General features: G+C 39.2%; 61 protein-coding genes (2 of these 61 cut by a window edge). 19 read left to right on the top strand and 42 right to left on the bottom strand.

Annotated features, from left to right (window positions below):
* Nucleotides 1-975: the 5' portion of an MDR/zinc-dependent alcohol dehydrogenase-like family protein gene (locus ACZYRN_RS16090; protein ID WP_488912644.1), read on the bottom strand. Its footprint begins 147 nt before the window's first position; the window shows 975 of its 1,122 coding nt (coding positions 1-975); it begins with the start codon at nt 973-975; its stop codon lies off the left edge, out of view.
* Between the two features lie 453 nt (nt 976-1,428).
* On the opposite strand from ACZYRN_RS16090, the gene ACZYRN_RS16085 reads away from it, so the two are divergent.
* Nucleotides 1,429-2,217 (top strand): DeoR/GlpR family DNA-binding transcription regulator, encoded by a 789-nt coding sequence (locus tag ACZYRN_RS16085; RefSeq protein ID WP_488912643.1) that lies wholly within the window; start codon nt 1,429-1,431, stop codon nt 2,215-2,217.
* 217 nt (nt 2,218-2,434) lie between these two features.
* Here ACZYRN_RS16085 and ACZYRN_RS16080 read toward each other — a convergent pair whose 3' ends face one another.
* Together ACZYRN_RS16080 and ACZYRN_RS16075 are read right to left on the bottom strand one after the other, a co-directional pair.
* Entirely contained in the window at nt 2,435-2,956 is a 522-nt protein-coding gene (locus ACZYRN_RS16080; RefSeq protein WP_488912642.1) for a DUF3231 family protein, read from the bottom strand.
* 92 nt (nt 2,957-3,048) lie between these two features.
* Nucleotides 3,049-4,008, bottom strand: a complete 960-nt coding sequence (locus ACZYRN_RS16075) for a 2-hydroxyacid dehydrogenase (protein ID WP_488912641.1) — start codon at nt 4,006-4,008, stop codon at nt 3,049-3,051.
* Nucleotides 4,009-4,221: 213 nt separating this feature from the next.
* On the opposite strand from ACZYRN_RS16075, the gene ACZYRN_RS16070 reads away from it, so the two are divergent.
* Both ACZYRN_RS16070 and ACZYRN_RS16065 read left to right on the top strand, forming a co-directional pair.
* Nucleotides 4,222-5,571 carry a hypothetical protein gene (locus ACZYRN_RS16070; protein ID WP_488912640.1) on the top strand — a complete coding sequence of 450 codons (1,350 nt, stop codon included), beginning with the start codon at nt 4,222-4,224 and terminating at the stop codon, nt 5,569-5,571.
* Between the two features lie 93 nt (nt 5,572-5,664).
* The gene (locus tag ACZYRN_RS16065) at nt 5,665-6,204 is read left to right on the top strand and encodes a shikimate kinase (protein ID WP_488912720.1); all 540 of its coding nucleotides are present in this window, start codon (nt 5,665-5,667) and stop codon (nt 6,202-6,204) included.
* 67 nt (nt 6,205-6,271) lie between these two features.
* Here ACZYRN_RS16065 and ACZYRN_RS16060 read toward each other — a convergent pair whose 3' ends face one another.
* From ACZYRN_RS16060 to ACZYRN_RS16015, 10 genes are all read right to left on the bottom strand, one after another.
* The gene (locus ACZYRN_RS16060) at nt 6,272-7,489 is read right to left on the bottom strand and encodes a CynX/NimT family MFS transporter (protein ID WP_488912639.1); all 1,218 of its coding nucleotides are present in this window, start codon (nt 7,487-7,489) and stop codon (nt 6,272-6,274) included.
* Nucleotides 7,486-8,169, bottom strand: coding sequence for a FadR/GntR family transcriptional regulator (locus ACZYRN_RS16055; RefSeq protein WP_488912638.1), 684 nt, complete (start codon nt 8,167-8,169; stop codon nt 7,486-7,488). The genes ACZYRN_RS16060 and ACZYRN_RS16055 overlap by 4 nt, the downstream gene beginning before the upstream one ends.
* A 147-nt stretch (nt 8,170-8,316) precedes the next feature.
* A complete protein-coding gene (locus ACZYRN_RS16050) occupies nt 8,317-9,009 on the bottom strand; it encodes a TerC family protein (RefSeq protein WP_488912719.1) in 693 nt (230 codons plus the stop codon).
* Nucleotides 9,010-9,082: 73 nt separating this feature from the next.
* Nucleotides 9,083-10,132, bottom strand: a complete 1,050-nt coding sequence (locus ACZYRN_RS16045) for a lactonase family protein (protein WP_488912637.1) — start codon at nt 10,130-10,132, stop codon at nt 9,083-9,085.
* Between the two features lie 244 nt (nt 10,133-10,376).
* Nucleotides 10,377-11,456, bottom strand: a complete 1,080-nt coding sequence (gene sfnG, locus ACZYRN_RS16040; protein WP_488912636.1) for a dimethylsulfone monooxygenase SfnG — start codon at nt 11,454-11,456, stop codon at nt 10,377-10,379.
* A 164-nt stretch (nt 11,457-11,620) separates the two neighbouring features.
* Nucleotides 11,621-11,878 carry a hypothetical protein gene (locus tag ACZYRN_RS16035; RefSeq protein WP_488912718.1) on the bottom strand — a complete coding sequence of 86 codons (258 nt, stop codon included), beginning with the start codon at nt 11,876-11,878 and terminating at the stop codon, nt 11,621-11,623.
* Nucleotides 11,879-11,888: 10 nt separating this feature from the next.
* A complete protein-coding gene (locus ACZYRN_RS16030; protein ID WP_488912635.1) occupies nt 11,889-12,335 on the bottom strand; it encodes a riboflavin kinase in 447 nt (148 codons plus the stop codon).
* A gap of 309 nt (nt 12,336-12,644) precedes the next feature.
* The gene (locus tag ACZYRN_RS16025) at nt 12,645-13,064 is read right to left on the bottom strand and encodes a hypothetical protein (RefSeq protein WP_488912634.1); all 420 of its coding nucleotides are present in this window, start codon (nt 13,062-13,064) and stop codon (nt 12,645-12,647) included.
* Nucleotides 13,065-13,289: 225 nt separating this feature from the next.
* The gene (locus tag ACZYRN_RS16020) at nt 13,290-13,826 is read right to left on the bottom strand and encodes a chromate transporter (RefSeq protein WP_488912633.1); all 537 of its coding nucleotides are present in this window, start codon (nt 13,824-13,826) and stop codon (nt 13,290-13,292) included.
* Nucleotides 13,826-14,440, bottom strand: a complete 615-nt coding sequence (locus tag ACZYRN_RS16015; protein ID WP_488912632.1) for a chromate transporter — start codon at nt 14,438-14,440, stop codon at nt 13,826-13,828. The genes ACZYRN_RS16020 and ACZYRN_RS16015 overlap by 1 nt, the downstream gene beginning before the upstream one ends.
* A 360-nt stretch (nt 14,441-14,800) precedes the next feature.
* Here ACZYRN_RS16015 and ACZYRN_RS16010 point away from each other — a divergent pair, with 360 nt between their 5' ends.
* From ACZYRN_RS16010 to ACZYRN_RS15995, 4 genes are all read left to right on the top strand, one after another.
* The gene (locus ACZYRN_RS16010; RefSeq protein WP_488912631.1) at nt 14,801-15,751 is read left to right on the top strand and encodes an agmatinase family protein; all 951 of its coding nucleotides are present in this window, start codon (nt 14,801-14,803) and stop codon (nt 15,749-15,751) included.
* Nucleotides 15,752-15,777: 26 nt separating this feature from the next.
* On the top strand, nt 15,778-16,752 hold the full coding sequence (gene glsA / locus ACZYRN_RS16005; protein ID WP_488912630.1) for a glutaminase A: 975 nt from the start codon (nt 15,778-15,780) through the stop codon (nt 16,750-16,752).
* 17 nt (nt 16,753-16,769) lie between these two features.
* A complete protein-coding gene (locus tag ACZYRN_RS16000) occupies nt 16,770-17,432 on the top strand; it encodes a helix-turn-helix transcriptional regulator (protein WP_488912629.1) in 663 nt (220 codons plus the stop codon).
* Nucleotides 17,433-17,506: 74 nt separating this feature from the next.
* Nucleotides 17,507-18,769, top strand: coding sequence for an Nramp family divalent metal transporter (locus ACZYRN_RS15995; RefSeq protein ID WP_488912628.1), 1,263 nt, complete (start codon nt 17,507-17,509; stop codon nt 18,767-18,769).
* Nucleotides 18,770-18,814: 45 nt separating this feature from the next.
* Here the strand turns inward: ACZYRN_RS15995 and ACZYRN_RS15990 are convergent, their stop codons facing one another.
* Genes ACZYRN_RS15990 through ACZYRN_RS15980 form a run of 3 tightly spaced genes read right to left on the bottom strand, consistent with a single transcriptional unit; the run spans nt 18,815 to nt 22,012 of the window.
* A complete protein-coding gene (locus ACZYRN_RS15990; protein WP_488912627.1) occupies nt 18,815-20,041 on the bottom strand; it encodes a Zn-dependent hydrolase in 1,227 nt (408 codons plus the stop codon).
* A gap of 1 nt (nt 20,042) precedes the next feature.
* Nucleotides 20,043-20,807, bottom strand: a complete 765-nt coding sequence (locus ACZYRN_RS15985; RefSeq protein ID WP_488912626.1) for an L-2-amino-thiazoline-4-carboxylic acid hydrolase — start codon at nt 20,805-20,807, stop codon at nt 20,043-20,045.
* Nucleotides 20,792-22,012: a trans-sulfuration enzyme family protein gene (locus tag ACZYRN_RS15980; RefSeq protein WP_488912717.1), complete on the bottom strand. Its 1,221-nt coding sequence runs from the start codon at nt 22,010-22,012 to the stop codon at nt 20,792-20,794. The genes ACZYRN_RS15985 and ACZYRN_RS15980 overlap by 16 nt, the downstream gene beginning before the upstream one ends.
* Nucleotides 22,013-22,127: 115 nt before the next feature.
* On the opposite strand from ACZYRN_RS15980, the gene ACZYRN_RS15975 reads away from it, so the two are divergent.
* Complete coding sequence (locus ACZYRN_RS15975) at nt 22,128-22,997, top strand: LysR family transcriptional regulator (RefSeq protein WP_488912625.1); 870 nt, start codon at nt 22,128-22,130, stop codon at nt 22,995-22,997.
* A 156-nt stretch (nt 22,998-23,153) separates the two neighbouring features.
* On the opposite strand, the gene ACZYRN_RS15970 is transcribed toward ACZYRN_RS15975, so the two are convergent.
* The 3 genes from ACZYRN_RS15970 to mobB all read right to left on the bottom strand — a co-directional run bounded on the left by ACZYRN_RS15970 (nt 23,154) and on the right by mobB (nt 24,626).
* Entirely contained in the window at nt 23,154-23,423 is a 270-nt protein-coding gene (locus tag ACZYRN_RS15970) for a hypothetical protein (RefSeq protein WP_488912624.1), read from the bottom strand.
* A gap of 143 nt (nt 23,424-23,566) precedes the next feature.
* Nucleotides 23,567-24,064: a COG4315 family predicted lipoprotein gene (locus tag ACZYRN_RS15965; RefSeq protein ID WP_488912623.1), complete on the bottom strand. Its 498-nt coding sequence runs from the start codon at nt 24,062-24,064 to the stop codon at nt 23,567-23,569.
* Between the two features lie 76 nt (nt 24,065-24,140).
* Nucleotides 24,141-24,626, bottom strand: a complete 486-nt coding sequence (gene mobB, locus ACZYRN_RS15960) for a molybdopterin-guanine dinucleotide biosynthesis protein B (RefSeq protein WP_488912622.1) — start codon at nt 24,624-24,626, stop codon at nt 24,141-24,143.
* A 42-nt stretch (nt 24,627-24,668) separates the two neighbouring features.
* Here mobB and ACZYRN_RS15955 point away from each other — a divergent pair, with 42 nt between their 5' ends.
* Nucleotides 24,669-25,247, top strand: coding sequence for a molybdenum cofactor guanylyltransferase (locus ACZYRN_RS15955; protein WP_488912621.1), 579 nt, complete (start codon nt 24,669-24,671; stop codon nt 25,245-25,247).
* A 134-nt stretch (nt 25,248-25,381) separates the two neighbouring features.
* On the opposite strand, the gene fdhD is transcribed toward ACZYRN_RS15955, so the two are convergent.
* The 3 genes from fdhD to nirB form a co-directional block, all read right to left on the bottom strand.
* Nucleotides 25,382-26,188, bottom strand: a complete 807-nt coding sequence (gene fdhD / locus ACZYRN_RS15950; protein ID WP_488912620.1) for a formate dehydrogenase accessory sulfurtransferase FdhD — start codon at nt 26,186-26,188, stop codon at nt 25,382-25,384.
* A 174-nt stretch (nt 26,189-26,362) separates the two neighbouring features.
* Nucleotides 26,363-28,444 carry an assimilatory nitrate reductase catalytic subunit NasC gene (nasC, locus tag ACZYRN_RS15945; protein WP_488912619.1) on the bottom strand — a complete coding sequence of 694 codons (2,082 nt, stop codon included), beginning with the start codon at nt 28,442-28,444 and terminating at the stop codon, nt 26,363-26,365.
* 5 nt (nt 28,445-28,449) lie between these two features.
* Nucleotides 28,450-30,735 carry a nitrite reductase large subunit NirB gene (gene nirB / locus ACZYRN_RS15940; protein WP_488912618.1) on the bottom strand — a complete coding sequence of 762 codons (2,286 nt, stop codon included), beginning with the start codon at nt 30,733-30,735 and terminating at the stop codon, nt 28,450-28,452.
* Between the two features lie 343 nt (nt 30,736-31,078).
* On the opposite strand from nirB, the gene ACZYRN_RS15935 reads away from it, so the two are divergent.
* Together ACZYRN_RS15935 and ACZYRN_RS15930 are read left to right on the top strand one after the other, a co-directional pair.
* Nucleotides 31,079-32,287: a nitrate/nitrite transporter gene (locus ACZYRN_RS15935; RefSeq protein ID WP_488912617.1), complete on the top strand. Its 1,209-nt coding sequence runs from the start codon at nt 31,079-31,081 to the stop codon at nt 32,285-32,287.
* 143 nt (nt 32,288-32,430) lie between these two features.
* Nucleotides 32,431-32,853, top strand: coding sequence for a hypothetical protein (locus ACZYRN_RS15930; RefSeq protein WP_488912616.1), 423 nt, complete (start codon nt 32,431-32,433; stop codon nt 32,851-32,853).
* A 243-nt stretch (nt 32,854-33,096) separates the two neighbouring features.
* Here ACZYRN_RS15930 and ACZYRN_RS15925 read toward each other — a convergent pair whose 3' ends face one another.
* The 15 genes from ACZYRN_RS15925 to ACZYRN_RS15855 form a co-directional block, all read right to left on the bottom strand.
* Nucleotides 33,097-33,537, bottom strand: coding sequence for an Rrf2 family transcriptional regulator (locus ACZYRN_RS15925; RefSeq protein WP_488912615.1), 441 nt, complete (start codon nt 33,535-33,537; stop codon nt 33,097-33,099).
* Between the two features lie 168 nt (nt 33,538-33,705).
* Complete coding sequence (locus ACZYRN_RS15920) at nt 33,706-34,137, bottom strand: hypothetical protein (protein ID WP_488912716.1); 432 nt, start codon at nt 34,135-34,137, stop codon at nt 33,706-33,708.
* A 22-nt stretch (nt 34,138-34,159) separates the two neighbouring features.
* The gene (locus ACZYRN_RS15915; protein WP_488912614.1) at nt 34,160-34,510 is read right to left on the bottom strand and encodes an ASCH domain-containing protein; all 351 of its coding nucleotides are present in this window, start codon (nt 34,508-34,510) and stop codon (nt 34,160-34,162) included.
* A 131-nt stretch (nt 34,511-34,641) separates the two neighbouring features.
* Nucleotides 34,642-34,887, bottom strand: a complete 246-nt coding sequence (locus tag ACZYRN_RS15910) for a hypothetical protein (RefSeq protein WP_488912613.1) — start codon at nt 34,885-34,887, stop codon at nt 34,642-34,644.
* Nucleotides 34,888-34,904: 17 nt separating this feature from the next.
* The gene (locus ACZYRN_RS15905; protein WP_488912612.1) at nt 34,905-35,141 is read right to left on the bottom strand and encodes a hypothetical protein; all 237 of its coding nucleotides are present in this window, start codon (nt 35,139-35,141) and stop codon (nt 34,905-34,907) included.
* Between the two features lie 66 nt (nt 35,142-35,207).
* The gene (locus tag ACZYRN_RS15900) at nt 35,208-36,728 is read right to left on the bottom strand and encodes a DUF8451 domain-containing protein (protein WP_488912611.1); all 1,521 of its coding nucleotides are present in this window, start codon (nt 36,726-36,728) and stop codon (nt 35,208-35,210) included.
* 464 nt (nt 36,729-37,192) lie between these two features.
* Nucleotides 37,193-38,254 carry a dual-specificity RNA methyltransferase RlmN gene (gene rlmN, locus ACZYRN_RS15895; RefSeq protein ID WP_488912610.1) on the bottom strand — a complete coding sequence of 354 codons (1,062 nt, stop codon included), beginning with the start codon at nt 38,252-38,254 and terminating at the stop codon, nt 37,193-37,195.
* Between the two features lie 553 nt (nt 38,255-38,807).
* On the bottom strand, nt 38,808-39,101 hold the full coding sequence (locus ACZYRN_RS15890; RefSeq protein WP_488912609.1) for a DMT family transporter: 294 nt from the start codon (nt 39,099-39,101) through the stop codon (nt 38,808-38,810).
* A 29-nt stretch (nt 39,102-39,130) separates the two neighbouring features.
* Nucleotides 39,131-40,003, bottom strand: a complete 873-nt coding sequence (locus ACZYRN_RS15885) for a Cof-type HAD-IIB family hydrolase (RefSeq protein ID WP_488912608.1) — start codon at nt 40,001-40,003, stop codon at nt 39,131-39,133.
* Between the two features lie 133 nt (nt 40,004-40,136).
* Nucleotides 40,137-40,919 (bottom strand): DeoR/GlpR family DNA-binding transcription regulator, encoded by a 783-nt coding sequence (locus tag ACZYRN_RS15880; RefSeq protein ID WP_488912607.1) that lies wholly within the window; start codon nt 40,917-40,919, stop codon nt 40,137-40,139.
* Nucleotides 40,920-40,946: 27 nt separating this feature from the next.
* The gene (locus tag ACZYRN_RS15875; protein ID WP_488912606.1) at nt 40,947-41,960 is read right to left on the bottom strand and encodes an ABC transporter ATP-binding protein; all 1,014 of its coding nucleotides are present in this window, start codon (nt 41,958-41,960) and stop codon (nt 40,947-40,949) included.
* Entirely contained in the window at nt 41,960-42,832 is an 873-nt protein-coding gene (locus ACZYRN_RS15870; RefSeq protein ID WP_488912605.1) for an ABC transporter permease, read from the bottom strand. Before ACZYRN_RS15870 ends, ACZYRN_RS15875 begins: the two co-directional genes overlap by 1 nt.
* Nucleotides 42,829-43,683 carry an ABC transporter permease gene (locus ACZYRN_RS15865; protein ID WP_488912604.1) on the bottom strand — a complete coding sequence of 285 codons (855 nt, stop codon included), beginning with the start codon at nt 43,681-43,683 and terminating at the stop codon, nt 42,829-42,831. Before ACZYRN_RS15865 ends, ACZYRN_RS15870 begins: the two co-directional genes overlap by 4 nt.
* Nucleotides 43,684-43,799: 116 nt before the next feature.
* Entirely contained in the window at nt 43,800-44,633 is an 834-nt protein-coding gene (locus ACZYRN_RS15860) for an alkaline phosphatase family protein (RefSeq protein ID WP_488912603.1), read from the bottom strand.
* Nucleotides 44,623-45,735: an ABC transporter substrate-binding protein gene (locus ACZYRN_RS15855; protein WP_488912602.1), complete on the bottom strand. Its 1,113-nt coding sequence runs from the start codon at nt 45,733-45,735 to the stop codon at nt 44,623-44,625. The genes ACZYRN_RS15860 and ACZYRN_RS15855 overlap by 11 nt, the downstream gene beginning before the upstream one ends.
* A 393-nt stretch (nt 45,736-46,128) precedes the next feature.
* On the opposite strand from ACZYRN_RS15855, the gene ACZYRN_RS15850 reads away from it, so the two are divergent.
* Both ACZYRN_RS15850 and ACZYRN_RS15845 read left to right on the top strand, forming a co-directional pair.
* Nucleotides 46,129-46,689, top strand: coding sequence for a recombinase family protein (locus ACZYRN_RS15850; protein ID WP_488912601.1), 561 nt, complete (start codon nt 46,129-46,131; stop codon nt 46,687-46,689).
* A 56-nt stretch (nt 46,690-46,745) separates the two neighbouring features.
* Complete coding sequence (locus ACZYRN_RS15845) at nt 46,746-46,970, top strand: hypothetical protein (protein WP_488912600.1); 225 nt, start codon at nt 46,746-46,748, stop codon at nt 46,968-46,970.
* 78 nt (nt 46,971-47,048) lie between these two features.
* Here the strand turns inward: ACZYRN_RS15845 and ACZYRN_RS15840 are convergent, their stop codons facing one another.
* The 3 genes from ACZYRN_RS15840 to ACZYRN_RS15830 all read right to left on the bottom strand — a co-directional run bounded on the left by ACZYRN_RS15840 (nt 47,049) and on the right by ACZYRN_RS15830 (nt 50,840).
* Nucleotides 47,049-48,437, bottom strand: coding sequence for an MFS transporter (locus ACZYRN_RS15840; RefSeq protein ID WP_488912599.1), 1,389 nt, complete (start codon nt 48,435-48,437; stop codon nt 47,049-47,051).
* A gap of 738 nt (nt 48,438-49,175) precedes the next feature.
* Nucleotides 49,176-49,406, bottom strand: coding sequence for a hypothetical protein (locus ACZYRN_RS15835; protein WP_488912598.1), 231 nt, complete (start codon nt 49,404-49,406; stop codon nt 49,176-49,178).
* A gap of 84 nt (nt 49,407-49,490) precedes the next feature.
* A complete protein-coding gene (locus tag ACZYRN_RS15830) occupies nt 49,491-50,840 on the bottom strand; it encodes an MFS transporter (protein WP_488912597.1) in 1,350 nt (449 codons plus the stop codon).
* Nucleotides 50,841-51,369: 529 nt separating this feature from the next.
* Between ACZYRN_RS15830 and ACZYRN_RS15825 the strand changes: the two genes are divergently transcribed.
* From ACZYRN_RS15825 to ACZYRN_RS15805, 5 genes are all read left to right on the top strand, one after another.
* Entirely contained in the window at nt 51,370-52,455 is a 1,086-nt protein-coding gene (locus ACZYRN_RS15825) for an LLM class flavin-dependent oxidoreductase (RefSeq protein WP_488912596.1), read from the top strand.
* Between the two features lie 147 nt (nt 52,456-52,602).
* The gene (locus tag ACZYRN_RS15820) at nt 52,603-53,013 is read left to right on the top strand and encodes a riboflavin kinase (RefSeq protein WP_488912595.1); all 411 of its coding nucleotides are present in this window, start codon (nt 52,603-52,605) and stop codon (nt 53,011-53,013) included.
* A 32-nt stretch (nt 53,014-53,045) separates the two neighbouring features.
* Entirely contained in the window at nt 53,046-53,336 is a 291-nt protein-coding gene (locus ACZYRN_RS15815; protein ID WP_488912594.1) for a hypothetical protein, read from the top strand.
* A 108-nt stretch (nt 53,337-53,444) separates the two neighbouring features.
* Nucleotides 53,445-53,999: an NADPH-dependent FMN reductase gene (locus tag ACZYRN_RS15810; protein ID WP_488912593.1), complete on the top strand. Its 555-nt coding sequence runs from the start codon at nt 53,445-53,447 to the stop codon at nt 53,997-53,999.
* A gap of 166 nt (nt 54,000-54,165) precedes the next feature.
* Nucleotides 54,166-54,933, top strand: coding sequence for an IclR family transcriptional regulator (locus tag ACZYRN_RS15805; RefSeq protein WP_488912592.1), 768 nt, complete (start codon nt 54,166-54,168; stop codon nt 54,931-54,933).
* 93 nt (nt 54,934-55,026) lie between these two features.
* Here ACZYRN_RS15805 and ACZYRN_RS15800 read toward each other — a convergent pair whose 3' ends face one another.
* Complete coding sequence (locus ACZYRN_RS15800; RefSeq protein WP_488912591.1) at nt 55,027-55,632, bottom strand: SDR family oxidoreductase; 606 nt, start codon at nt 55,630-55,632, stop codon at nt 55,027-55,029.
* A gap of 74 nt (nt 55,633-55,706) precedes the next feature.
* Nucleotides 55,707-56,756, bottom strand: coding sequence for an NAD(P)/FAD-dependent oxidoreductase (locus tag ACZYRN_RS15795; RefSeq protein ID WP_488912590.1), 1,050 nt, complete (start codon nt 56,754-56,756; stop codon nt 55,707-55,709).
* A 185-nt stretch (nt 56,757-56,941) separates the two neighbouring features.
* Between ACZYRN_RS15795 and ACZYRN_RS15790 the strand changes: the two genes are divergently transcribed.
* On the top strand, nt 56,942-57,671 hold the 5' portion of the coding sequence (locus ACZYRN_RS15790) for an ABC transporter ATP-binding protein (RefSeq protein ID WP_488912589.1). It continues 116 nt past the right edge of the window; 730 of the gene's 846 nt are visible here — the first part of the coding sequence; its start codon is at nt 56,942-56,944; its stop codon lies off the right edge, out of view.

The following is a 57,671-nucleotide window of genomic DNA, read 5'->3' as shown; positions in this document are numbered from 1 at the left end:
CTCGTAGCAATATGGCCCAAGATGAGAGCCAAGCACATCAAGTTCTTTACGGTCACTGATAATACTCCAGTCCACTGTAACCGGATCTTTAAACACACTGAATTCAACAAATCGGCCCAGTTTTCGAATCATATTTAATCCTTGTTCCACTGATTTTTGAGCGCCTGTTGCTTCAATGTAAATGTCGCATCCATAGCCACCCGTTAATTCTTTTACAATCGCATCTACATCGTCTTTTGCTGGATTTAACACCATATCAGCACCGAACTTCTTCGCCATTTCAAGGCGATCTTCAAAAAGATCCAGAACGATCAATTTGCCAGGGCCTGATTTTTTAATCGCGCCAATCATACCTAATCCAAGTGTTCCCGCCCCCGCAAGTACAACGACATCATCCAATTGAATTTGCGCACGTTCAACAGCATGGTAAGAGCAAGCATAAGGTTCAATTAAGATGGCTTTTTCAATCGGAAGATCTTCCGGTACTTTATAGTTGATCGCTTCTTTTGTAAACTTCATATATTCAGCCATTGCACCGTTTACGTTATTCTGAAAACCGTATAAGTCATGTTTTTCACACATCCAGTATTGGCCCCGATTACAGAAACGGCATTCCCAGCAAGGAACGATTTGTTCTGAAATAATGCGATCACCAATTTTAAAATCACCTTTTACATTTTCACCGAGTGCAACGACATGTCCAATAAATTCATGACCTGGAATCATTGGTGCTTTAATGTAAGCAGGCTGTTTTTCATCTCCCCAGAAGCTTGGTGCTCCATCAAACGCTTTCAAATCTCCTGCGCAAATGCCGCATGCTTCCACTTTAACGAGAATTTCACCTTCTCCAATTTGAGGCACAGGCACTTCTTCAAGACGATAGTCTCCTGGTGAATAGGCTACAACTGCTTTCATTGTTGTCGGAATATTTTTTACATCGTTTTGTTCAACGGCTGTTGCATGATTTTTACACATTCCACTTCTCTCCTTAGTAAATAATATTGCCCTAAGCGTCATTCTTACACGGATAAGATACCGCTTACAATTGCTTTAAAGCTTGTCTACTTTTAATTCTTTATCCTTTTCCCTCAACTATCACGTAAACCTTTGGATCTTATTGCTTGTTATTGATTTTTCCTGTTGTTTACGTTTTCATTATATTATTTTTATTATTGAATAGTCAATATTTTTTATTATTTTTATTAATTATATTTTCGTTTGCTTTTATTTTTAATTGTTTTACATTATTCTGTTGAAATGTTGTACTATAATATAAAATAAGATGTTTTACGTACAATCTTATTTTTTAATTACGATGTTTTTCTGCAATTATAAATTTCTTTTTCCCTTTAATTGCTTCAATTTACAATCGTTTTTTTGCAAGCGGGTTCATTTTGAACAATAAACTAATATGCAGGTGATATAAAAATGAGAAAAATGTTCGCGCCGGAAAGGCGAAAAACCATTATGGAAAAACTAAATGAGCGGCATCGGGTTACAATTAAAGAACTATCAAAAGAAATTCAAGTGTCTGAAGCCACACTGCGTACTGATTTAACGAAAATGGAAGAAGAGGGCCTTCTAAAAAGAACACATGGAGGAGCCATCTTAAATGAACAGCAGGATACTGAAACAAGCTTTTCCATCAGGGAAAACAAAAACCGGGTTGAAAAATCGGCTATCGCTAAAAAGGCGGTTGAGCTACTTTCAAACGGCCAATGTATTATGCTTGATGCCAGTTCAACCGCTCTTGAATTAGCTCGTGTTTTAAAGGACACACCAATCCGGTTGACTGTCGTTACAAGCGGGATTAATACTGCACTGGAACTACATCAACACCCTGATATTACGGTTATTTTGTTAGGCGGCATTTTAAAAAGAGGCTCTTATTCACTAGAAGGAAGTCTCGGTGTCAATATTTTAAGCCAAATTCACATCGATATTATGTTCACCTCAGCAAACGGTTTTTCACTCGAATCCGGTTTAACCGACTTCAATGTATATGAAGTGGAATTAAAAAAGGCTATGGTCAATGCTTCTAAAAAGGTGGTAGCATTGCTTGATCACACAAAAATGAATAAACATTCTATCGCTTCTTTCGCCTCAACAGATCTTATTGATTTAATTATTACAGATGCTCAATTACCAGATGGCTATGCGGCAAACCTGGATGAACATCAAGTGGACGTCCTCATTGTTTCCCCTACTCCAACATAAAAAGCAGCTGGAAAAAGAGCTGGCTGCTTTTCACTCTGCCAAATTATAGAACAGCCAGCCTCATTATTAAGATCCATTTTCACTTCTTCTCAAATTATAGCCGAAATTTTTTTTCGATTACTCCTATTCACTATTGAACGCTCATTGGAAATTAAATAAAAAACCCGCCTGAAAAGCCGGGTTTTTCCTGCTTTTCAGACGGTTCTTTTTTATATTATTATCTTGCTCCAACCAACTCACGTTGCTCAAGATGCAATGGCGGCACAACAAGCCAGCCTTTTTCTTTGTTCAATTGTAAAAACTCATTCCCAAGTTTTACTTTCGCTGCATGGCATTGTGCAAACATTGCTCCAATATCTTCACGAATACACTGAGCCATTGCCATGCTCGCAGCCGTTAACCCGATCCCTATGTCCCGGGAAATACTTGCCGCAATTTCTGGGTCTTGGAAGCGAGCACCTGCGGGAATATCGTCAATATGAGCCTTTGGACGTTCAGGCGGTGCAGGAGGCAGACCAACCCCACTTTCTTTCAGGACTTGATCAAAAGCCGTTACTTCCCCTTGTTCAACTATAATCGCTTCTTCAATCAGCTTTTTTAACTCTTTGTCACCTGCATGATTTAACAATGTGCTGTAGCCAGCTATCATGCTTTTCGCTGAAAGAGATGCTGCCCATATAGCCGATACTTCTCCATAATGCAAAGGTTCATCTTTTGGATTACCACTTAATATGCCCACCTGGATCCCTCCGTCAGAAATGGATTTGTGCTTCTGCACGTCAGTAGTATATCCGCAGCGGACAAAATTATCGGGTTTCCATACATTACATTTTAATAAACAGGGGTAACTAATCTGCCGCCCGTCACACCTGCTACGACGTTCTTGGCCCCAAGTTTAGCCATGCTCATTCTTGTCTCCGCTGTTGCTGATCCAATGTGCGGCAATGTAACAACGTTTTGCATTTTTAGCAATGGATTGTCACGATCTGTAGGTTCTTTTTCAAATACATCAAGTCCCGCTGCCAAAATTTCGTTTGATTGGAGTGCCTCAATTAACGCTGCTTCATCCACTACCTTTCCACGGGCGGCGTTTATGAACACAGCTGTTTTTTTCATTTTTTCAAATTCCTTTTTGCCGATCATTTTCTCCGTTTCCTTCGTAAGCGGTGTCATAATACAGACGAAATCGGACTGTTCAAGCAGTTTATCCATTGTACAGTATGTGGCATTATATGTAATTTCCGCTTCTTCATTACGTGAGCGGTTATGGTATAAAATATTCATGTCAAAACCAAAATAAGCTCGTTTCGCAAGTACGGAACCGATCCCTCCCATACCGATAATACCAAGCGTTTTGTGATGGACATCGACACCAAATTGCTGCTGCGAAAAACCATGTTCAGACCACCCGCCTGTTTTGACAAATTGATCGAGTTCTGTAATCCGCCGTGCCGCTGACAACATAAGTGCCACAATGGTATCAGCTACTGTGTCGTTTAGCACATCGGGTGTGTTTGTTGCCATAATACTGCGTTCTTTCAATAAAGGAATGTCGAGATTATCATAGCCGACAGACGTATTACAAATAATTTTTAATTTTGGCAATTGATCAAGCAAAGCTGCATCAAACTTCAAACCTGATCCAAGAACGCCATCCGCTTCTTTCAGCGCCTCAAAAAATGCGGGAAACTCCTTTTTGTAATCCGGGAAATATTGTACCTCACAAGATTCTCGGATAAAGTCAAGCACCTGCTCACTCATTCGTTTATAGACGACTACTTTCTGTTTCACATTCTTCACCCTTTTTGTTTCATTTTTCTTATTGTATCATGTTTGTTCAAGCTTAATCCCTACTCCATTTTGGAACAGAAATGCACATTCCCTGTTTAGACTGATGGTACAAGCTGTTCTTTCAAGGTTTTTGCACTCCTTATCCATATAGACGTACTAACAGAAGTTTGCTACGATTATGTTGATTTCGACTGTTTAGAAAGCAGGGATTAGATGATTGTCTATACGTATACCGCACTTATCATTTTATATATGTTGTCTGTTTTTATCGATGTTGATGCTCTTGATTATGCAGTTGGTGTGATCGCATTCAGTGCAATCCTTCTCGCATCTACACGTTCAAAAGGACTTTATTTTTATTCAGGACTGCTTTTTTTATTGACCGGCACTGGGTTATTTCTATTTCAAGATCTTCCATGGCATACATTTTTCTTGTATTTTGATTCCATGCTGGGCGTTATGTCTTTGTTTCTCGTCCTGCCTTTTTTAAATTCGATTATTCATGTCGGGCATTACGATACAAATTTGAATTTGCTTCTCCGTCATAACACAGATCGGTTTGATCAGCTTTATAAACGCAGTTTTCTCGTCTCGCATGTACTCGGATTGTTTTTAAATATTGCGATGATCGCGGTATTGAAAAATTCCCTTCATCATACGTTAAAGCAGCTGCCTAGAGAGAAAGCCCATGCCTTTTTATCACAAAATTTATTGCGCAGCTATGCCCTATGCTTGTCCTGGAGTCCGATGGAAGTGTTAGTCAGCGCCTCACTTGATATGACTGGCCATGCATATTACGAAGTTCTTTTGCCCCTAATGATGATTGTATTCCTTTTTGCGATGATTGATTATACTCTTTCTTTTTATAAATATCGCCCTTTCGGCTTACATATCGCAGATGCCCTGCAGCCATCATCCGCAAAAGTACGCAAAAAAATACTCGAAATGGCTTTCATGCTTTTCATTTTTATTTTATTAACATCCTTGTTCCAACATTATTTTCAAAAAGGATACTTACTTTCTGTTGTTGTCGTTATTATCCCCGTTTCGATTACATGGGCCCTTTTCATTAAAAAGCAAAAGCGCTATTTCAAAGTGACGATCCCACACTGGAAAGAGCGGGCAAGTGGATTGTCAAATTATTTCTTTATGTTTTTAAGCGCTGGATTGTTCGTAAATATGCTGTCTTCGTCCGGAGCCTTATCGTTTTTACAGACAGCTTTTAGCAGTGTATCAGACCGGATATTAATTTTTTATTTTACGATTGGATTATATTTTTTCGTAACTTCATTAATCGGTTTCCACCCCCTCGTATCAATTACCTTACTTGGGGAATTATTGCGCCCTATTTTGCCTGCTGTCTCATCGATTCCATTGACGATTGTATTAATCACATGCAGCTTAGCCACTGTTATGTATAGTCCATTTAACTTATCGGTCTCGATCTTATCGGATCTGCTGCGAATTAATCCGATTAAAATTATGCGCTGGAATCTCCCATTTGCGCTTTTGTATATCATCAGCAGTATTTTTATTGCTTACGGCATTGGGTTATTTTTGTGAAATTCGAAATAATATTTACGGCGTGTCCTTGCTGTACTATACTTAAATGTAATTCATTTAGAGGAAAGAGTGTTTACATTGAACAATGTGCGCATGTCTGTCAGACAAAAAAGCATCGTGCTAATCGGTTTTATGGGGGTTGGCAAAACGACGATCGGCGAGCTCGTTGCAAAAAAGCTATATCGCAGTTTCATTGATGTCGATCAAGAAATTGAAAAAGATTTCGACATGACGATTCCAGAAATTTTTGCGCAGCGCGGTGAAGCGTTCTTTCGTGATTATGAAAAGAAAAAAACGTGTGCGCTCACTGAACAAAAATTAAAAGTCATTTCGATCGGCGGCGGGGCCTTCCTGCAGCCGGAAATTCGCGAATCCTGTTTAACGAACTGTATCGTGTTTTATTTAGACGTAACATGGGACGAATGGAAAGAACGTTTGAGCATTTTAATCGATAATCGCCCTGTTTTACAAAGCCGGAACATTGAGGAGATTAAAGAATTATTTTATAAACGGCAAGATGCCTATTCCATTAACCATTCAAAGTTGACAGTTAATCAGCGTTCTGCAGAAGAAGTAGCTGATTTCATCGTTGATTCATTGAAGCTTGCATGGGATATGTACGAGCCGAATTGACGTCTTCGTAAACAAGGCCAATAAAAAAATCCCCCATTTTAGTCATGGCGGGATTTTTTTTATTCATTTAAACCGTTTTCTCTGACACATATCCTTCTTTTGCCGCCCCCATGCCAACCATAAATAAACAGACAGATGCCCCGATGAGTAATAAAATCGGCAGTGTCCAGCCATTCATAAAATCGTGCATAGCACCGAATAGGGCAGGTCCCGATGCTGCGAGTAAATAGCCAGCAGATTGTGCCATTCCTGACAGATCTGCTGCTTCAAATGAATTTCGTGTACGCAAACTAAAAAACATCATTGCTAGGCTAAATGCAAATCCGCCCCCGGTGCCAATCATGATGACCCATAAAAGAACGAATTCTGTCAAGCCCAGTAAAATGCCGCATAAGCCAACAGTCATTAACAAAGCAGTAATCACCACAAGCGGCCGCTGATTGCTCATCTTCGCTGCAATAATGGGCACGATAAATGTGACTGGCAGCTGTGCAAACTGAATCATTGACAGCATCCATCCTGAAGCGCCAGCACTCATACCCTGTTCTTGCAAAATTTCTGGAAGCCAGGCGACGAGCGAATAAAATAAAAGCGACTGAATGCCCATAAACGCAGTAATTTTCCACGCGAGTGATGAAGTCAAAAGCGATGTTTTTTTATATGTACTTTTTTCTGTTTTAATTGGATGACGAATGTATTTCATCTGTGATAGCCAGACAGTAATGGCAATGCCCGCTGGGATAAGCCAGAACCCGACTGCTGCCCGCCAGCCAAGATCACTCGATGCCGCAATCGGAATGCTGAAACCGGAAGCGAGTGCGCCTGTCAAGTTCATCGACATCGCATAAAATCCTGTCACTAAACCAATTTGATGAGCAAAATTTCTTTTTACAAATGCCGGCATTAGTACATTGCAAAGGGCAATGGCAATGCCGATAAGTAAAGTGCCGATAAATAGTGTTGTCACACTGCCAATCGGCCGTAAGGCAAGCCCTGCAGTTAAAACAAGCAGGGCACCAAACAAGACAACTTCCATGCCAAATTTACGCGCCATGTTTGAGGCGAACGGTGATAAGACCGCAAAAGCAAGCAATGGAACTGTCGTCAGAGCGCCTGTTACCGTGCTCGAAATACCAAGATTGTCCCGAATCATTGCTGTAAGCGGTCCAATCGATGTAATAGGTGAACGCATATTTAATGCAAGTAAAATAATGCTGAATAGTAAAAGCAGCTGCCCTGCTTTTGATCGTTCTCTTTCCTCTTTTATCAATGCCTGCATACTCATCTATCTTCCTCCGAATAAACCATGTTTTTCAGGCGATCGATATCCTCGCTGACAATGGCAGCGGCTTTTTTTGGCTGCCGCTCTATAATAGCTTGAACAAGCGCTTCATGGGCACCCGGATCGGCTTCCGTATGTAAATTCATGTCTGTTAAATCATGGACAGAAGCATGAAGAGAATCTGCCAGACTCCTATATAAGTCAATTAAAATTCGGTTATGCGATGCTGCAATAATTGCGTGATGAAGCGCAATATCCGCTTCCGCAAACGAGTGCAGATCCGCTGCTTCTTTACACGCCTTAAGACATCTTTGAATATGCGCAGCTTCGTCTTCTATATGCCGTTCCGCGGCAAGCCACGCTGCTTCACGCTCAAGTGCGTGACGAACTTCCAACGTTTCAAGAAGCGTGGATGTCTCCAGACGTTTATGAAAGGAAGCGCCAAGAACCGCTCTGGCTCTCACATATGTTCCGCTGCCTTGCTTTGTCTGCAAAAGTCCTGCATGAACATGGGCCCGAATGGCCTCGCGGAGCGTATTACGGCTTACACCAAACTGCTCCATCAGCTCCATTTCTGGGGGAATACGTGTACCGACAGACCACGTTTTTGATTCAATCAATGCCTCGATTTGAAGCACGACCTGCTCAACAAGCGACGACCGTTTTGCTTTGATTATATCCACTTTACGTTCTCCTTTTAAATTTGTAGGATGATTGGTCGATTTGATTTTATCATGCATCGTGGAAAAGATACATAGCCTAACTCCATTCCTATGGTAATTAATCCGTTCTGAAACAATAAAATCCCGCCATTAAATGGCGGGATTGCTTTAATAAAGGCTTTTTCTTTTTTTAACAAAATGAACAATAAACGTACCGACGAAGGCCACCGCTAAAATGATAAAAAATAGTGTATGACTTACTTCAATATGGAACACACTAAGCATCATTTTTGCTGCGATAATACCAATCAATACGTATGCAGTTGTTTCAAGCTCCGGTATTTTATCAATTAATTTAATAAATACGCCAGCTACTGTCCTCATCATAAGGACACCCAGCATGCCGCCTAGCAGCAAGACCCAGATTTCCTGACTGACGCCGAATGCCGCAAGTACACTGTCCACTGAAAAGGCAATATCCATCAATTCAACCGCTGCAACCGTTCCCCAAAATGGACCGAAAAGCCGAATTAAAAATCCTGTTTTATTCATTTCTTTCGGCTCATTTTCCACTCCTGAAGATCGAAAATGATTAAATGAAAGCCAAGCTAGATAAAGCGCACCTACTATTTTCACCCACCAGAGCTGAATGAGAATGACCCCAAGCCCAATGGCAATAAACCGGAATATATAAGCACCGAGAAGGCCATAAAACAACGCTTTTTTCCGCTTATCTTCTGGCAGATGACGCACCATTACTGCGAGCACAAGCGCATTATCCGCTGACAGCAATCCCTCCAGAACAATGAGCGTGCCAATCAGTCCCCAACTCACGGGATCTGTCAACACCTGCACCCACATTTCCCAGTCAAAAAATGCAGCATACGTACGGATAATACTATTGATTGCTTCCACTATTAAAGCCTTCTTTCACTCATTTTCCACTCAAAAATGTTACACAAACTCCTTCAGGAACGTTTACTTCTGAATTTGCAGGCGTTAATCGGCCTGTTTCTGTATTTCGTTTAAACAACACAACATTGTGTGTCTTTTCATGTGCCACTGCCAGGAACTGTTCCGTTGGGTCAAGGTCAAAGTCCCTCGGCCAATCGCCTTTCGTCGAAACAATTTCTATCAACGTAACATCTCGGCCGTCATTGATCACTTCAAATACCGCAATGCTATTATGGCCCCGGTTGCCTGCGTAGAGGAATCTGCCATCTTTTGAAATACGAATGGCACTGCCCTGGCTGTTTTCGGTAAAACTAGACGGAATTGTTTTATGAGAAGCGAGGCTTTCAAATGTTCCATCATTTTTATTAAATGCCAAAACAACCACTTCATTGCTAAGTTCTGTCATCACATAAGCAACTTTTCCTGATGGATGAAAAACAAGATGACGCGGACCCGCCCCTGGTTCTGTATTAAACACCGCTTTTTTCAACAGATCTTCACCGGCAATTTCGTATGTAATCACTTCATCTGTTCCCAAGTCGATCGCCACCACGAACCGTTCATCCGGTGTCAATGCGAAAAAGTGCGTATGTGCTTTTTCCTGGCGATCTATATTAGGACCTGTCCCAGTATGTGTTGCCACATCGAGCAAATCAATCAGTTTTCCCGATTCTGCATCAACACTGTACATTTCCGCCGTTCCTGTATGATATTGTGCCGTAAATGCACGTGTACCGCTTTTATTCACGGTTACATGGCAAGGGACCCCTTCACTCTCAAGCACGTCATTCAACTTTTCAAGCTGTCCATCTATAATTTTAAATGATGCAAGGCCACCGCCTTTTCCGCCTTTTTCGACCGCATATAAAAATTGTTCATTCTCGCTAATCGTCACGTACGTCGAGTTGTTTACTTCTGCTGCAACGGCCGCAGAAAGCAGCTCGCCTTTATCCGTATCAAGCTGAAAAGAATAAACACCTTTCCCTTCTTCTTTCGTATAGGTCCCTATAAATCCTGTATATACCGTCATCCTAGTGCCTCCTGTATTATCTATATTCCTCTCTATCATTATATACGACAATTAGTGTGAGATATAGTAAAAAGAAAAGCATACCCTTCTATTTATTAGAATATTTTTTATTTTCAATAAAAAATTCACAGAAAAAAAGCCACCACGTAAGGGACGGCTTTTTTATATTAAATGCTAGCTTTTTGATTTTCCAAATTTTCATCCAGTATTTGATTTCATATCGTTTTTGCTTTGTTATTGGCGCTTATACGGTAAGTTTCCCCGCTAATTGTCCTTCTTTTTGTTTGACGAGCGGGATGACTTTTTCTCCGAATGCTTGCAGGTCTTCATCATAGTGTAAGAATCCTGTTAAAACGATGTCGACACCGATTTTTTTCAATTCGATAATACGGTCAGCGACTTGCTCAGCAGTTCCGATTAAACCTGTTTTGAAGCCATCATTGTATTGAACCAAGTTTTCAAAGGAGGAGTTTGCCCACATCCCTTTTCCTTCAGGTGAAGATGCGCCTGCAGCTTTGACTGCACTTCCAAAGCCTTCAACCGCTTCTTTATTTGCGTTAGCTACGATATCTCGCAGCACTTGTTTCGCTTCTTCTTCTGTATCGCGAACGATGACAAACCCATTGACGCCAAATTGAATATTTTCACCGCCATTTTCTTTTCGTAATGCTTTTACTTCTTCAATTTGCTCTTTAATATTTTCCAGCGTATTACCGTTCATGAAATATACATCGGATACGCGTCCAGCCATTTCTTTTGCCGCTCTTGAGTTTCCACCTTGAAAGATTTTTGGCGGATTAATTGGTTTTGGTTTGAGCGGTGCTTCATTGAGACGATAGAAGTCTCCTTTAAATGTTGTTGCTTCTTTTGTCCATAATTCACGAAGGACTTCGATAAATTCTTCAGAACGGCGATAGCGTTCATCATGGTCAAGCCAAGGTTCACCGTAGCCATTAAATTCTCCTTTAAACCAACCACTCACAATATTTACCGAAGCGCGCCCGTTACTAATTTGATCAATTGTTGAGATCATTTTAGCGACTACACCGGGATGCCATAAACCAGGCAGTACAGCAGTAATGATGTTCAATTTCTTTGTTGTAGCAGCAAGAGCAGAAGCAAGTGAAGCAGCTTCTAATTGATTTTCTGCTCCGTAGCTTGCAAAGAAACGGGTTTGTAACAGCACATAATCAAAGCCGACTTTTTCCGCAATTTGTGCATAGCGTTTATTATCTTCAAATGACCAGCCGGTTTTTTGCGGTAGGTCTGTGATCACTAGACCTCCACTTACGTTTGGAGCCCAAAAGGCAAATTGTAAACTCACGAATGTTCCTCCTCTTTATTAATATAAAAGAGACCCCTGTTAGTTTCCTCAGATAAGGAAATGACAAGAGCCTCTGGTTGACCAGTTAGCTAGTTGTTTTGAATCTTATTGATGTTATATTACAGTCACTTCATCGTGCAACTTTAATTATCTATGTGCAACGTTTAAATCGTATACACTTCATCTTCTTGAATTTGCAGAAACTCACGTAATTTGACCACAAGCCCTCCATTTCCGAAACGAAGAAATTTATGATCTTCTTGTTTCATTCCGGACGCTTTTGCATATTCAAGAAACGCCAGCAAGTATATGCGCCGGGATAATATATTCACGATCCCGTATTCATAAAACCAGTCATCAATTGTATGAAAGACGCCTTTATTCAATCCGTACTGTTCACGGCACCAGTTGTAAAAGCGCACATTGGGCAAATTAAGATACTCGCTGTGTTTGATGGTTGCTGCCTTTTTGGGCACTGATGTGATGAAAGGCTTCGTTTGCATATTGCACATCCTCCTTAATTTGACGCGTTAAAAATTCAAATGAAGGAAACCTCCGTTCGTCTCTTATTTTAAATACAAATTCGCAGTCAATTACTTTTCCGTACAAGTCTCCTGTGTATTCAAGCAGGTGAACTTCGATCATCCGTTTAAATTCAGAGCCAAATGTCGGCTTTACGCCAATATTCATGACTCCCGCATGAATCTGATCATTTACACGGACATATACGCCATACACACCATTTTCAAGTTCGCCTGGCGATTGAGCAAGATTTGCAGTCGGAAATCCAAGCTTTCTGCCCGCCTTCATACCATGAACCACTTCGCCTCTAATCACTTGCTCGTTATGAAGAAACTGAATGACCTGTTCATTTTCCATCTTTTATCCTCCTGTTTCATGATTAAAATAAAAGAGGCTCCCCACCCAAAGCGAATCACGCTTTGGGTGGGGAGCCTCTAGTTGTCCAGTCGGCTTTTATACTAATACGCTTATTATATGCCAATTAATCCTATTAGTCAAGTTGGTTTTAAATTATATATATATTTTATTCCGTATTAACAGGCAGTAAGACCTTCACTTTATCAATTACTCTCGATTTTTCCAAAAAGCAGCCTACTCTTTCATGATTGTAATTGATTCATCCTTTACTCCTTGCCTAATGACTATTTTCTTTCCTTCTGATCAATTTCACTCATAAATTATTTGGTTTTCCACAACATTATGTAAAAAGCGCTGCAAATGTGCCTGAAGGATGCTTGCTTCTTTTAACTTTTTCGTTTCCGCTAAAAATGATGCTTTATCTCCCTCATCAAGGGCTTTATCAATTTGATAGTTCAGATAAATTATTTGTAACTCTAAATCAAACAGAGACGTCATTCGTCCTTCAATGAAATATTTGTCCAAGTCTTCAAGTGCTATATAAAAATGTTGATGATGATTAATAATGATCATAAAATACCATCCATACTCCAGCATGTTTTTACGTTCATTTGTTATTTCAATAACATCTGCTTTATTAAGAATAATATAATCTGTATGTTCTCCGTCTGGACAAAAGCAGTCGATTTGATGTCCAAATGGTTTAGCTACAATGAAATATCGATGCATTCTCTTCTCTCCTTTGCTTCCATAAGGTATTTCTTTTAGACTCTTCTTGTTCTTTCGCTGAAAATGATTATCATTATCTAATATGATTTTAAATGATAATTATTCTCAATGTCAAGGGAGGCAATCTCTATTTGTCAAAATAGCGAAAGAGTGTCCTTCCACATTTCAAGTAATAGAAGATGAATTTTTAAAAAATAAAAAAACTGCTCTCCATTCGAGGCAGCTTCAAGAATAAAAGGCCATACCAATCAGCCCTGCCATAACAATAACATACGCCGGATGTGCGTTTCTTTTGATCAATAAAAATAGCGATATTGCAAAAATAGCAAGCAAACTTAATGTATGAAGTGAAAATGCAGCAACTAACCCAGTAGAAAGAGAAAATTTAATGGCAGCAAACACGATTAATCCGATCACAACCGGACGCAATCCGTAAAACGCAGACTGCACGATACGGTTATGATTTAATTTATAAAAAAAGAGAGCGACGAGTAAGACGAGCAGAAGCGACGGCAGCACCATTGCAAGTGCTGAAACAGCCGCACCGGCAATGCCCGCCATTTGGTAGCCAATAAAAATTGCCGTGTTTGTTGCAATTGGGCCAGGTGACATACCGGCAATCGCAATAATATCAGTAAATTTTTGTGTGCTCATCCATCCATATTTCACGACTTCTGTTTCAATAACAGGAACAATGGCATATCCACCGCCAAACGAGACGAGTCCGGTCATAAAAAAAGTCTTAAACAACAGCCATATCATTAAATATCCGCTCCCATAAAGTAGTCTATGTTTTGTTCGTGATCGTCGACTTTCGTTTCCATGCCAAGCTTGTCTTTTAAACCTATTAATAAAATACCAGCGACAGCACCTAGCGCGATCATCATAACCGGATGAACATGTAAAAATAGCAGCAATAAAACAGATGATGCAGCAACAACAAATGTCGTTTTATCAACGACAGCACCTTTTCTCATCTTATAAGCAGCAAAAACGATCATCGCAACAACAGCTGGGCGAATGCCTTCAAACGCCGCTTCCACTTTCGGATGATCTTGAAAGTACAAATAGAAAATACTTAAACACACAACGATTGCAAATGTGGGAATGATTACGCCAATCGTCGCCGCAAGGGCACCTGCAACACCGGCAATCCGGTAACCGATAAACGTAGCTGAATTGATCGCAATGGCTCCAGGAATCGAACCGGCAAGTGCAAATAAATCCGTCACTTCTTCCTTCTTAAGCCACTCTTTTTTCTCGACTGCTTCACGTTCTATAACTGGAATCATCGCATAGCCGCCGCCGAATGTGATCGGTGCAATTTTAAAAAAAGTAAGGAAAATATCGAAAAGGAATGCCCATTTTTTTTTCATAAAATCACCTCATTCTTGTCAATTCTCTTATCATTTTAGCACCTTTGCCTTTTAAATCCCTGGTTTTTTCTATTATTAAGAGGATGAGAAAAAAGTAATGGGTATATAATATAAACGTGAACCGATATTCCCATTTGCAAGGATTTTATCAGGTGTTATTTTTTTGAAAAAATAACTAAAACGACTATTACCTTCCTTTTTATGTATTAAAATAATGATTAAATACCTATTTTTTTCAGATGATTCTCATAATTTTATTATTTTTAAAATTTAAATTGACTTTTTATAAAAATGAAATTACGATTAAATAGTCAATCAGAATGATTACTTACTTCTCTAATTTGGAAAGGAATGCTAGTAATGTCAAATAACATCTATGGTAATACACCTTGTTTTCTTGGAGCAAAAAATATATCTAAAGATAAAAATATGAACGATGTAGACGCAGTCATCTATGGTGTGCCTTGGGAAGGTGCTGTTACATGGGGCGATTATACTGGCTGTGAATTAGGTCCTAAAGTAATGCGACTTTGTTCAGCACGCTACAGTGGTTACTTACCTGAACTTGATCATATCGATGTGCTGGAACATGTGAAACTCGGCGACGCTGGAGATGTCGATGTTGTACCTGCAGATGTTGACGAAACGATGCGCCGCATTGAAGAATTTGCTGGAAAATTATTTGAAAGCGGTAAATTTATTATCGGTTTAGGCGGCGATCACGGTGTAACATTCCCAATTGCAAAAGCATTAACAAACCAAGGAAAAAAAGTGGGCATCATTCATTTAGATGCGCATTATGATAACCTCCCTTCTCACAATGGAGACCAATATGCACGTTGCAGCCCATTTGCAAGACTTTATGAATTAGATGCCGTACCAAATGGCAACATTATTCATACAGGTATTCACGGTCCAAGAAACACGCCAGAAAGCGGACGTAATGCAAAAGAAGCGGGTGCTGTGACAATTACAATCAATGACATCCGTGCTCAAAAAGATTTAAAAGCTTACGCAAGAGAAATTCACCAAATGGCAAGTAAAGAAGTAGACTGTGTGTACTTAAGCATTTGTAGTGATGTGCTTGATTTCGCTTTTAATCCAGGCGGTCCAGTTGATGGAAACGGCCTTACTTCGCATGAACTATTAACGCTCGTTCATGAAATTTGTAAACTCGGCGTTGCAGGCATGGACTTTGTAGAAGTTTATCCGCAACAAGATCCAACTCAACTGTCAGCTCACTTTGCTACAATGATTATTTTATACGCTTTAGCTGGTGAAATTTTGAATAAAAATCAAAAAAATAATTAATTAAAGAAAAGCACAGGTGCATGGCGATGGAACTTCACCGTTTAGACGTCGAAAATGAATTAACTCTTTTTTTAGATGAAAAAATTGCTTATTTAAAAGAAAATTTGTCTGGTGAATGTGCAAATTATATACCTGAACTAAAGGTAGTAAACCCAGATTATTTAGCTTTTTCACTTATGCTTCCCAATGGAAAAATCCATTTAAACGGAGATCATCACATTCCCTTTACATTACAGAGCATCTCAAAAGTCATTACGTTCATGGCAGCCTGTTTGTATAATGGAACATCGAATGTTCTCGAGTGGGTAGATGTAGAACCCACTGGTGACCCCTTTAATTCTTTGCTGCGTTTTGAGCTAAATGAGAATAAGAAACCTTTCAATCCAATGATTAATGCTGGCGCACTCACAGTCGCTTCTTTGCTTCCCGGGCTTACCCCTATGGACAAAATTCAAGGAGTGACACGCCTTCTTTCTTCTTTATTGGATAAAGATGTCACCATTAATAAAAAAGTCTTTGAATCCGAGTGGGAAACAGCATATCGGAACCGAGCGCTAGCCAATTTCCTTATGGAAAACAATCTGCTTGCTTCTAGTGTAGAAGATACGCTGTTCACCTACATCAACCTTTGTTCCATTGAAATAAGAGTCGAAGATTTAGCTAAAATTGGTCTCATTTTATCTTTGGATGGATTCGATCCTGTCCGAAGAATCCAGCTAATCCCTGCTCCTATCACTCGATTAACGAAAGTATTAATGTTTACGTGTGGAATGTATAATTCTTCTGGGAAATTCGCTGCTTTTGTTGGAATTCCTGCGAAAAGCGGTGTTTCAGGTGGTATACTTGCAGTTGTTCCTCCTTCTTTGCGCAGTCACCCGCTTTTCTCAGATGGCTGTGGTATTGGCATCTATGGCCCCGCCATTGATACACACGGAAATAGCATAAAAGGAATACGCCTGCTTGAAGATTTTCTTCAACTGTACGATGTCAAAATATTTTAATTTAATTTGGTGATAAGATGAGCTTATTGAACGAAGAAAACACAAAGATATTGCATAGTTACATTCCTATTGCTGATATGATTGTAGCCACATTCGGCAGCAACTGTGAAGTTGTCATCCATGATGTAAGAAATGTCCAATCTTCCCTCATTTATATTAAAGGAACTGTGACAGGCAGAGAGATTGGTGCACCAACAACTGAAGTCATCTTAAAAGAACTTCGGCGTTACGGTGACGATGTGGAAGACATGCTCGGATTTACAGCGCGGACACGCGATGGGAAATTTTTAAAAACATCTACTTCCTTTATTCGAAGTTATGATGGAAAAGTAATCGGTTTTCTTGGAATTAACTTTGATGTGACCGCTTTCGCTATGGTCAATCAAATTATTAGTGAATTTTCCGTTACACATGACCTTGATCAGATCGATCGAACGATGAATGAATCATACGCAAAGAATATCGAAGAAGTATTTGAAAATTTAATTGAAAATACTCTTGCTGATATTCATGTGCCGATCGATAAAATGTCCAGAGAAGATAAAATCTACTTTGTAAATCAACTCGATGAAAAAGGCGCATTTCTCATTCAAGGATCAGTGGATCGAATTACGGAAGTACTCGGTGTTTCCAAACAAACGATATACAATTATTTAGAGGAATCTCGAACAGAGACGTGACCATTGCGCCTCTGTTCTTCATAACGCATTATATTTTCACAATTTTTTTATACTAGATAAAGGGGTCAGAAAAAATGGATAACCAATCAAACACAAAAATAGAAAACGCTTCCAGGCCAAGGTCATTAAAAGACAAGTTAAAAATTATTGGGCCTGGCGCCATTATTACCGCTTCGTTTATTGGACCAGGAACGGTCACAACCGCAACAAGAGCCGGTGCATCTTACGGCTACGCAATTTTATGGGCCGTTGTCTTTTCCATTATTGCAACGATTATTTTGCAGGAAATGTCGGCTCGTCTTGGAATCATTACACAGCAAAGTCTTGGGGATGCTATTCGGGAGCAATTCACTAAGCCAATCTTAAAATTCGGCTCGATGTGGTTCGTTATCATTGCTATTATGGTTGGCTGTTCTGCTTACATAGCGGGTGATTTAATCGGTACGTCACTCGGTCTTACAACGCTAACGGGTATTCCCGAAAATGTTCTTGGTCCAATCGTCGGGGTCATCATTTTAATACTTGGTTTAAGTGGCAGTTATAAATTGATTGAAAAAGTAATGATTGTACTCGTCGTCATTATGAGTCTTACGTTCATTACCACAATGGTTGTAGCACAGCCTGATCTTGGCGAAATATTTAAAGGTGCATTCGTTCCTGCTATTCCTGATGGATCCATTCTTACTATTATTGCACTTATTGGAACAACCGTTGTACCCTATAATTTGTTTATTCATTCCTCAACAGTACAAAGTAGATGGAATCAGCCGCATCATTTAAAAGAGTCGCGCTGGGATATTATTATTTCAATTGGTCTTGGCGGTTTAATTACGGCAGCCATTTTAATTACATCCGCTACGTTAATGAGAGGTGTCGAAGTCGAAAACGTGGCAGCAATGTCCATCCAATTAGAACCTCTTTTAGGCAGCTGGGCTAAAGTCTTTATGAGTATCGGACTGTTTGCGGCGGGTCTCTCTTCTGCCATTGCCTCTCCACTTGGTGCAGCCATTACCATTAGCAGTGTGTTAAAGTGGGAAAATGGCATGAAAGACAAACGTTACAAAATGGTGTTCGTGGCAGTTATGATCATCGGGATCGTTTCATCTGCAATCGATCTTCAGCCGATGGACGTTCTTCTTTTCGCTCAAGCTTTAAACGGTGTTTTATTGCCATTTATCTCTATTTTCCTCTTAATTGTTATGAACAATAAGAAACGGCTTGGCAATTATACAAACTCAGTGAAAGCAAATATTGCGGGTGTAATCGTTGCACTGATCTGTACTTTCCTTGGTATTTATAGCCTTGTTGATGCGATCAATGCCTTTATGGGTGCATAACAATAGAAAAAAAGAGCGTGCGGAAATGAATCCGCACGCTCTTTTTTATGTGGTGAGGCGCAGCACTGTTTCATATAAAATCGAAGCCCCTACACCGCAGTCTTCCTCTGAGCTCCATTCAGATGGATTGTGACTGATTCCATTTTTAGAACGCACAAATACCATGCCAATTGGACAAAAATCATTAAACTGCATGCCATCATGACCAGCTCCACTCGGCAAAGATAATGGCTTAATTCCTAGTTTTCTGCATGCATCTTCCATCACAGCACGAATCTCTTTTGAACAAGGAGCCGGTGCTACTCGTTGCAATTCTTCTATTTTTATGCTCATTTCTCTATCCGCACATAATGACTGTGCGTAAGATGTAACGGCTTCTTCTATCTCATCGCGGTCACGTTCTTCAATATCACGCAAATCAATTGTAAAGGTAGTCTCTCCGGGAATCACATTGACGCCTCCTGGTTTGACGGAAATTTGGCCGACTGTTGCTACAGCATTTGCATATTTTTTCGTTGTTTCTTCAATAAATTGAATGATTTGAAGGGATGTCATAAGAGAATCTTTCCGCTGATTCATCGGTGTTGCACCAGCATGGCCTGCTTCCCCCTCAATCGTCCACCTTGTCCATAAAGGACCGGCAATGCCTGTTACGACACCGGCCGGCTGTCCCGCCCGTTCGAGCACTTTTCCTTGCTCAATGTGCAGCTCTACATAGGCTTTGACTGTTTCTGAAGACCTGGCAGCTTCAGCTATCCGATCCGGATATAAACCCGTCTTTTGCATGGCTGCAGCAATCGTGATGCCGTCTTTATCCGATTGATTTAACTGATCTGTATGAAGCGTTCCAGCAAGCGCCCGGCTTCCGATCATGCCTAAACCGAAACGGCTTCCTTCTTCATCGGTAAAGGCGATGACTTCAACCGGATGAACCGTTTCAACAGCCGCTTCATTCATCGCCTGTACAACTTCAATTCCAGCCAGCACACCAAGAGGACCATCAAATAGTCCCCCTTCTGGAACAGAATCAATGTGTGAACCGATTAAAACGGCCGGTGCTGTAGGATCTGAACCTTCCTTCCGGCCAATAACATTTCCAGCCGCGTCTTCACAAACAGTCATTCCTGCTTCTTTCATATACGTCATCACAAGATCTTTCGCCTGACGTTCTTCTTTCGTAAAGGAAAAGCGGGTAACACCGCCGCTTGCCTGTTTTCCGAACTGGCTCAGCTCATGAAGACGACTCCATAAACGCGCTTGATTAATGGCCATTTCACTCGTCTTCTTTCATTTGAAAACGGAAGTGACATGTTCCTTCTTTCAGCACGTATTGATCATGCACAACTTCAAAATTCGGATTATATCCTTTTGCAATGGACGGATCAATCATTTGGCAATACAAAATTCCATATTCGCCCATACCATCTTTCTTCCATTGATCCCCGAAGGCACATTTCGTAAACGTTTGTTCAATTTCGGTTGGATGAAAAAGGGTCTCATATTCAAACAGGTCACTTCGTCCCATGTCGTAATTTGATAAATAATTATCCATTGTATTCGGCTTGCCTACAGCCGCTGCACGACGGGCAATGTCGCGTCCGCGCTCTTCACCAAATGTCGCGACACCTTTCCTCATCGCTTCCTGTCCCTCTTCACCATACTTGTCCACTATACACTTTGCCACATGTGCAAATAGTTTGGCCATCATCGCGTACATTGAATGCGCTTTTTGCCCCACTTCTTTTTGTGCTTTTTCATATGCATGAAATACTTCTTCCACCTTTTTATCATCCAGCAGTTGATCAAAATGAAAAAGCACGTCTTCACTGACTTCTTCTTCCTGGTTACTCATCTGTTTCTTTAACGTAAGAATTTGTTCATCCGCTACATGCTTTACCCCTGTTTCCATTAAAACCTTTCCTTCATCGCCAAAACGCTCTGTCACTGACGTCAAAACGTGTGCAAATAACTTTGCGGTAATCGTGTACATTGAAATCGGATTAAGACTGTCTGTTCCTTTTTCTACACTGTTTTCCATAGCAATCCCTCTTTCTCTTTTTGATTAACTGCTTTTAGCGCTTGCTCTAAATCAAACAAAATGTCATTCGTGCTTTCGAGACCCGCTGACAGGCGAATGAGCCCATCTGTAATTCCCGCGGCAGCCCGATCTTTCTCAGTCATTGAAAAATGGGTCATCGTCGCAGGGTGCTGCACGAGCGTTTCCGGATCACCAAGACTAAATGAAATCATCGCAAGCTTTAGTGCATCCATAAACCCTTTTGCTGTTTTTAGTCCGCCCTTTAATTCAAATGAAACAATACCGCCCATTGCCTGCATTTGTTTTTGTGCCAATTCGTACTGAGGGTGACAATCAAGACCCGGGTAATAAACAGCCTCAACAAGGGGATGTACCGATAAATATTCAGCAATTTGATATGCGTTGCTGCAATGACGCTCCATGCGAAGACCTAGTGTTTTTAATCCTCGTAAAATTAAAAAGGCATCCCATGCGTTTAATACTTGGCCGAGATCGCCCATAATCGTTTGCCGCATAAATTGAATATGCTCCGTTCGGCCCACAATGAAACCAGCAAGCACATCACCGTGACCATTTAAATATTTTGTTGCACTGTGAACGACAACATCTGCACCTAAATCGAGCGGTGTTTGTAAATAAGGAGACATAAATGTACTATCAACGATCAGCGGCAGTCTGTACCGCTTTGTTATTTTGGCAATGGCTTCAATGTCCAGCACGGTTAGCAGTGGATTAGACGGTGTTTCGATGTACACTGCTTTCGTATTGTCTCTTATCGCGCCTATAATATTAACTGGATTGGTGCAATCCGCATAACTGAATGTAATCCCAAAACGAGACGCCAAACTTGTTAAAAATTTATGTGTACCGCCATATACATCTTTCGTCACAATCACATGATCACCGCATTTTAAAAAAGCAAGCAATGCAGTGGAAATGGCCGCCATACCTGAACTGACACCAAGCGCCGCTTCTCCGTTTTCTAAAATGGCCATTTTTTCTTCAAGAGCAGATAACGTTTCATTTCCGTATCTGCCATAATAAATACCTTCCTGTTTCCCCGAAACAACATCCATTGCAGTCTGACAGTCCGCAAACGAATAGGCCACTGCCGGAACAATTGCCTGTACAACCGCACCCTCTTGTTTTTGCCCGCCTTGCCGGTGGATCAATGCTGTATCCATTCCCCAATGCTTATTCACGATGTATCCTCCTTCCGTTTCCTTGATTATCTTTATTATAAAATGTATTCTTTATATAAATCAAATGAATATTTATAATAGGATAATTGAATAAAACTAATACGTGGAGGAAGATTTTATGACCATTGCAAAATTTGAAGTTTTTCGAGCTGTTGTTGATTTAGGAAGCCTTTCAAAAGCTGCAGAATCACTTGATTTAACTCAATCCGCTGTCAGTCATGCCATTGCCGGATTGGAAGCTGATTTTGGCTTTACGTTGCTGACTAGAAGCCGGACAGGTGTATCCTTGACTGAAAATGGCGGGCGGATGCTGCTGTATGTGCGGGAAATATTGAAATGGAATGAACAAATGGTGCAAGAAGCAGCCACTATTCACGGTATTGAAAAAGGAGTAATCCGCATTGGTACCTTCCCGAGCGTTTCCATTCAATGGATTCCGCAAGTTATTAAGCGCTTTAGTGAACAATTTCCACTTATCAAAATTAAATTATTTGAAGGGGACTATGATGAAATCAGTCAATGGCTTTCAGATAGAACGATTGATTTTGGCTTTTTATCGTTACCCGCTGCCAAATCATTTGATGTAATTCCGCTTAAAAAAGACAAGCTGCTCTGTCTTGTGCCAAATACGCACCCTTTTTACAAATCGACATCTCTTTCACTTCATCAACTAAAAAACGAGCCATTTATTATGCCAAAATCAAGTATTGATAACGATGTAAGAAGAATTCTTACGGCTCATAAGATAAAGCCTAATGTTCTTTATGAAACATCCGAAGATCAAGCCATTATCTCAATGGTTCAAAATCAAATTGGGATCAGCATTCTTCCAGAAATGATTTTATATCGGCTTCCTCAAAATGTGAAAGCGATTGAATTGAATGGGGATTTTCACCGTACTATTGGTGTTGCTGCCCCTTCTTTTAAAAACATGTCTCCTGCATCAAAAAAGTGGATAAAAGTACTGGAAGAATGGCTTTTGCTGTAAACACGAAAAAGACGATTTCAAAAAATTTGTTTTGAAATCGTCTTTTTCATTCCAGCTTTATTTTAGTTGAAGGGCAGTAAACTCTCCCTAATATGTGTTTTACTTTGTGATACGTATCGGTATTTCTCATGTAACAAGTCTGAATCTTTCTCTATATCAAGCCGGTTTTTCATCATGAAGCGCTTTCATTTTCTGCAAATAAAAATTTTCTTGCTCGAGCCGCTTGCCCGCAATAAATTCATTACGTGTTATTTCTTTTATAGATGTCACTCCATTATGTTTTACACCTGGCATATTTGCTGCCTGATCCATAACAAGAACCGGTGTATAAAATGATTGTGTGACAAGGTAGCGAGCCACGCTTACTTCATTTCTCTTTCCTACATGGCCATACCGTAAAACCACCTTCCAATATTTCCATCCCATATCCATCCCTCCGCTTTTTTCATTCTTATGTTACCTATACCCGTTTTAACACAAAAAAACTAAATTCATTGTTATGAATTTAGTGTCTTTAATCCATCATTTGAATAATGAACAAAAAATAAAAGACCGATCATGCCGGTCTTTCATTTTTGATTGATCGCTGTTTTGTCAATCACTGATTTGTCAATCGAATTGTTGACTGTGTACCATTTATCATCTGCACTATAACCATTTGTCTGTCCGGCCATTTGATCACGAGAGAAATAATAAAGCGGATAGCCTTTATACGTCGTTTGCTTTTCACCTGTGTCAGGACGGGTAATCACACCGAAATCGGATTCACTGAAGCCTTCCGGGATTTTACTTGATCCAATATAAAAAGGCGGCCATTCCTCAAGACAATGATTTTTGCATGCTGACGCATCCTTCTTATCGTTCATATAATAATACAATGTCATTCCTGCTGAATCAGCCAAATACTGACCCGTCTCTTCTTTTTTCATGACCTTTAATGGGGTAGCCGGATTTTGAGCCGCTTCCTCCGGTTCATTCATTGGCGCTGACATGTTTTCTGGCGTTTCATCTGGCTGACACCCTCCAAGCAACAGAAATAACAAAACATATGCTAATTTTTTTCGCAAAAATACCGTCCCCCTTTTTAGATTATAATATCCACAAGGAAAGAGGTTTATACAATGCTTCACATAAAACATTTTTTCATGGCTTTAGTAATCGTTTGATAATAAACGAAAGATACTGTTCTTCTTCTTGAAAGCGAAAAACAGGATAACGCAAGTCGTGTAATGGAACTCTGCTAATGATGCACTGAATGGCTTCAAGCTCAAGAAGCGGCAAGTCCTCTTCCGCACGGATCAGCACCACTTTCGGATACCATTCTTTTTTAAATCCTTCCACTAAAATTAAATCGACCGGAAACGTATTGTACACGGCAAGAATATCATCAAGCGGCCAGCTGTCACGTTGAATATTTAGCTGCAGCAATCCGTTCCCTTCGACACCGGCGATCATTGCACCAGCCTGCTGATGGCGCGTACTGTCTTTCATATCAGGTGAGCCACCATGGCCATGATGTTTAATGGATGCAACACGCAAGCCATTTTCAGCAGCACGGGCAATAAGTTTTGTCATTAATGTCGTTTTGCCGCTGTTTTGATAGCCAACAACTTGTAATACATTTTTCATCTAAAGCCCCCAGCGTTATAATGAAATAAGGAGTGTGATACGATGGCTATAGCAGGTATTGTGCTCGCCGGCGGACGATCTTCCCGCTATGGCAAGCCAAAAATGTTTGAACTGTACAACAGAAAACCATTTTATCAATACAGCATCGATGCGCTAAAAGAAAACAATTTGGCACCTATTATTATTTCCACGAATGACATGCTGGCTCCGCATTTTGATGCTGCCCATATCACATTGTCAATAGAAAAAAAATACCATCAAGGTCCTCTTTTTGCGCTTCATCATGTAATGAAACGTTTTCCCGATCCGGATTGGTTTTTTGTTTTGTCGTCAGATATACCATTTGTGACAAGTGATTTTGTCAAGCAAATGATTGCTTTTACAAAAAACAGTGATTATAAAGCGGTTGTACCTGTTCAACAAGAAAAGTTCCACCCGCTTTTAGCGCTCTATCATCGGGATTGCCTAGAACCCGCTGATCATCTTCTGAAACAAAACGAGCAAAGTATGGCCGCACTATTGAATAAGGTACTGTACAAAACAATCGCTTTTAACAAAGAAGAACCTTCTTTTATTAATATTAATAGCCCTTCAGATTTCGAGAACTTCAAGAAAGTATAATTGTTTTACTTTTTAGTCGTTTCAAACAATATTGTTGATCATAAAAACGATTTTTGGCTCATTTCGTCTGATATCTTAATTTGTGTTCCCTAACAGAGCCGATTTCTTAAAGCTGCTATTGCATCGGCGGTTCGTTATGAATCGCTTTCCACCATAATTCTTTCCTCGCCTGTGTAAACATTGAACGAGTGATTCCGAATAAAGCCAACCGTTGTCATGCCAAGCTCTTCCGCCAAGGTAAGCGCGAGTTCAGTCGGGGCCGATTTTGATAAGACGATTTCACAGCCGATCTTCGCCACTTTCAACAAAATTTCCGAAGAAACTCTGCCGCTGAACACAAGTATTTTATTTGTCATAGATATGTCATTCTTTAAACAGTATCCGTAAATTTTATCGAGAGCGTTATGCCTTCCAATATCCATTCTAGATAAAAGTAATCCATCTTTATCGCATAATGCCGCATTATGAACGCCTCCTGTCTGCTGAAACATAACCGCTGATTCCTGCATATCCTTCATCAGGCGAAAGCAATCTTCTGGCGAAACTTTTACACGAATACCGTTCATTTTTTTCGCTGTCAACGCGTCATTCACAAACACAAACCCTTGACGGCTTCCCCCGCAGCATGACGTAATATACCGTTTATTTTGAAATTTTTCATAGTATGGATTCGGCTTATCTGTTTTCACATGCACAAACCCTTTATCCTTCTGTACCCATATCTCTTTAATATCTTCATATCTTCGGATAATTCCCTCAGATGCCAAGTACCCAATCGCCATGTCTTCAACGTATTCCGGCGTGCAAACCATGGTCACGAATTCTTGTCCATTTATTTTAATCGTCACTGGAAACTCCGTCACAATCGTGTCTTCTTGCCTTGTCACTTTTCCATTTGAAAAGTGCAGTATATCCCGCTTTATTTCCACGCGACTCAACATAAATCCTCCTCTCTGCATTGATTTCTTTTGTTCTATACAATTATTGCGTCCATAAAAAAACCCTTCTTAGAAAACGATAAAGATCTTTCTTTTATCTGTCTACTAGAAGGGATTTATACCGTCGTTTACAAACTGCTTACATATTGAAAAAAACGGATTGTATAAACTTCTTTTTCATGTCAACAATGGCTCCACAGAAACTGCACATACTTTAAATCCTGGCATTTTACATATTGGATCAAGTTCTTCATTCGTTAGTTTATTAACATTTTGAATGCCGCTCCAATGCATCGGAACAAAAACGGTATCTTCCCGAATCGATGTGGTCAGTTTACTGCGAACGACAATCTCACCGCGCCTAGATTTTACTTTGACAAGCGCCTCATCACGTATATTCATCTTTCGCGCTGTTTTCGGATGAATCTCAATAAATGATTCAAACTGACGAGCCTCTAGAGTGGGACTTATGCGTGTCTGCACACCTGTTAAATAATGACTTAGTACACGCCCCGTTGTTAAATAAAGTGAGAACTCTTCGCTTGTCTGCTCTTTCGGGAAATGATTATCTACTGGAACAAGCACTGCTTTTCCGTCCGAATGAGCAAATGATGTTTCGAATAATCGTTTTTCACCCGGATGGTCGATCGATGAGCAGGGCCAATAGACACCTTCTTCTTTTCTCAGCCGGTCGTACGTAATGCCAGAATAGTCAGCTCGCCCACCCTTGCTCGCTACTCGAAGCTCCTCAAAAATATGTTCCGCGCTAGAATAAGTAAAATAGGATCCTTTCCCGAGCAACTCTGCAATACCACTGAGCACTTCCCAGTCTTGTTTTACCAAGCCTGGTACTGCACGCGCCGCTTCCCGCAGCAAGACACGGCCTTCTAAATTTGTCAATGTGCCCTCATTTTCCAAGTAAGAAGACGTTGGCAAAATAACATCCGCCATTTGCGCCGTTTCAGACATCAGCATATCTGCGACGACAAGAAAATCAAGCTTGCGCATTCCCTCTTCAACGAACTGCGCATTTGGGTTGGAGACAATCGGGTTCGATCCCATTAAAAACAGTGTGCGTATTTCCTGTTCATGTACTTTTTCCATCATCTCATAAGCGGAAACACCTTTGCCTGGCAGATCATTCGGTTTGACTCCCCACACACTAGCTATATATGCACGGTCTTCTGGGTTTTCAATTGAGCGATAGCCGGGGAGCTGATCTGCTTTTTGACCGTGCTCCCGTCCACCCTGGCCATTCGCCTGTCCGGTCACTGCTCCATACCCGCTGCCGGTTTTGCCGATTTTTCCTGTGACCAGCAAAATATTAATAAAATTGCGGACCGCCATGTACCCATCTGTTTGCTGCTCAACTCCTCTTGCTGTCAAAATCATGCCTGAAGCTGCTTTACCAAACCGTATGCCCGCTTCTTTAATATCCTCTGCCGAAACACCTGTAATAGAAGCTATCTCAGCAAGATCTAATGTATCGATATGGGCTTTTACTTTTTCAAATCCATTTGTCCGTTTTTCCAGAAAAAGTTCATCCGCATAGCCGCCGTCAATGATAACTTTAAGCAATCCATTCGCAAGTGCTGCATCCATGCCTGGCTTCACTTTTAAATGAATGTCTGCCAGTTCGGCTGTCAACGTATTGCGCGGATCGATGACGATGATATAGGCCCCGTTTTTTTTTGCATCTGTAAAATACGGCATTAATGTCGGTTGACACTCGGCAATATTTGTACCGGCTAAAATAAGACAGTCTGACTTTCTGACTTCTGGCAATGGATTAGTCAAACCGCGATCAATGCCAAATGCTTTATTGCCGGCTGTTGCCGCTGCCGACATGCAAAACCGGCCATTATAATCAATGTATTTCGTCTGCAAGGCAACACGAGCAAACTTGCCGAGCAAATAAGAAGTTTCATTCGTCAACGAGCCGCCGCCGTATACACCTATGGCATCGCGACCAAACTCCTGTTGAGTATGGAAGAACTTGGACACAATAAGAGCATACGCCTCTTCCCATGCAGCCGGCATAAATACACCATCTTTTTTTATAAGCGGTGTTGTGATTCGCTCGCCGCTCAATGCGTGCTGATAAGCATTCATTCCTTTTATACAAAGACGTCCTTCTGATGCCGCATTTTTCTTTGGCAGCACCTTATACGTTTTCAGACCAGATTCTTTTTTTTCAATGACCTGCATTTTGCATTGTACGCTGCAAAATGGACATTGCGTCTCCATGACTGTTTCCATTCTTTTCACCCGCCTTGTAACATGGCATCCGCCTGTTGAAATTTTTTTATTCTTCTTTCTATTTTCCGCTTCAATACTTCTTCACGAATGAAGACAATGCTCATTCTCTCGATCCATATAGATAATGGTTCCAAGTAAAATGCAGTTTCCCGGTAATATTCCAGCAATGCTGCCGTCATTAAGATCACTTCCTCGTCTGTCATTGTTGCGTAAAACCGTTCACCACTCACATACAATTCCCAGCCGCCCGGTGCACCAATTAATCCGATATCTCCCTTAAGCGAATGTGCTTCATCAAGGGGACTTGCGGATACGCCAATTGTCACACTTGCCGGTACCGTAATGGTTTCCAGTTCTCGTTCAAGCGACATGCCTACCTGAACAGAATCTTGTATAGCCTCTTCTGCATATTGAATACCAGCGCACGTACCTACTGCATGAATTTCTTTTCCGTAAAGCGGGCGGGCTGCATTCAATTCTGCCCGAATCGCAACCGCATCTTCTTTCTTCATGGTGTATAACTCCATTCTTGGACCGGCCGCAAGTTTTACAAGAGGAATCGCGTATTTCTCAACGACATTAGCAATTTTTCTCAGTTGATCTGCTCCCGTCACCCCACCATACATACGCGGTGCTATAACGTATGCCCCGTCTGTCTGACGCTCTTCTATAGCACCTTCTGTTAGGGACTGGCTGTGAACGCCCATATAATACTGAAGAGCCGGGCGACATATTACACATCCATCTTTATTATTCCAACCAAGCCGATTCATGACTTGTGACTGTGAATCCCCCGGATACAGCTGAATGACTTTTAGTAAGCTGCTATGATCCGCATCCGTACAGGCGCAAATTGCTTCTTTCTCTTTTTCTTCTCCTACACCATTTTGCTGTACATAATTAAGAATGCCTGTCACAATCGGCTGGCAGCCTCCACACGAGCTAGACGCTTTCGTGCATTCTTTAATTTCATCGACACTTTGTAAACCCAGTTCACATATAGCATTGACGATCGATCCTTTTGACACACCATTGCATGCACAGACCATATCCTGATTGGCCATCGATGCAATTCGCACATCGCCGTTTTCCGAGGAGCCCTCCCCGCTTTTCATTTCTTTTTCAAGAACGGCATAATCTGTTTTCTTTTGAATCATGTCAAATAATTTTGTGCCTTCTTGAATGTCACCAAATAAAACGGCCCCGACGATTTTGTTATCACGCACGACAATTTTTTTATACGTATTACGAATGCCATCATACCAATTTAGCGACTGTGTGTTATCACACTCCATGAATTCGCCGGCTGAAAAAACATTAACACCCGATACCTTTAACTTTGTCGATAAAATAGTCCCCTGGTAACCCCTTGTTTCCATTCCGCATAAATGGGCCGCCAATATTTTTCCTTGTTCATATAGGGGCGCGACTAGTCCGTACACAAGACCGCGATGTTCCGCACATTCACCGACAGCATATACATTCGGCACATTGGTCTTCATATAATCGTCAACGACAATTGCGCGGTTCGTTTTAATTGCGGTTCCCGAAACGAGTTCTATATTCGGACGGACACCGACTGCCATCACAATTAAATCGGCTTCGCGGTGGCTTCCATCTTTAAAACTCAGTCCTTTCACCCGTTTATGCCCGGTAATTTCGGCTGAGTGCTTTTGAAGAAGAAAGTTCATTCCTTGTTTCTCAAGCGCCTTTTGTAACATATTAGCAGCTGTCTGATCCAACTGACGGTTCATAATGTAGTCCCCAATATGAACGACATCAACTTTCATGCCAAGATTCAGCAGTCCTCTTGCTGCTTCAAGTCCAAGAAGCCCACCGCCAATTACAATAGCCTTTTTATGTTTTTTAGATAATTCGATCATTTTTTCGCAATCATTAATATTACGAAAAGCAGTCACGCCTTCTTTTTTTGCGCCTGGAAGCGGAAGCGTAAATGGAAGCGATCCTGTCGCCAAAATTAATTCGTCATACTCTACTGTTCGTTTTGCCGTTATGACCCTTTTTTGCTCCGTATCCAAATTTACAACTGACTCATCTGTAAAAAGCGTAATGTTATTTTCTTCATACCAGTTCCAATCATTCAATGTAATGCTTTCAACAGATGTATCTCCTTGCAGTACTTTGGACAGTAAAATCCGATTATAATTCGGATGAGGTTCTTTTCCGAAAATCGTTATATGGAAAGAGGATGAATTAATCTTTACTATTTCTTCGACGCATCGCACGCCAGCCATGCCGTTTCCAATCACGACTATTTTTCGTTTATTCATATAGAGGGCCCCTCCTTTTTTATTTAGCTTTTAAAGTAGGGTTCCAGTACGCTTCATTTCCTGTAAATGACTCTGCCATATTGTTTGCAGCTGTTTTGTCTGCATTACCTTTCGTGAAAAGGCTCAAGAAAAAAGAAAAGATTATCATATTGTCCATTCCCCTCTTTATTTTTATATGTCATCTTATTTAACACAATATGGAATAAAAAGAAGAAAGTCAATTTCATTTTCACTATTTTCCGAAAAACAGTGTTAGATTTTCTTACATCATAATAGCGATTAACTTTTTACAATCGTATACTTATGTTACGGAACCATTACTTTTAAAGAGGGAGAGAGACAGATGAAATTATCAGAATTCAAAAAAAGCGGCCATACGCCTTCCTTACTCGCTTCATTTTTATACTTTGATATTAGCTTCATGATCTGGGTATTGCTAGGGGCACTCGGTGTGTACATTACACAAGACTTCGGACTATCTCCAGCTGAGAAGGGATTACTCGTCGCTATCCCTATCCTCGCCGGCTCTTTCTTTCGATTAATACTCGGTGTATTAACAGATCGGGTCGGTCCGCGCAAAACAGCTATTGGCGGAATGATTGTCACGATGATTCCTCTTTTCTGGGGTTGGTTATTTGGAAATACAATGACAGAGCTTTATTTCATCGGTATATTACTTGGCGTTGCCGGTGCCAGTTTCTCTGTTGCCCTGCCAATGGCCAGCCGCTGGTATCCCCCACATCTGCAAGGTCTTGCGATGGGAATTGCCGGTGCAGGGAATAGCGGAACGGTTTTTGCGACATTGTTTGGGCCGCGTCTTGCGGAACATGTCGGCTGGCATGGCGTGTTGGGAGTTGCCCTTATCCCGCTCAGCCTCGTCTTTATCACGTACGTTCTCATTGCAAGGGATGCACCATCTCAACCACCTGCGCAGCCATTGATCAATTATCTTAACATCCTTAAAATGAAAGACACATGGTATTTCTGTTTGCTGTACAGTGTCACATTCGGCGGCTTTGTCGGCCTGACAAGCTTCTTAAGTATTTTCTTCGTTGATCAATACGCACTGTCCAGTGTAAGAGCAGGAGACTTTGTCACATTATGCGTTATCGCCGGAAGTTGCTTCCGTCCCGTTGGCGGAATGATCGCAGATAAAATTGGCGGCGCTAGGCTGCTCAGCTTTTTGTTTACCGGGGTTGCTCTAAGTATGTTTGGTGTCAGTTTACTTCCATCTCTCACAATCGTAACAGCTTTGTTGTTTTTTGGTATGATGTGTCTTGGGATGGGGAATGGCGCCGTATTCCAGTTAGTACCACGGCGTTTTCAGAAAGAAATCGGTGTTATCACCGGGGCTGTTGGTGCAGCAGGTGGAGTTGGCGGGTTTTTCATCCCAAACATTCTTGGCACATTAAAACAAGTAACCGGCACATACGCGGCAGGCTTTACTGTCTATGCGATTATCGGTATTGCCGCACTCATTCTATTGGCCATTGCACAAGTTTCATGGCGCAAATCATGGGCAATGAAAGAAAACTCGGTAATACAAGATTAAAAGAGCGAACTTACTTGAAAAATTCAAGATTTGAGTCAGCTCTTTTTTTGCTATTTTTTTACGACCATGATATTTGTCCGTTGCGGGAAGGACACGACTTGCATCTAATACAAGTATCTAAACGTCTTGGAGGTGAATGTAGAATGAATCGTCATCGTCATGTTCGACCTATCGTTTGTCCACCACAATGTGTAGTACGCGATTATTACACAACTCGCGAGGTCCCAGTTATTCACCCGATCATAAATGTCAATCGCCAACATATTGTTAATGTCCCGCGTCATATTTATCAACCTATGACACGAAATGAAGTCGTAGATCCTGGTTATATGAATCCATCATGCGGCAGAGGCCCTGGTAATATCAGTCCATCACGCGGCATGGAGCCTGGTTATACGAATCCACCACGCGGCATGCAGCCTGGTTATACGAATCCACCACGCGGCATGCAGCCTAGTTATACGAATCCACCACGCGGCATGGAGCCTAGTTATACGAATCCACCACGCGGCATGGAGCCTAGTTATACGAATCCACCACGCGGCGGCTGTCACCGCTGCCATTAATAAAGTAGAAAACCGTGGCACATTGCTCTCTTCTTTTTCAACGAAAGCCTATATTTCAAATGGAAATATAGGCTTTTCCATTCCTCTTTCACCAAATTAATATTTTAAAATAAAAAAAGAGTTTTCTTTTCCTTTTAAAATAAGTATCCTCTTTAATACTAAAAAAACAGTCATCATACCATTATTTATTTTCATTGCTTATTATATGTATATTAAAGATCTTTATTATCTTTAATTAAAAAATTAATGAGCCTCTGTTTGCATCACTTCAAGAATATTTGGCTCCATCTTTTTTATTAAGTCTGAAATATTTTGCTTCTGTAAATAGTTATTCATCTTCTTCTCCGCTTTTTCCATCACTTTCTGTATTAAACAGGCATTGTTCAAATGAAAGTCATTGTCTAAATGGCATGTAAATAACGATGCAGAACCTTCAACGGCTTGAATTACATCAAAAAATGAAATGTTTTTTGCGCTTTTCAACAAACGATAGCCGCCATTGACACCTGGTGTCGATTCAACAAATCCTGCTTTAACAAGCTTTGTCAAAATTTTTGATAAATAAGTCGGTGAAACACGCTGTGCTTCTGCCAAAGGACGAACACCAATCGTTTTTCCCGTTGGCACAACGGCTAAACAAACCATTGTATGCAGCGCATAATTTGTCGCATTTGAATATTTCATTTGAGCACCTCTTTATTAAAGACTACTAGGGTCTATAATAGCTTTATTTAAAAATCGTCCCACTTGTAGTATCTTGATATAATTTATAATTCACCTTTTCAACATTTTTTTATTAATAAAGAACCTCATATAAAACTTGTTCATTTTAACTACTCCTTATATAAAGCCCTACCAAAGAACTGGTTTTGCGACCATAAACCATAACATAATCATAAGTAAGGCAATATATATCCAAACAGAACGATGCAGCTTACTTATTAACTTATCTTGACTTATTTTCTGTGCGTGAAACTTGCAAATAACTGGAGAAAACGCGCGTGCTAAGAAAAACACCGAGCTTACCATAACTGCAATCGTTGCAACGATCCACGATGTTGACCACGTCCACGCACTTTTCCAGATAAGCAAAACACCCGTCGTCACGAGTACATGACCAGCATGTTTCACGAGACGGACGGTTGATTTGAATAAAGACAAATACGCAAGCAGCCCTCTTTGATCCGCTGCACGCATTTTTGGAATTATTGGCACAAGCACAAAGAACGGGCCAATAGATAAGACTGCACTAAAAATGTGCAAATATAATATGACTTGATAAATCGTATTCACCCTTTACATAAAATCAATTCTGAACAGCACGGAATTCATGCACCCATACACGCATTTGCGGAAGCCACGGCATATTTGGATGATACGATAAAATTGAATTTTTATAGTCCTCAACCGTTGCATAGCCTTCCTGCTTAGCATGCTCATCCGTTAATTCACCAAGTGCTTGTGAATAAACACGCTCCACTACGAAATCATGGCCATCAAGCGTCATTACTTCACCAACATCTGCATAGCGGCCATTGCGGCGCGTAGCTGTTTTTTCGCCATTCAATACTTTCTTAACATCCTCTTCCACTGTTACTAAACGCTCAATCGTGCACGTTTTAGGGGGTAAAACTACATTTTCATGTTCTTTCGTCATCTTAAAACCACCTTTTTTGTATTGTTATAGGCTTCCACTTTACCATATTCTATTTTTTCATAGTATCCCCTTCTTTAAAATTGCCGGGCATTCTTCTTAAAAAAGAAAGCGTTCATTCTTTTCTTTATAACTTAGAAAAGCCGCGCTGTTCTTTTTTTAACATAGTAGGCCAGAAGAAAGAGAGCCAGTGGCAAAAGGAAAGATGCTTTAAACCAGCCCTCTGCACCACCAATATATACAGAAAGTACGGGTAGTAAAAGAGCTATTCCACTCCAAACGAATGCTCTCCACGATTTTTTCCATAACGCCCATATAAATAAAAGCAAGGCCGCTCCAATTAACCCCCACAAAACAAGGCCGACCAAGAAGAAAGCCATTTTTTCTCCCCCTTTGTCTACTTGTTGCTATTGATCAACTGCCTTAATTTTTGATTTCTGATCCCCTGCTCTTCCTTAGAAGCTAGGTCATATTTTTTAAATAAATGAAATAGCTCATTTAACGCTTTCTGTGAATGCTCTTTCTTTAATAATGACTCCAACTCTTCATATAGAGCTGCCGGTAAAAAGTCATGCTGGCTTTCAAACTTTTTTATTACATCCTTTTGTGAATGATCAATACTGCATTGTCCCATTTGGCTATTGCTCCTCATTAACATTATTTTAATATTTCTTTTTCCTGAATTAAACACGTATTGAATTCACTGGTCTTTTTTTTCAGCAACCATGTAAGCTTGCTTCGGGTGATTTAACTGGTCTGGATATTTTAGTCCTATCTTTCCTTTACTTAATAACTTGGCTAAATAATTATTTCTTAACCCATCAGGCGTTCTCTCTAAGAAATGTGCCAGCTCCTTTAACATTAACGGCTTTTGAGCGCAAAGTCTGACGATAATCTCTTCCATCGTACTTGGCTGCAAACGTCTTTTCCTTCTGGCGAGTTCTGAAATCTCCCATAGTACTTCCTCGACTTCCTTTAATGATGAGAGATCTTTTGCTTTTCCTTGTTGTTTATCTATCGAATTACTTGCCGCTCTATCTGTGTTTTCATGATTGGTTACGTGTACTTCACTATTATCGGACTTCAGAGTATGAATAAATGAATCTTCCTCTTTATTAACGGAGTTTACAACCCTATTATCGGACTCAATATCATTTATACTGTTAATACAGGAGCTCGTTTCCTTATTTATGGAGTATTCACCTTTATTGACGGAGTAATCTTCTATATTAGCAGAGCTATCATCCTTAATATAGGAGCTTTCTTCTCTATTAACGGAGTTTACTCCGTTATTCATGGAGTCTTCCGTATGCTGGAATTGCTTCGTTACGGGTTCTTCGTCTTCCTGAAAGATAAAAAGATCGCTTTCATCTATTTCATCTAGTTGTTCTTCTTTCTCTAACGAATTTAGTTTTACATGTAACGTAAGAATGGTTCTTTCCGGCTCTGGTGCTTGAATTATATCTAAAGTTTCCCCTCTATCCTTTTCCCATGCTGTTTTAATACTTTTCAACCCTGAACCGGTCCTCCTACATAATCCTATTAAAATAAACATTTTAAAAAGATTGGGGTTGCGAAGATTGCTCATATTGCCTTCTAACGCTTGTTCTATTGATATGCGAAAAAGACCAGGATTTGAAAACCGAAATAAATCTTTTTCTTTTTCAATGACAACTCCGCCGCCTCCATAATAATCTGAATGAACTAATGCATTGATCAGTGCTTCATGTAAGCAAGACAGCTCAGTCTTCTCAACAGACTGATCAAAACGATTATTTTCATCTAAAATAGGATAATCAGCAGCTAGATCCGCACGGGCTTTAAAGTAAAAATCAAAAACATTCCCTGACCACGTTCCATCTTGTGAAGTAAAGCGTTTGGACCAATTCCCTTTTTCGGTCCCTTGTAAGCTTTCTCTATATTCAAGAAAATATTGCGGCAAAACCTCCGTAATAATCCGTTCCTCACTGAACATCAATAGTCCGGCAATAGTTAAGCCTTCCTTACTCGTATTTCGTACCTTTCCCCATGCACCGATTTTATACAAAAACTCTTTTGTTTCAAGCCCATTCCATGGATGATTTGGTGTAATAGCTGAAAACTTATATCGGTAATTTTTAATGGATTCGAAATTAAGTTCATTTATTCCGTAGTGTTCTAAGATTAAGTTATCCTGTGGAGCGGATGAATAATCAGGTGGATGATTTATATTTTTATTCAAGTTCAATCTCCCTCTTATCCTCTATTTGTTCCTTCTTTATTTTATTTTATCACCTTTTACTTAGACCTACTCTCCTCTCGATAACTTATCGACTTTTTTCATTGTACAAAAAGCTCATTTAGACGACTCAACTCAATACAAAACTATTTTAATATAAAAATCCAAGCGGAACACTTTTACAAAAACAACCTTATTATTTTTGTGCGATTCCACCAAAAAAACTATTTTAAAATAGTTATTAAAATAGTTCCAATTTGTAACCAATTGAATAACACATAGGGAAAACGGATACTCTTTTCCTATGTGTTTATTATGTTACATATTTAGTTCACTGATATACTTATATTCACTAAGTCGAAAAATACCACAACAAAATGTACCTTATTGCAAAAGAAAAAAGAAGCTAAATGGGGTCTTAGCTTCTTTTTTCTTTCGCTGTTTTCGCGCTGCACGTTTTTATTAAGTTATTGAACGCGGGCTTTTTTAATTTGTTTGCTTCTTAGTTGTCCACAGGCAGCATCTATATCCGTTCCATGTTCTTGACGAACAACACAGTTAATGCCTTTCTTTTTCAATGTATCATAAAAGGCCATCACCGATTCCGGACTGCTTCTTTGATATTGGCTATGTTCATCAACCGGATTATAAGGGATTAAGTTAACGTACTGCCGCTTTTCTCCAATCAATTCGGCGAGTTGAAGGGCGTCTTCCTTATGATCATTTACATCCTTCAATAAAATATATTCAAATGTAATTCTCCGGTTCGTTTTTTCTAAATAATAGTCAACAGCCTTCATTAATTTTTCTATCGGAATAGCACGGTTTATTTTCATAATCTGCGTTCGAAGTTCATCATTTGGCGCATGCAATGATATAGCTAAGTTTACGGGTAACTTTGTATCCGTGAACTCATAAATTTTATCTGCAAGCCCGCTCGTTGACACGGTTATGTGCCTTGCGGCGATTTCAAGCCCTTTTTGATCAATAATCACTCGTATGAAGTTAATAAGGTTGTCAAAGTTATCAAAAGGTTCACCAATTCCCATAACCACAACATGACTTACTTTTTCACCTTGATTCGCTTTATCCAAATGATGCTGCACATTCATAATCTGTTCTACGATTTCCCCACTGGATAAATCACGTGTTTTCGCTAATAGTCCACTCGCGCAAAAACTGCAGCCAATGTTACAGCCGACTTGCGTTGTAACACAAACGGATAAACCAAATTTATGTCTCATCAATACCGTTTCAATCAAATTGCCATCTTGTAACCTGAACAAAAATTTAACCGTTCCATCTGCAGATTCCTGCTTAATATGCTCATTTAATGTTTGAATGACAAAGTGATCAGCTAATAACTGAACACACTCTTGATTGACATCAATCATGTCAGAGAAGCTTGTTATCCGCTTCCTATATAGCCAATCCCAAACTTGAGATGCACGAAACTTTTTATGCCCATATCCCATAAGCCATTCTTCTAGTTGATCAAAAGTCAACCCGTAAATGGATTCTTTCTTCATTTGTAACCCTCTCTTCAAAGCTCTAAAATTTAACCCTATTCTACGCTACTGCTGCCTAAACAAGCAACCCGTTTATTATCGTTCCAATTTCTCCAAAAAGCAAGGTTAGACAGACTGACGCTGCCTAACCTTCATTTTTATCGCAGATTAACGGCCAATAAAACCCCTACTTCAAGACTTAAGGGAATCGATGGAGGATAAGTGGGGGATAAACTGCCCGTAAAGGCCCGATTGGTTCGGGCCAGGCTGAGCTTGGTCACTCAGGTATTGCCACAGGACGCGGCGCTCTTTACCTGAGTTCCTCAAATCAGTGGGGCTAGTAGAACGCAGACTAAGATCGTCACGTCCTGTGACAACGTCTGCATGACCCACATCCTGCAGGCCTAACCCCCCACGGATGGAAGTTTCACTTTATACGTATCTTCACTTTATCATATTTTTTCCGTTTTAGTGTGCTTCTGAAAGTGGGAGTAACATGGTGGATTTAGAGCCCGGTATTGATTTTACCGAATCGATAAAATGGGCTCCTTCTTTTTCAAAAAGAAAAATGGACTTATATTCCTAATATCATTAAAGCCACAAAAAATACTTTCAGTGGATTAATGGTCTCTCTCCAAAAAAGCATCCCATTTACTACTGTTCCCACCGTTCCCAATCCAGTAAAAATGGCGTAACCAGTTCCTAAGGGAATTGAATGTAAAGCTTTTGAAAGCAAAAAGAAACTAAAGATTATAATAACTACCGTTGCTATACTAGGTATCATTTTGGTGAATCCGTGTGAATATTTAAGACCAATCACCCAGACAATTTCCAAAATTCCTGCCATTATGATATAGAACCATGCCATTTTATCGCTCTCTCCTTCGTCATTGACACTTATTTTTGAACCACGAAGTTCTCCATATATCGATAAATCGCATAAGCTACCCCATTCTCATCATTTTTAAGGGTTGTCGTTGTACAAACAGCTTTTATGACATCTTTCGCATTTCCCATCGCTACGCTGTATCCAACTTTCTGGAACATGGATAAATCATTGTTGCTGTCCCCGATTGCCATAGCCTGATCTAAGGAGCTATTCATCATGAAAGCCAATTTTTCAAGGGCCGTTCCTTTTGAAGCTCTTTTACTAGTAACTTCAATGTTATGATCAGCAGATGAAACAACCATCAACTCATCAAATTTTTTGAAATGGTTCCATACTTCCTCTAATTTCTTTTTATCAAACGAACATGCTAAAATATTATAAAACTCTTCCTCCTGTTTTAAGATATCATGATAGTTTTCAACTAAAACATATCCAAACTGATCAAATTGTCTTTCCGCTACTTCAACTAATTCTTTCATATCTGTATCCAAATCTGCGCTTTTCAAACTTTGAATCTCATTATAGAAATGTTCTCTTCCCTTTTTAAGAGTATAAATGGCTTTATCAGTAAACACTTCGTAATAATAATTCCGTTCATCTAACCATTGGAGAATAGATTCGACACGATCTTTAGTTATCGTAATAGAAGAAATGCACGTTCCGCTTTTTGAATGAATGGTTGCGCCATTTGTCCCGATTACAAATGGGGAAATCCCGGCTTTTCCACAAATTTTTTGAACGTCAAAATAAGCCCGTCCTGTTGAAATAACTACTTCAAAGCCTCTATCTTGGGCATATTGAATCGCCTTTATATTTTCTTCACTAATTTCATTCTGGTCGTTTAATAATGTTCCATCTAAATCTATCGCAATGAAACTCATGCTATATAGCTCCTTTTCTCATTCTATCTATTAAATTTTCTTTCTAGCTTTTTTTACCTGCTATCAATAAAAATCCAATCAAAAAAGAGAGAGAACTCCCTCTTCCGTCTCGATATGTCCTTTTATGGATTGACTATGCTTGAATCCAATTGATTTCCTCTAATTTTGAATGATTTCTCCATTCCTCTGGAAATGGTTGCTCGCAGACAATCACATCGACTTTTTCTAGAGGACAAACTTTACAAAATGTATCGACACCCATTTTGGAGTAATCCGTTAGCATGATAACTTGCTTTGATACCTCGACCATCTTGCGTGAAACTAATGTTTCATGTAGATGATAATTACTAACCCCATTTTGAATAGAAACACCGCCAGCTGAAATGAACGCTTTATCAATATTAAATTGATTTAACATTTGTTCAGTGAGACCGCCGCATATAGATTGCTGCTTTGGATCAATTTGTCCACCTAGTAATAGAATTTGTCCTGTAAACTTATTTTGATTGAGCGATTCGGTCAACACAGACGACACAGGAAGAGAATTGGTTAAAATAGTAATGTCTTTTTTATTTTCAATACACTGCGCAAATTCAAGCATGGTTGTCCCTACATCAATGACAATCACATCTCCATTAGAAATGAGTTCTACTGCTTTTTTCCCAACCTTAACTTTCGCTTCTCGATTCACCGTTGTACGCTGTGTGAATGGAGGTTCCTCAAATTCAAAGACTGTTTTAATCGCTCCACCGTAAACCCTCTTTAAAAGTTCTTTTTCCTCTAATATCATCAAATCGCGTCGAATTGTTTCCTCTGAAACATTAAATTGATCAACTAATTCCATAACTTTTACTTTTCCCATTTTGTTAAGTTGTTTTAAAATGTCATTCTTTCTTTCTTCTGGCAAAACAGACATATCTCTTCCTCCACGATCATTAATAATTTATAAAATAATGCATTCTTTCTTCGGTACAAGAATATGAACGCGTGCTCCTTGCTCAAATATTTTCCCTCGTTGGTGAAGATAGTCTACATGGAAAGCGGACTCCTCTGTTTCTACTTCATATCTTAAAACATTCCCTGTCATGGAAACATCTTTAATAAACCCTTTAATTCCCCAGTTCTCTTGTAAATCCAAGCTATCCTCACCAACAGAAACTAATTGTAAAACTTCAGGACGAATGGCGACTTCATTCCCTTTTATTTCTGTGCTGCGAACAAGTTTACGGAAAACTTCCATATTACAAACATTATAATTTCCGATAAATTTTGCAACAAATGTATTGACTGGAGAGGTATAAATTTCTGATGGAGAACCGGATTGTACAACATTTCCTTTATTCATGACAAAAATTCGATCAGACATCGTCATTGCTTCTTCCTGATCATGCGTAACAAAAATAGTTGTAATATCTAATTCTTTTTGTATTCTCTTTAATTCTTTTTGCAAACTTTTTCTAATTTTAGCATCCAATGCGCTTAACGGCTCATCCAAAAGAAGTACTTTCGGCTCCATGACAAGCGCACGGGCAAGAGCAACCCTCTGCTGTTGTCCACCAGATAATTGATGAGGATAAGACTCTTCTTTTCCTATTAAATCAACCATATCAATCATCTTTTTCACTCTTGATTTAATATTTTTTACCTTCTTCATTTTAAGGCCGTACGCGATATTATCAAAAACGCTCATATTCGGGAAAAGCGCATAAGACTGAAACACCATACCGACTTCACGCTGACGCGGTGATACATTAGTAATATCTTTTCCATCAATTAAGATTCTTCCTACATCAACGTCTTCAAGCCCTGCAATGGAACGTAATAATGTACTTTTTCCGCATCCGCTTTGCCCAAGAAGTGTAGCAAATTCTCCTTTTTTTAATGTTAAAGAAATATTATTTAAAACGACTTGATTTTCATACCCCTTAGTCACTTGATCGATGGTTACATAGCTCATTAGTTTTCACCTTCTAAAGCAGTATTTTTATGACGGTATTGTTTTTTTAAATATGAAAGAATTCGCTTCTTATTTGACACGCCAGGCTTTTTTTCGTTTCTAAACGTCAGTTTTAATACAGTCCCCGTTAACAGTAAAATCATTGAATAATAAGTAATAACAATTGCACTTGTTAAGTGACCACTGCTGTTTAGTTTGTCGGCAAGATAAATTTGAATGGTTTCAAATCGGCCCCCGACAAGCAAATTGGCAAAAGCAAACTCACTAAATAAAAGAGCGACTGATAATAAGGTAGACACTAAAATACCAGATATAATATTTGGAAATACCACTGTGCGAAACGCCTGGAATTTTGTGGCACCTAGTAATTCAGCTGCATCAACCAACTGTACAGCATTAAGTGTACGAAGACTGTTACGAATACCTTGATACATAAATGGTAAAATGATTATGAAATAAGCACCAATTAAAATCCATGGTGTTCCGGCAATTTGAATCGGCCCATCTGAATATACCTTGATTAATCCAACAGCTCCAACAATGGGAGGAATTCCATAAGGAAGCATGGCTGCTGCTTGAAGCAATCCTTCCCATTTACTGAAATATACTGTAACGATAAAAATAGTCGGAAGCATAATAACAACACTAAGACCTACAGACATGACAATTAAAAACAGCGTTCTTCGAAAAGCATCATAAAACCGTTCATCTTGAAACAATTCAATATACCATTTCATTGTATAACTCTCAGGTAAAATGGTATGATCCCATTTACCAGCAATCGAGAATAATAATGTTCCTACAAGCGGAATTAATAAATACATAACTAGTAATCCAACCATCACTTTATGAAAAGTCAATGAAGATTTCATCGTAAATCCCTCCTAATGCGACGCATCATTCGTTCATTGAACCACATCGCCCCTATCATGGTCGCTGCTAGAAGAACTCCCATCGCACTACCTAGCTGCGGCTTTAATGCAACGTCACTAGCAACTAGAGAGGCAATTTGCAATGACAATAAGTTATAGTTGCTACCGACCAATGCATAGGCTGTAGCGTAAGCTCCCATCGCATTAGCAAACAAAATACTGAATGTACCTACAATACTAGGTAAAAGAACTGGAATCCCAATGTGAAACCAAAATGATAATGTTGAACCTCCTAATAATGAAGAGGCTTCTTTCCATTGTTTCTTAATTCCTTGATAAGACGGGTAGATGAGCATAACAGCAAGCGGAATTTGAAAATAAATATAAACAAGAATGAGACCTGTCCATGAATATAAATTAAAATCTGCAAACACATCCCAACCAATCTTAGAAAAAAGCAACGTAAACAACCCATTGTTTCCAAGTAAAATAATATATGAAAATGAAAGGGGAATCCCCTCAAAGTTCGACGTCATATTGGCAATCATCAATAAACGATTTTGTATTTTTTGTGAGAACTTTGTAAACGAATAAGCTGCAATGACTGCTATAATCACAGAAGTTACAGCAGAAAATAAGGAAATGACAAGGCTATTTTGAATGGCTTGTAAGTAAAATTTACTTTTAAATATGGTGATATATTGATTAATCGTAACTTGAATTCCATCGTCTGCATAAAAACTATTTTTAATCATTGCCACTAATGGTCCTATTTCAAATCCAATCACAAACATAATAAATGGTAGTAAAAGAGCTAATAAATAAATTTTTTGTTTTTTTATTTTTTGCAAGACTTCTCGCTCCTTTATGTTCTCTAACAATTTGGGAATTGGTTTAACAGTACGTTCGTTAAACCAATTCCAGTCAACCTTCATTCTTCATTTTAATGTTGAATAGTGTATCTTTTTTAAAGGGTAATTTTCCCTTTCAGACCTGGCAATTGATATGAAATCATTTTATTGGACGGCTCAATATTTAAAAGTTCACAAACGAGCGGTGCAAAAGCTAATTGTGGAATCACTTCACTGTAAACGCCAGGCTCAACTTTTGGACTAATGATAAAGAGCGGTACATCACGCTCACCATCAGTTATGCCGCCATGGTTGCCATATTCACTCATGCCATGATCAGATGTAATTAAAATGTGGTAACCTTCTTTGATCCAAATTGGCAAAAGTTGTGCCAACAAGCTTCCCATTTTTAAGATTTGTTCACGATATTCTTTCGATTCTGAACCGAAAATTTCTCCTTTTACATCTACACCGAGCGGATGGATATATAAAAAGTGCGGGTCATACTTTCTGCGCAAGGCTTCTGCATCCATTAACACATGACTGTCTGGATAGTCATCGTCCCAATAAAATTTTCCATATTGAATCGGCTTAGATTCATCCTCTTGCTCACGATCTTCAATAAAATGGAATGGCGCGCGATTATAAAGTTCGCTTACCCAGTAATACGATACCGTTCCGTTTCTTAAGCCGTTTTCTTTCGTAAGGTGAAAGAGACTTTTCTCAGTAGATAGACGAACGGCTTGATTGGACGTAATTCCGTTCACTGATGCCGGTGTACCCGTTAGTAACACTTCATATAATGGACGAGAAAGACTTGGGAGTTCCGACTTTACTTTGTAAAGTGCTGCCTGATTTGTTTCAACTAGATGTTGAATAAATCCAAGAGCCTCACATGCTTTATCATATCTCATACCATCAACAACAATTGCTATTACTTTATTTGACATGGACTAACACCTCTTCTTGCCAAAGCTGCGGTAAATTTTTAGCCGTTTCTTCCCAAGTTTTGTAATCTTCAATTGGTTTTGCATTTTTGTACTGTTCTTCTGGAACCATTTTTTCAGCTACTTCTTTCGGAAGTTCTACATCGCGAATTGGACGGGCAAATCCTTTAGCTAAGTTAATTTGTCCTTCATCGCTTAAGATATATTCTCTAGTTGCCATCGCCGCATGCGGATGCTTTGCATATTTGTTAATAATAGTTGCGTAGCCGCTTACGACTGAACCTTCACTTGGAATGGTGGCTTCAAATTGATCGCGGTTAATTTGGTCAGCGTAACCAAGAGCATTGAAATCCCAAACAAGGGCAACTTCCACTTCCCCCTTTTCGATGTTAGCCGGCTTGGCATCAGTTAAGCTAAGGCGGCCTTGCTTGGCAAGCTTAGTAAAATAGTCAATTCCTGGTTGGAGATTTGTTTCATCACCGCCGTAAGCGATAGCGGCAGCAAGAACGGCCATTTGGTTCTGTGTACCACGCTGAACATCTCCAACTGTTACTTTATAATCTCCTTTTAATATGTCATCCCAAGATTTTGGCGGGTTATCTACTAATTCTTTATTAGTAAAGAATGCAATCGTTCCTTGGTAGCCAACAACCCAATCTCCGTTGTCATCTTTTGCCCAGTCAGGTACCTCGTCCCAATAGGAAGTTTTATATGGCATCGTTAATTCTTTTTGTTCCGCGATTGGCCCAAAGGAAATCCCTACATCGCCGATATCAGCTGTTGCATTCTCTCCTTCAGATTCCATTTTGGCAATCTCTTCGGCACTGGATAAATCTGTATCATTGTGTTCCAATGTATATTTTTTCATCACCTCATTCCACGTTTCTCCCCAGTTAGCCCATGAATCAGGCATACCGACACTATTAATTGTCCCCTCTTCTTTTGCCTTTGTTTCAATTTCTTTCAGGGTTAACGAACTTGGATCCTTAACAACTGGAGCAGCCTCCTCTTTAGTAGCTCCACAAGCAGCTAATCCTAGTACACTCACTCCTAACATCACAGCTTGAATAGACTTGTAACAATTCTTCTTGAATGTGTAATTCATAAAAAGTGCCTCCATTTGGTGTGGGATTTTTAATGTTTATTACTGTTTATTACTGTTTAATCATAATCAGTTAACATTAATCCCACATTAATCCGATGTTAAGATTTTGTAAATCAGTTCTTTATTTGTCCAATTCATCAGCTTTTATTCTCATAATGGGGTCCCGGTAGCAAAACGCGGAAATAAATACACTTTTCATTATTTTTGTGTCCGTATGGACGGTTGCTTTAGGTGTATCAAAAACGACCCATTATTGTTACATATAGTCATGAACAACTTTTAGTCTAGCTAACTTATATAATGAGTGTAACAAAAATACGTAACAATATTATTTGTAACAATATTTATCATGAATGGTTTTTGGTACAATGTTTGGTAGAGGAGAGGATGCACATGAAGTTTGGTTATATGCGTGTTTCTACATTTGATCAAAATTTAGATCGTCAAAAGAAACAACTTGAAGAATTTGGATGTGATCGCATTTTCTTTGAAAAAGTAACTGGAACAAAACGAGATCGACCGGAGTTGAATCGTATGTTAGAATTTTTGCGAGTTGACGATACAGTTGTTGTGACGGATTTGACTCGTCTATCCCGTTCTACGAAAGACCTGATTGAAATTACAGAACTGATCTCACAAAAGGGAGCTCACTTAAAAAGTTTAAAGGAATCCTGGCTTGATACAACAACAGCACATGGGAAAATGTTGTTTACTATCTTTGCGGGTATTGCTCAATTTGAGAGAGATTTAACTTCTGAACGGACAAAAGAAGGGATTCTTGCTGCAAGGAAACGAGGAAAATATCCTGGAAGACCGAAAACCGATGAGGAAAAGGTTAAGTATGCCTTGTATCTTATGGACCAAGGGTTGAGTCGTACGGATGCTGCCGAGAAGGCTGGTATTTCTCGTATGACATTGTATCGTAAGATGCATAAGAACAATGAAATGGAGTAGCATCCATCGGACAAAGGAATTCTTTCGATTATTTCTCAGATTTACTTTGCCCCTGGTTGCACGAACGCTGGTATTGGGCCTATAATCATCGACCTGTTCTTTCAGACGAAACCATCGCCCAGTTTCTTCTCATTTTTGAAAAAATGGCGAAGTCTGCTGAGCAACAATGGCCGCTGTCTACAAAAAGCGCTCCTGAGATCCAAGGGTTTTCAAAAATCCAAAAAGAGATCAATGATCTGCAAAGTGCTCTTCAAATTAGCGAAAAAGCACCCGTCTTCTAAAAGGTTAAGACTGCTTATATACGAAAAAAATCGTACCTTCATCGGTACGATTTTTTCTTTGATATTAAATTATGCTCGTCATATTTTTCGTTTTTCAGCTAAATCAGCAGCTAGTTGGTTTGTCCGTTTCTTATTCAACGGATATAAGAATACCAAAATAAGGAAAACAACTATATAGATGACGGCAGGCACTAAAGTAGCGAGTGCATGAATCCCATCAAGTGTGCTTTGCGTTTGCGCCTCACGAGTGGCATCATAGCCAACCGCTGCAATGGCAATACCACCGAGACCGCCCGCAATCGCTTGGCCTACTTTTCGAGCCATTGAATAGATCGAATAAACCGTGGCATCTTCCCGCAAACCGGTTAAATATTCATGATAATCGATTACGTCTGTTACGAATGCCCAAACGACTAAATTGAAGAAGGCAAACCCAAACATCCCAACAGCTGAAAGGGCGATAAATGGCGTTAAAGTCAAGTTTGGCATGAAGTATAAAAGAGTATAGACAACGCTTGCAAGCAACATACCTGCGGCCGCTGTTTCTTTTTTGCCAAATCTAGCTACAAGTGGTGACACTAACGGAATGGCTAGAAAGACAGATGCCGCTTGGATAAAGCCTACGATACTTAAAGCGGCTGCGTTACTGAAATAATCCTTAAATAAATACACATTCACCGTACCAATCAGCATCGTATTCACCATAAAAAGTAAAGAGGCGATCAAAATAAAAATTAATGGCTTATTTTTCAAAAGACCTTTCATTGTTTTACCTATATTCACTTTTTCTTTTTCAGGTGCAACAATACGTTCCGTTGATAATTTATAGCATGCCATGTAACAAACAATCGCCAGAACACCAAAAATAGCGGCTGCCATCAGCATACGGTTCGCATCTATCTTATTGTCTACGAACACAATGAGCGGGCCAAGTACATTAATGATTAAACTTGCCAGCATTGCCCCCATCGTTCTCCAAGTGGATAATGCTGTACGCTCAAGAGGATCGCTCGTAATGACAGACGCCATGGAGCCATAAGGAATGTTCACCGTGCTGTATAAAGTTCCCCAGACAATATAGGTAACGAAAGCCCATGCCATATAAAATCCATCCGACATACCTGGAATTGTCACGAACATTAATACACCTGAAATCACGAGCGGAAAGGACATTCTGAAAATCCATGGTTTAAATTTACCGTTCTTTCCAGGCTTTCTCGTATCAATAAACCGGCCCCATGCAACATCCGCAAAAGCATCCCACAGTCGAGCAACTAAAAAGAGGACCCCTACCGTAGCCGCATTAATATGAAAAACATCTGTGTAAAAAACCATTAAGAATGTCATTACTAGCATAAAGAAAAAGTCATTACCGAAATCACCAAACAAATAACCAAATTTATCTCTCATGCCAAATTTTCTAACTTCCACATTTGCAGAACCTGTTTCCGTAGCTTTTTGATTCATTGTTATCCCTCCATTACGTTAAAAGCATATATCAGAAGCTTTCCCTAAAATCAGTACCAGAACTTTCGGATATTTAAAGGTGTATCCATAAATCCTTCCCATATCCAGCAAAAACTTATCTTTCTTCTTGAAATTTGCTTTGTTTTTCGTTTTGAAATCCCTTTCAAAATATACCAAAAAGATTTTCACGGCATCTTGAGATGGATCATTAATTAGTTTAATAAACTAATTAATTACCGTACAAGTAGAATATCATCCTCTTTTTGTTCCGTCAATACAATTTTGTAAGCGCTATATAAAAAACTTTTTCCATTTTAGTTGTATTTCTTCCATAAAAGGACTTAAAGCTTGAAAGATGATAAAAACATAGTTTAAGAAAAGGACCGTTTTTATAATACACGCCTGGATTTGCTAATTTTAGTTCATCTTCGCACTTGGAAATTGATGAATTTTTACGTAAGTTGCCCTTAATTAATGTTTTAAAACAAAGCCTTGCTAATTTTGTATTTGATAATTTAAAATGGGATCTTGCGCTTTATGGGGATAGCGAGGAGAAAAATCAACTTTATCGCCAAAATAAGAAGCCAAATAGACATTATTAATTCAGACTATTGAGAATGACCATCGAGAAGGCGAGTCTGAATGTGCGCTTGCTAAAAAGTATCGGCTGGCAAGAGCGCCAATTAAAAAAGATTTTTTTGTAGAAGACAAAACGATCCTTCACGCATTAATCTCTATTTACGAATCCATATTGTTTTTGCCATTCACAAAATACCACGAATTACCTATATTATGAAGCTTTCCTTCATTCTTTAATATACGGAGTTTTTTACAAAGAGATGATTTCAAACTGTCTTCTCTCGCTGCTGTAGAGTTCTTACTTTTTGTATTTAAATAAGAAAAAATCTTCTTAAAGCTTGTTCCAGGGTGTTCCTTTACATAAGCAAAGATAACGTCTTCAAAGTTCATTCTTCTTCACCTCGGTTTTTATAAAAAAAGATAGGGAGCAAAAAATATTTTGCACCCTTGAATTAATAATTTCATTGCGCATTACTACTCTACATATTTAAGTTTTTCTTCTTCTAGATATCTTTCTCTTGCTTTACTAGTGGAGTATTTTTCTTGTACAAAGCATAAAGCCAGCGCTCCAAGGATTCCAGGAATCGCAAATACCAGGAAGTTTTGATAAAAAGGTAGACTCAGTGTAAGAAGAACTCCACCAATCAACGGACCTGCGATCGCCCCTAATCGTCCAATTCCTAATGCCCACCCAAGCCCACTCGAGCGCATTTCTGTCGGATAATATTGAGAAATATAGGCGTTACAAATAATTTGGGTGCCGATTGTAGAGGCTCCGGCAATCGCTACAAGAACATATAATAGAACGATATTGTTCACCCAGCCAAGTAGCGTTAATGAAACAGCAGCTGAACTAAAAAATATTAGCAAGACAGCCTTAGGATTCCATTTGTCCGCTAGTTGACCACCGAAAATAGCGCCAAAAATAGCACCGAAATTTAATACGAGTAAAAACATCAACCCAGATACAGACAATCCGGCTCCGTCCATTAATTTTGGCAACCAAGTATTTAGCCCGTAAATCATTAATAAACACATAAAGAAAGCAATCCAAAACATAATCGTACTCAATGCGCGTCCGCTTTTAAATAACTTCATAACCGGCGCTCCCGCTTCTTCCGTTTTCATCTGTTCGAACGTTTGATTTTCACGGTAAGTAAAGGCAGGATTTACTTTTGTTAATATGTGTCCCATTTTATTCGATTCGTTTTTAATCAGCAAAAACCGCGGTGATTCTGGTAAGGTTTTATACATTAAGGGAAGTAATAATAGAGGAAGAGCTCCTACAAAGAACAAAGATCTCCATCCAAATTGCCCCAGCAGGATGATAGCGAGACCAGCAGCTAGCATTCCACCTACCGAATATCCACTAAACATAATTGAAACTAATGTACTTTTGAGTGATTTCGGCGAATATTCCGTCATTAAGGCGATCGCATTTGGCATAACACCGCCCAAGCCTAGTCCAGCGATAAATCGATAGATACCAAACTCAAGTGAGCTATCCGATATTCCAATAAGCCCAGTGAACAAACTGAAAAGAGCGATACAAAATAAAATAACATTTTTTCTTCCCACTTTATCTGCCAAAGGACCAAAGATAAGAGCCCCTAGCATCATGCCTATTAAGGCAACACTCCCTAATGTTCCAGCCTGGTTAGGCGTTAAAGACCATTCTTCCATAAGTGATGGAAGAACAGATCCGTAAATGACTAGATCATACCCATCAAATACGATAATGAACGCACACCAGAATAATACTAATCCATGAAAACGATTAAATTTTGATTGATCAATCATTGTTGCCACATTTATTGAACTCATAGTCATCCCCCGTTTTCTCTTTATAGTAGAAATACAATGTATTCCCTATTACAGAATCTTTGACTTCCCTTGTTTCTGTTGATAAACCCTATAAGCTCCCAAATGATAACGTTTTCATTTATATCTTATGAAGAGAATCACATCACTCCTTTGCGTTATCTTTTCACCAGTCGTGAATTCTATCTATAAATAATCCTGTTCACAAAATTCACTCACTTTCCACAATTCCACAACGACGTTGTTATATAACAAAAAAATGAGATATTACTTATAGAATTTTCAAATTAATAAACGTAATTATCATCATTTTCGACATCAATTGTTCACGATTGGTGAATTTAATTTATTGTTTGCGTTTTCATAACTATATACTAATGAATAATTCTATTTATGTAAATGAAAATTCTGAAAAAAATTTTCAAAAAGATCTTTACAAGCTTGTGATCAGTCTGTTATGTTGTATAACAAGAACACAATTAGTAAACTTAATTTATCGATGGTGAACAAAATTACAGATGAGGTGGATATTATGAAAATTGGTTACTTTACTCTTACTGACAATCCAATCGAATATGGGGATACAAGAAAAGACCCTAACCAAATGGTTTTAGATTTAGCTGAACAATGTATTTATGCAGAAGACTTAGGCTTTAATTCTGTTTGGGTGCCAGAGCATCATTTTAGTGCATTAGGCATTTTACCTTCACCTGCCATGCTGCTTACTTATGTGGCTGCAAAAACAAAACGTATTAAATTAGCTCCTGCAACGGTTTTGCTTCCTGCAAGCCATCCAATTCGCATAGCAGAAGAATATGCTTTACTGGATTTATTAAGCAATGGCAGAGCCATTTTCTCAGCAGGACGTGGATATGATAAACGTGAGTATGACGTATTTGGAGTTGACTTTACTAAAAGCCGTGAAATCTTCTTTGAAGGCTTAGATATTGTTCAAAAGGCTTGGAAACAGGGCACTCTATCTCATCAAGGTGCTCATTACTCTTTCCCAGAGATTGAATTAACGCCTAAACCAGTTCAAGATCATCTGCCTATTTATGTAGCCGCTTTCAGTGAACCATCTATTACAAAAGCTGCTGAAATGGGAGAACATGTTATCTTTGCTCCGTTTGCAGCGAATATGGTTTTCGGAACGATGGAAAACGCCATTAATACGTTCAATGATGTCTCTAAACAACATGGATTCACGGGTAAAAAAGCAAGCTGTTCTTACTTTATTAATGTGACGGATTCAAAAGAGGAAGCAGAAAAAACGAAACAAAGAATGTTGAAATATTTTACTGGTTTAGTCCCTGCATTTCCTGAAGATCCATCTACAGCTCCGCCAAATATCCGTTATTTTGCAGAAATTGTTGAGAACCTTAAGACAATGACCACTGCTAGTTTAAGCGATAAGAGTATTATCGTTGGTGATGCGGATTATGTAACAGAGAAGTTGAAGGAAATTGAAAAGACTGGACTAGATGAAGTTATTTTATACTTCGATTTTGGAGGTTTATCTCATAGAGAAACGATGCAAGCTATGGAACGGTTTGCTAAAGGGGTTATGCCTCATTTTAATCAAGAAGAAGTTATTCAAGAAAAAGCTTTAGTTCAGTAATTCTATAAAGGAGAAAAACGTAGATGCTACGTTTTTCTTTCTTTTCCTTGATAACGAAAATATCCTAAAGCAGCTAACTAAAAAAGCTGACTTAGTTAGCTGCTTTAGAATATTTAAAAACAAGATAAATATAAGAATGTAGGTGAAATGATGCAAGTACTAGATAACTATACACAAACTGTTTTAATGGGTGAAGTCATCCATGGCCGCCAAATCGGCAGAACCATTGGATTTCCCACAGCGAATCTTCAAGTCAACCAAGAGAATGAAGCTTTACTTCCAAAAGGAGTGTATGGGGTAAAAGTTCATTATGGAGATACTTCTTACAATGGAGTCTTGAACATCGGAATAAGGCCGACCTTTAAAGGAGAAAAGAAAACGCTTTCTTTAGAAGTTCATATCCTTCATTTTAATCAGGATATTTATGGTGAACAATTAATTTTAGACATTTTATTTTTCATTCGTGAAGAACAGGCCTTTAACTCGATTGACCAACTAGTTCAACAACTAAATCTTGATATTGACCAAGCAAACCGTTTCTTTCACCATGGTGAATAGCCTCATAGATTACACATTGAAGGAGCTTTTTTATGACGAAATTTCAATCTGAAGAAATCCTTAATCTTCCGGATTTGCTTTTTTTCAAGTTCTGTGATGAGCAATATGGCATTAACAAAGGGATTTACAATACCATCGATCGTTGGTTTTATGAACAAGGAGTAAACCATATCGCAAATAGAAGAACAATGATTCTTTCCTTTTGTCAGAATTTTTGTATTTCTGGGAACAAGAAAGTAAAGTTTGGTCCCGGAGGGCTAACAACAAGACTGAATCTGTTTTGGACCCAACATATTCCACAATTTGATCATAAAGCGATTTAAAGAATATGAGCCAGGCAAAGGAAATGAGATCGATTTTAATACAGATGAACATTCAAGTTATAGGCTTTAAATGAAGAGCCTATATATAGGAGACGAGGAGCGATTAGTATGAAACTTTTAGGTATATCTGGAACAATCGTAGGATCTAAAACAGCTGTAGCTGTAAATCAAGTACTTGAGGAAGTAAAGAAACATCACCCAGAAGTAGAAGTCGAGTTACTTGATCTGAGAGAATACAAATTGGATTTTTGCGATGGACGTAATCCAAGTATGTATTCAGAAGACACAAAAATCGTGATGAAAAAAATTGCTTCTGCTGATTTCTTTCTAGTAGGAACGCCTATTTTTCAGGCTTCTCTTTCAGGGGCATTAAAAAATCTATTTGACTTACTTCCCACAGATTCTTTTAGAAATAAAGTGATGGGATTCGTTGCTACTGGCGGCACATATCAGCATTACTTGGTCATTGAACATCAATTAAAACCGATTGCTAGTTATTTTAGAGCATATGTAGAACCAAATCATGTCTATCTTCATACGGATCATTTTAACTTACAAAATGAGATTATAAATGAAGATGTTAGCGAAAGGCTTCTACGTTTAGCAAATGGTCTAGTTTTCATGAACAAACAATTAAATGTTTCATCATCTATTACCAGCTAATACGAAGAAGTTATGTATTTACACCTTCTCTGGTTCTTGGTATTTATTATATACTGGGTTTTAGAGAGAAGCTGCAGCTTCTAGCTCACTATCAATGAAAATTGATTATGATCTGTAGCTTATTAGCCTAACTCAATAGGACAAAGTATAGAGAAGGAGACTGACCATGATCGAGGAAGAAACACAAAGTCAAGGGATACAATCCATTGAACTAGGCATGCATATCTTAAAAAAAATTGCTGAAGCAGGGAAACCTCTGTCTATTACGGAAATAGCAATATTATGTGATACATCCAAAAGTAAACTACATCGATACTTAACCAGTTTTATAAGAACGGGAATGTTGGAAAAAAGCCCGGAGGCAAAATATATACTTGGAACAGAAATAATTAGGCTGGGATTAGTTGCCTCGCGAAAATTAAATATTACGGAAATTGCAGCTCCGCATTTAATGTATTTAAAAGATACCTTGAATGAAACAGCAGCACTTGCCGTTTGGGGGCAAAATGGTCCCTTTTTCATTAGCTGGGAAGAAAGCAATGGGCCTGTGAATATCGGTATTAAAGTAGGCTCTCAGGTTAGTGTAACACAAAGTGCAGCAGGTCTAGTATTTGCCGCATTTTCACCCCATAAAGCAACTGAAAAAAGAGTCATTCAAGAATTAAATACACTTTCTAACGATGCGGAAAAATTCCAAAATGCAATTGATTTTATCAAAAGAAGTGGGTACGCCTATGTTAAGGGAACTACAATTTCTGGAATAAGCGCCATTGCTGCTCCTATTTTTGATCGATCATCTAAACTAGTTGCCTCACTTACGATCGTAGGTCTTGAACACTCATTAGATACTTCAGATAGTTCAAAAGCCGTCCATATATTAAAAGAAAGAGCAACAATGATTTCTTTATTTTTAGGATGGAGCGGCAATTTATAAAATAGAGGGTAAAAAGGCCCTACACACAACGTGAGGCCTTTTTCACATTGGTTTTATGAACTTCTTTAATAAAAAGATTGAGTAACTATACGGTTAAATACCGGGTTGTGCTCCCCCGTCAATTACAATTTCTGATCCCGTCATAGATGGTACACGATTAGAAGCAAGCAGAAGAACGAAAGGTGTAATTTCATCTGGATGGACCATGTTACCGAGAGGAATGGAAGACAGTACTTCTTTTTCTTCTTCAATGGTTACTCCCTTTGCTGCTGCTCTTTGATTTGCAAGTCTATTGGCTCTTTCAGTAGAAGTCACTCCTGGAGAAATAGCGTTAATACGAACATTATATTGAGCCAATTCTTTTGAAATCCCCTTGGTGAGGTTTATTAGAGCTGCATTTGTTGTAATCCCAGGCAGAAATGTAGGAGATGGTGTTCGTCCCGCACTTCCTATAATATTAATTATTTTGCCGTCCCTTTGTTGCATCATATGAGGTGCAATTGCTCTGATCATCTGAATGTACCCTAATAACTTTAAATTCCATGACTCCATAAAATCCTCATCTTTTAAATCTATAAAAGAACCAGCTGGCGCTGAACCAGCATTATTTACAAGAATATCAATACGGCCCAGCTGTGAAATCGCAATATCTCTAACCACTCCCACGGCTGAAGCCATGGGGTTCTTTTTCGCAAACATCCCGCTTGCCTTCTTTCATCTATTGTAGAAATATGATTGCAGGATCGGCTTTCTTCAAGTTAAAGGAATGTGGATTATTTTATCATTTTTTGAACCAATTCCCGATTGTGCTTTTTAAAAATTTCATTATGTGAAGAGACCATTCCAGTTTTATGAGCGTCAGGCTGGATAAATTGCTTTGCTTTGTTTACCGCGTTTGCGGCATCTTGGAAAGCACCCGCTATTAAATGTAATTTCCCGTCGTGTTTTAAAATGTCTCCAGCAGCGTATAGCCCATCTACTGAGGATTCGCTCGCAGCATTCCCTGCAATATAGTATTGATCTGCTATTGCTATATCCACTTCACTGTTTTCAAGCAATGTCTTATCACGTTCATACCCATGATTAATAATCACTTCATCGATTGATACATGCGAAATCTCTCCCGTTTCATGATTTGTCAGTTCAACACGTTCAATTGCTTCATGATTGGTGCTAGCAATTAGTTTTGTAATAGATGTATTAAAGAAACAGACTGCCGTACTGTTCATTAGTTCCGTTACTTGTGCTTCATGGCCTGCTAAAGCATCTTTTCGATAGGTTAAATAAACATTTTTGGCGATAGGCTCTAATTCATTTGCCCAATCAATTGCAGAATTCCCGCCGCCTGAAATAATCACTGTTTTATCTTTGAAATGTTTTAAAGACTTTACCGTATAATTTAAATTAGACACTTCAAATCTTTCTGCGCCTTCGATCTCTAACTTTTGCGGGTTCAATATCCCGCCGCCAACAGCTACAATAACGGTTTTCGAAAAATGCTTTTGACCGGAGGCAGCTTGTAATACAAAAATACCTTCTTCATTACGTGCGATCGATTCTACTTTTTCATTCAACACTACTTCTGGGTTAAACGTTAACCCTTGCTGTACGAGCTGTTCAATTAATTTTGCTCCTGTTACTGGCGTCAATCCCCCAACGTCCCAAATCATTTTCTCTGGATATACATGAATTTTCCCGCCTAATTGCGGCTGATATTCAATAAGCTTTGTTTTCATTTCTCTAAGTCCACTATAAAAAGTTGAGTAAAGCCCCGCTGGCCCTCCTCCAATCACAGTCACATCGAATAATTCTTGCTGTTCCATATAGATACACTCCTAACAATTAATTGTTATTGATTATCATTATCAATTAAATATACACATTTTCTTCTCATTTCACAATAAAAATAATCATTGACAATTAAAATACATGGAACTATGATATGTGAAGAGTTGCAATTGATTATCGTTATCAATTACATATTCTTAATACATTAGGAGGTGACGTTATGGTTCGCCTATACACAGATAATTTAAAGATTAGCTACGGTGAACGTTTAATTATAAAAGATCTCCACTTACAGATTCCGGATAAAAAAATCACAACGATTATCGGTTCAAATGGCTGTGGCAAATCTACCTTATTAAAAGCCATGACCCGTATTATCCCCTATCAATCCGGGGCTGTCGTGTTAGATGGAAAACACATCTCAAAAGAAAGCACAAAGCAGCTTGCTAAAAAAATGGCGATTCTTCCACAAACACCAGAAAGTGCAAGCGGATTAACAGTCGGGGAGCTAGTATCCTACGGCCGCTTTCCTTATCAAAAAGGCTTCGGACGCTTAACGAAAAAAGATTATGAAATTATTGACTGGGCACTTGAAGTCACCGGAACAAAGGACTTTAAGTTTCGTCCTGTAGATGCTCTATCGGGAGGCCAACGTCAACGCGTTTGGATTGCCATGGCCCTTTCACAAGAAACGGAAATGATTTTCCTCGATGAACCCACGACTTATTTAGATATGGCACATCAACTAGAGGTTTTAGAGCTTTTGCAAAAATTAAATGGAGAACAGGAACGAACGATTGTCATGGTCCTTCATGACTTAAACCAGGCTGCTCGTTTCGCTGACTATATTATCGCTTTAAAAGATGGAGAAATAGTGAAAGCGGGAGATTGTGAAGAAGTGATAAATCGCGACGTACTAAAAAAAGTATTTCATATTGACGCGGAGATTG

Source organism: Domibacillus sp. F004 (assembly GCF_057814295.1).
The sequence above is the reverse complement of the archived record's forward strand: the minus strand, read 5'-3'. Positions and strand labels throughout refer to the sequence as shown.

Bases quoted from the DNA above. Each gene is read 5' to 3' on its own strand.
- ACZYRN_RS15930 (WP_488912616.1), top strand. From the start codon at position 32,431: ATGAATCGTCATCGTCATGTTCGACCTATCGTTTGTCCACCACAATGT.
- ACZYRN_RS15825 (WP_488912596.1), top strand. From the start codon at position 51,370: ATGAAAATTGGTTACTTTACTCTTACTGACAATCCAATCGAATATGGG.
- ACZYRN_RS15805 (WP_488912592.1), top strand. From the start codon at position 54,166: ATGATCGAGGAAGAAACACAAAGTCAAGGGATACAATCCATTGAACTA.
- ACZYRN_RS15810 (WP_488912593.1), top strand. From the start codon at position 53,445: ATGAAACTTTTAGGTATATCTGGAACAATCGTAGGATCTAAAACAGCT.
- fdhD (WP_488912620.1), bottom strand. From the start codon at position 26,188: ATGTTGAGTCGCGTGGAAATAAAGCGGGATATACTGCACTTTTCAAAT.
- ACZYRN_RS15915 (WP_488912614.1), bottom strand. From the start codon at position 34,510: ATGACGAAAGAACATGAAAATGTAGTTTTACCCCCTAAAACGTGCACG.
- ACZYRN_RS16015 (WP_488912632.1), bottom strand. From the start codon at position 14,440: ATGAAAAAAAAATGGGCATTCCTTTTCGATATTTTCCTTACTTTTTTT.
- ACZYRN_RS16070 (WP_488912640.1), top strand. From the start codon at position 4,222: ATGATTGTCTATACGTATACCGCACTTATCATTTTATATATGTTGTCT.
- ACZYRN_RS15975 (WP_488912625.1), top strand. From the start codon at position 22,128: ATGACCATTGCAAAATTTGAAGTTTTTCGAGCTGTTGTTGATTTAGGA.
- ACZYRN_RS15885 (WP_488912608.1), bottom strand. From the start codon at position 40,003: ATGAGTTTCATTGCGATAGATTTAGATGGAACATTATTAAACGACCAG.
- ACZYRN_RS15860 (WP_488912603.1), bottom strand. From the start codon at position 44,633: ATGTCAAATAAAGTAATAGCAATTGTTGTTGATGGTATGAGATATGAT.
- ACZYRN_RS16030 (WP_488912635.1), bottom strand. From the start codon at position 12,335: ATGGAAAATGAACAGGTCATTCAGTTTCTTCATAACGAGCAAGTGATT.
- ACZYRN_RS16000 (WP_488912629.1), top strand. From the start codon at position 16,770: ATGAGCTTATTGAACGAAGAAAACACAAAGATATTGCATAGTTACATT.
- ACZYRN_RS15985 (WP_488912626.1), bottom strand. From the start codon at position 20,807: ATGGAAAACAGTGTAGAAAAAGGAACAGACAGTCTTAATCCGATTTCA.
- ACZYRN_RS16045 (WP_488912637.1), bottom strand. From the start codon at position 10,132: ATGACGGTATATACAGGATTTATAGGGACCTATACGAAAGAAGAAGGG.
- ACZYRN_RS16050 (WP_488912719.1), bottom strand. From the start codon at position 9,009: ATGTGGGTGCAGGTGTTGACAGATCCCGTGAGTTGGGGACTGATTGGC.
- ACZYRN_RS15955 (WP_488912621.1), top strand. From the start codon at position 24,669: ATGGCTATAGCAGGTATTGTGCTCGCCGGCGGACGATCTTCCCGCTAT.
- ACZYRN_RS15795 (WP_488912590.1), bottom strand. From the start codon at position 56,756: ATGGAACAGCAAGAATTATTCGATGTGACTGTGATTGGAGGAGGGCCA.
- ACZYRN_RS15815 (WP_488912594.1), top strand. From the start codon at position 53,046: ATGACGAAATTTCAATCTGAAGAAATCCTTAATCTTCCGGATTTGCTT.
- ACZYRN_RS15880 (WP_488912607.1), bottom strand. From the start codon at position 40,919: ATGTCTGTTTTGCCAGAAGAAAGAAAGAATGACATTTTAAAACAACTT.
- ACZYRN_RS15820 (WP_488912595.1), top strand. From the start codon at position 52,603: ATGATGCAAGTACTAGATAACTATACACAAACTGTTTTAATGGGTGAA.
- ACZYRN_RS16020 (WP_488912633.1), bottom strand. From the start codon at position 13,826: ATGATATGGCTGTTGTTTAAGACTTTTTTTATGACCGGACTCGTCTCG.
- ACZYRN_RS15905 (WP_488912612.1), bottom strand. From the start codon at position 35,141: ATGGGACAATGCAGTATTGATCATTCACAAAAGGATGTAATAAAAAAG.
- glsA (WP_488912630.1), top strand. From the start codon at position 15,778: ATGGAACTTCACCGTTTAGACGTCGAAAATGAATTAACTCTTTTTTTA.
- ACZYRN_RS15910 (WP_488912613.1), bottom strand. From the start codon at position 34,887: ATGGCTTTCTTCTTGGTCGGCCTTGTTTTGTGGGGGTTAATTGGAGCG.
- ACZYRN_RS15855 (WP_488912602.1), bottom strand. From the start codon at position 45,735: ATGAATTACACATTCAAGAAGAATTGTTACAAGTCTATTCAAGCTGTG.
- ACZYRN_RS16060 (WP_488912639.1), bottom strand. From the start codon at position 7,489: ATGAGTATGCAGGCATTGATAAAAGAGGAAAGAGAACGATCAAAAGCA.
- ACZYRN_RS15890 (WP_488912609.1), bottom strand. From the start codon at position 39,101: ATGGCATGGTTCTATATCATAATGGCAGGAATTTTGGAAATTGTCTGG.
- ACZYRN_RS15995 (WP_488912628.1), top strand. From the start codon at position 17,507: ATGGATAACCAATCAAACACAAAAATAGAAAACGCTTCCAGGCCAAGG.
- ACZYRN_RS15875 (WP_488912606.1), bottom strand. From the start codon at position 41,960: ATGAGCTATGTAACCATCGATCAAGTGACTAAGGGGTATGAAAATCAA.
- ACZYRN_RS15870 (WP_488912605.1), bottom strand. From the start codon at position 42,832: ATGAAATCTTCATTGACTTTTCATAAAGTGATGGTTGGATTACTAGTT.
- ACZYRN_RS15925 (WP_488912615.1), bottom strand. From the start codon at position 33,537: ATGAAATATTCAAATGCGACAAATTATGCGCTGCATACAATGGTTTGT.
- ACZYRN_RS15835 (WP_488912598.1), bottom strand. From the start codon at position 49,406: ATGAACTTTGAAGACGTTATCTTTGCTTATGTAAAGGAACACCCTGGA.
- nasC (WP_488912619.1), bottom strand. From the start codon at position 28,444: ATGGAAACAGTCATGGAGACGCAATGTCCATTTTGCAGCGTACAATGC.
- ACZYRN_RS15840 (WP_488912599.1), bottom strand. From the start codon at position 48,437: ATGAATCAAAAAGCTACGGAAACAGGTTCTGCAAATGTGGAAGTTAGA.
- ACZYRN_RS16085 (WP_488912643.1), top strand. From the start codon at position 1,429: ATGAGAAAAATGTTCGCGCCGGAAAGGCGAAAAACCATTATGGAAAAA.
- ACZYRN_RS15850 (WP_488912601.1), top strand. From the start codon at position 46,129: ATGAAGTTTGGTTATATGCGTGTTTCTACATTTGATCAAAATTTAGAT.
- mobB (WP_488912622.1), bottom strand. From the start codon at position 24,626: ATGAAAAATGTATTACAAGTTGTTGGCTATCAAAACAGCGGCAAAACG.
- ACZYRN_RS15970 (WP_488912624.1), bottom strand. From the start codon at position 23,423: ATGGGATGGAAATATTGGAAGGTGGTTTTACGGTATGGCCATGTAGGA.
- nirB (WP_488912618.1), bottom strand. From the start codon at position 30,735: ATGAATAAACGAAAAATAGTCGTGATTGGAAACGGCATGGCTGGCGTG.
- ACZYRN_RS15935 (WP_488912617.1), top strand. From the start codon at position 31,079: ATGAAATTATCAGAATTCAAAAAAAGCGGCCATACGCCTTCCTTACTC.
- ACZYRN_RS15800 (WP_488912591.1), bottom strand. From the start codon at position 55,632: ATGTTTGCGAAAAAGAACCCCATGGCTTCAGCCGTGGGAGTGGTTAGA.
- ACZYRN_RS15830 (WP_488912597.1), bottom strand. From the start codon at position 50,840: ATGAGTTCAATAAATGTGGCAACAATGATTGATCAATCAAAATTTAAT.
- ACZYRN_RS16010 (WP_488912631.1), top strand. From the start codon at position 14,801: ATGTCAAATAACATCTATGGTAATACACCTTGTTTTCTTGGAGCAAAA.
- ACZYRN_RS16065 (WP_488912720.1), top strand. From the start codon at position 5,665: ATGTCTGTCAGACAAAAAAGCATCGTGCTAATCGGTTTTATGGGGGTT.
- rlmN (WP_488912610.1), bottom strand. From the start codon at position 38,254: ATGAAGAAAGAATCCATTTACGGGTTGACTTTTGATCAACTAGAAGAA.
- ACZYRN_RS16025 (WP_488912634.1), bottom strand. From the start codon at position 13,064: ATGCATCGATATTTCATTGTAGCTAAACCATTTGGACATCAAATCGAC.
- ACZYRN_RS15990 (WP_488912627.1), bottom strand. From the start codon at position 20,041: ATGGCCATTAATCAAGCGCGTTTATGGAGTCGTCTTCATGAGCTGAGC.